The 42082-nt window shown below is 39.0% G+C and carries 38 protein-coding genes and 2 pseudogenes; 15 read left to right on the top strand and 25 right to left on the bottom strand.

The features are described 5' to 3' along the window. The first annotated feature begins 426 nt into the window (after positions 1-426). Positions 427-1779: an MFS transporter gene (locus AVJ19_RS13855; protein ID WP_111860263.1), complete on the top strand. Its 1353-nt coding sequence runs from the start codon at positions 427-429 to the stop codon at positions 1777-1779. A gap of 61 nt (positions 1780-1840) precedes the next feature. Here the strand turns inward: AVJ19_RS13855 and AVJ19_RS13850 are convergent, their stop codons facing one another. From AVJ19_RS13850 to ribF, 6 genes are all read right to left on the bottom strand, one after another. Beyond that, a complete protein-coding gene (locus AVJ19_RS13850) occupies positions 1841-2323 on the bottom strand; it encodes a lytic transglycosylase domain-containing protein (RefSeq protein WP_111860267.1) in 483 nt (160 codons plus the stop codon). 430 nt (positions 2324-2753) lie between these two features. Further along, positions 2754-3296 (bottom strand): NADPH-dependent FMN reductase, encoded by a 543-nt coding sequence (locus tag AVJ19_RS13845; protein ID WP_111860262.1) that lies wholly within the window; start codon positions 3294-3296, stop codon positions 2754-2756. A gap of 135 nt (positions 3297-3431) precedes the next feature. Then, on the bottom strand, positions 3432-3917 hold the full coding sequence (locus AVJ19_RS13840; RefSeq protein ID WP_111860261.1) for an FKBP-type peptidyl-prolyl cis-trans isomerase: 486 nt from the start codon (positions 3915-3917) through the stop codon (positions 3432-3434). Next, on the bottom strand, positions 3914-4450 hold the full coding sequence (gene lspA / locus AVJ19_RS13835) for a signal peptidase II (RefSeq protein WP_111860260.1): 537 nt from the start codon (positions 4448-4450) through the stop codon (positions 3914-3916). The genes AVJ19_RS13840 and lspA overlap by 4 nt, the downstream gene beginning before the upstream one ends. Next, positions 4443-7286 carry an isoleucine--tRNA ligase gene (gene ileS / locus AVJ19_RS13830; RefSeq protein ID WP_111860259.1) on the bottom strand — a complete coding sequence of 948 codons (2844 nt, stop codon included), beginning with the start codon at positions 7284-7286 and terminating at the stop codon, positions 4443-4445. Before ileS ends, lspA begins: the two co-directional genes overlap by 8 nt. Positions 7287-7348: 62 nt before the next feature. After that, on the bottom strand, positions 7349-8350 hold the full coding sequence (gene ribF / locus AVJ19_RS13825) for a riboflavin biosynthesis protein RibF (protein ID WP_111860258.1): 1002 nt from the start codon (positions 8348-8350) through the stop codon (positions 7349-7351). Between the two features lie 205 nt (positions 8351-8555). Between ribF and AVJ19_RS13820 the strand changes: the two genes are divergently transcribed. Further along, on the top strand, positions 8556-9692 hold the full coding sequence (locus tag AVJ19_RS13820; RefSeq protein ID WP_111860257.1) for a TDT family transporter: 1137 nt from the start codon (positions 8556-8558) through the stop codon (positions 9690-9692). A 409-nt stretch (positions 9693-10101) separates the two neighbouring features. Here the strand turns inward: AVJ19_RS13820 and AVJ19_RS13815 are convergent, their stop codons facing one another. The 3 genes from AVJ19_RS13815 to AVJ19_RS13805 all read right to left on the bottom strand — a co-directional run bounded on the left by AVJ19_RS13815 (position 10102) and on the right by AVJ19_RS13805 (position 15157). After that, positions 10102-11406 carry a solute carrier family 23 protein gene (locus AVJ19_RS13815; RefSeq protein ID WP_111860256.1) on the bottom strand — a complete coding sequence of 435 codons (1305 nt, stop codon included), beginning with the start codon at positions 11404-11406 and terminating at the stop codon, positions 10102-10104. A 273-nt stretch (positions 11407-11679) separates the two neighbouring features. After that, positions 11680-14370, bottom strand: coding sequence for a phosphoenolpyruvate carboxylase (ppc, locus tag AVJ19_RS13810; RefSeq protein ID WP_111860255.1), 2691 nt, complete (start codon positions 14368-14370; stop codon positions 11680-11682). Positions 14371-14536: 166 nt separating this feature from the next. Then, positions 14537-15157, bottom strand: a complete 621-nt coding sequence (locus AVJ19_RS13805; protein WP_111860266.1) for a TetR/AcrR family transcriptional regulator — start codon at positions 15155-15157, stop codon at positions 14537-14539. A 200-nt stretch (positions 15158-15357) separates the two neighbouring features. Here AVJ19_RS13805 and AVJ19_RS13795 point away from each other — a divergent pair, with 200 nt between their 5' ends. The 5 genes from AVJ19_RS13795 (at position 15358) to AVJ19_RS13775 (ending at position 21987) form a co-directional block, all read left to right on the top strand. Next, complete coding sequence (locus tag AVJ19_RS13795) at positions 15358-16458, top strand: efflux RND transporter periplasmic adaptor subunit (protein ID WP_111860253.1); 1101 nt, start codon at positions 15358-15360, stop codon at positions 16456-16458. Positions 16459-16460: 2 nt separating this feature from the next. Further along, positions 16461-19607: an efflux RND transporter permease subunit gene (locus AVJ19_RS13790; RefSeq protein WP_111860252.1), complete on the top strand. Its 3147-nt coding sequence runs from the start codon at positions 16461-16463 to the stop codon at positions 19605-19607. A gap of 135 nt (positions 19608-19742) precedes the next feature. Then, a complete protein-coding gene (locus AVJ19_RS13785; protein ID WP_111860251.1) occupies positions 19743-20120 on the top strand; it encodes a hypothetical protein in 378 nt (125 codons plus the stop codon). 91 nt (positions 20121-20211) lie between these two features. Further along, positions 20212-21327 carry a molecular chaperone DnaJ gene (gene dnaJ / locus AVJ19_RS13780; RefSeq protein ID WP_111860250.1) on the top strand — a complete coding sequence of 372 codons (1116 nt, stop codon included), beginning with the start codon at positions 20212-20214 and terminating at the stop codon, positions 21325-21327. Between the two features lie 96 nt (positions 21328-21423). Then, positions 21424-21987 (top strand): 5'-nucleosidase, encoded by a 564-nt coding sequence (locus AVJ19_RS13775; RefSeq protein WP_111860249.1) that lies wholly within the window; start codon positions 21424-21426, stop codon positions 21985-21987. Positions 21988-22058: 71 nt separating this feature from the next. Here AVJ19_RS13775 and AVJ19_RS13770 read toward each other — a convergent pair whose 3' ends face one another. The 9 genes and pseudogenes from AVJ19_RS13770 to AVJ19_RS13730 all read right to left on the bottom strand — a co-directional run bounded on the left by AVJ19_RS13770 (position 22059) and on the right by AVJ19_RS13730 (position 30606). Beyond that, a complete protein-coding gene (locus AVJ19_RS13770; RefSeq protein WP_111860248.1) occupies positions 22059-22670 on the bottom strand; it encodes a TetR/AcrR family transcriptional regulator in 612 nt (203 codons plus the stop codon). Between the two features lie 331 nt (positions 22671-23001). Further along, positions 23002-23795, bottom strand: a pseudogene (locus AVJ19_RS13765) (ATP-binding cassette domain-containing protein). A gap of 10 nt (positions 23796-23805) precedes the next feature. Continuing rightward, the gene (gene ssuC, locus AVJ19_RS13760) at positions 23806-24615 is read right to left on the bottom strand and encodes an aliphatic sulfonate ABC transporter permease SsuC (RefSeq protein ID WP_111860247.1); all 810 of its coding nucleotides are present in this window, start codon (positions 24613-24615) and stop codon (positions 23806-23808) included. Beyond that, positions 24612-25787 (bottom strand): FMNH2-dependent alkanesulfonate monooxygenase, encoded by a 1176-nt coding sequence (ssuD, locus tag AVJ19_RS13755; protein ID WP_111860246.1) that lies wholly within the window; start codon positions 25785-25787, stop codon positions 24612-24614. Before ssuD ends, ssuC begins: the two co-directional genes overlap by 4 nt. Positions 25788-25805: 18 nt before the next feature. Beyond that, complete coding sequence (locus tag AVJ19_RS13750) at positions 25806-26738, bottom strand: sulfonate ABC transporter substrate-binding protein (RefSeq protein ID WP_111860265.1); 933 nt, start codon at positions 26736-26738, stop codon at positions 25806-25808. 91 nt (positions 26739-26829) lie between these two features. Next, entirely contained in the window at positions 26830-27792 is a 963-nt protein-coding gene (locus tag AVJ19_RS13745) for a sulfonate ABC transporter substrate-binding protein (RefSeq protein ID WP_111860245.1), read from the bottom strand. A gap of 332 nt (positions 27793-28124) precedes the next feature. Then, positions 28125-29476: pseudogene (argA, locus tag AVJ19_RS13740) on the bottom strand (amino-acid N-acetyltransferase). A 164-nt stretch (positions 29477-29640) separates the two neighbouring features. Beyond that, entirely contained in the window at positions 29641-30006 is a 366-nt protein-coding gene (locus tag AVJ19_RS13735) for an RcnB family protein (RefSeq protein WP_111860244.1), read from the bottom strand. 213 nt (positions 30007-30219) lie between these two features. After that, entirely contained in the window at positions 30220-30606 is a 387-nt protein-coding gene (locus AVJ19_RS13730) for an RcnB family protein (protein ID WP_111860243.1), read from the bottom strand. Positions 30607-30715: 109 nt separating this feature from the next. On the opposite strand from AVJ19_RS13730, the gene AVJ19_RS13725 reads away from it, so the two are divergent. Continuing rightward, positions 30716-31180, top strand: a complete 465-nt coding sequence (locus AVJ19_RS13725) for a hypothetical protein (RefSeq protein ID WP_111860242.1) — start codon at positions 30716-30718, stop codon at positions 31178-31180. Between the two features lie 243 nt (positions 31181-31423). Here AVJ19_RS13725 and AVJ19_RS13715 read toward each other — a convergent pair whose 3' ends face one another. The 5 genes from AVJ19_RS13715 to ubiG form a co-directional block, all read right to left on the bottom strand. Further along, positions 31424-31813 carry an RcnB family protein gene (locus AVJ19_RS13715; protein WP_111860240.1) on the bottom strand — a complete coding sequence of 130 codons (390 nt, stop codon included), beginning with the start codon at positions 31811-31813 and terminating at the stop codon, positions 31424-31426. 259 nt (positions 31814-32072) lie between these two features. After that, positions 32073-32228, bottom strand: coding sequence for a hypothetical protein (locus AVJ19_RS22250; protein WP_171334219.1), 156 nt, complete (start codon positions 32226-32228; stop codon positions 32073-32075). Between the two features lie 169 nt (positions 32229-32397). Continuing rightward, entirely contained in the window at positions 32398-33144 is a 747-nt protein-coding gene (locus AVJ19_RS13710) for a YciK family oxidoreductase (protein WP_111860239.1), read from the bottom strand. A gap of 131 nt (positions 33145-33275) precedes the next feature. Beyond that, entirely contained in the window at positions 33276-33947 is a 672-nt protein-coding gene (locus AVJ19_RS13705; protein ID WP_111860238.1) for an HAD family hydrolase, read from the bottom strand. Beyond that, positions 33944-34660: a bifunctional 2-polyprenyl-6-hydroxyphenol methylase/3-demethylubiquinol 3-O-methyltransferase UbiG gene (gene ubiG / locus AVJ19_RS13700; protein ID WP_111860237.1), complete on the bottom strand. Its 717-nt coding sequence runs from the start codon at positions 34658-34660 to the stop codon at positions 33944-33946. Before ubiG ends, AVJ19_RS13705 begins: the two co-directional genes overlap by 4 nt. Before the next feature lie 183 nt (positions 34661-34843). On the opposite strand from ubiG, the gene AVJ19_RS13695 reads away from it, so the two are divergent. Next, positions 34844-35452 (top strand): thiol:disulfide interchange protein DsbA/DsbL, encoded by a 609-nt coding sequence (locus AVJ19_RS13695; RefSeq protein ID WP_111860236.1) that lies wholly within the window; start codon positions 34844-34846, stop codon positions 35450-35452. A gap of 69 nt (positions 35453-35521) precedes the next feature. Here AVJ19_RS13695 and AVJ19_RS13690 read toward each other — a convergent pair whose 3' ends face one another. Then, positions 35522-36178: a TetR family transcriptional regulator gene (locus AVJ19_RS13690; protein ID WP_111860235.1), complete on the bottom strand. Its 657-nt coding sequence runs from the start codon at positions 36176-36178 to the stop codon at positions 35522-35524. Positions 36179-36351: 173 nt separating this feature from the next. Between AVJ19_RS13690 and AVJ19_RS13685 the strand changes: the two genes are divergently transcribed. The 6 genes from AVJ19_RS13685 (at position 36352) to rph (ending at position 41472) form a co-directional block, all read left to right on the top strand. Beyond that, the gene (locus AVJ19_RS13685) at positions 36352-37389 is read left to right on the top strand and encodes a flavin reductase family protein (protein ID WP_227554756.1); all 1038 of its coding nucleotides are present in this window, start codon (positions 36352-36354) and stop codon (positions 37387-37389) included. A 135-nt stretch (positions 37390-37524) separates the two neighbouring features. Next, positions 37525-38664 (top strand): fatty acid desaturase family protein, encoded by a 1140-nt coding sequence (locus tag AVJ19_RS13680; RefSeq protein ID WP_111860234.1) that lies wholly within the window; start codon positions 37525-37527, stop codon positions 38662-38664. A gap of 417 nt (positions 38665-39081) precedes the next feature. Beyond that, positions 39082-39264: a hypothetical protein gene (locus AVJ19_RS13670; RefSeq protein ID WP_111860232.1), complete on the top strand. Its 183-nt coding sequence runs from the start codon at positions 39082-39084 to the stop codon at positions 39262-39264. Between the two features lie 18 nt (positions 39265-39282). Further along, positions 39283-39471 (top strand): hypothetical protein, encoded by a 189-nt coding sequence (locus tag AVJ19_RS13665; protein ID WP_111860231.1) that lies wholly within the window; start codon positions 39283-39285, stop codon positions 39469-39471. Between the two features lie 370 nt (positions 39472-39841). Further along, positions 39842-40033 (top strand): hypothetical protein, encoded by a 192-nt coding sequence (locus tag AVJ19_RS13660; protein WP_111860230.1) that lies wholly within the window; start codon positions 39842-39844, stop codon positions 40031-40033. Between the two features lie 722 nt (positions 40034-40755). Then, positions 40756-41472, top strand: coding sequence for a ribonuclease PH (gene rph / locus AVJ19_RS13655; RefSeq protein WP_111860229.1), 717 nt, complete (start codon positions 40756-40758; stop codon positions 41470-41472). Positions 41473-41766: 294 nt separating this feature from the next. On the opposite strand, the gene AVJ19_RS13650 is transcribed toward rph, so the two are convergent. Next, positions 41767-42082 (bottom strand): RNA-guided endonuclease TnpB family protein (locus AVJ19_RS13650; protein ID WP_162626614.1); only part of this gene is annotated, 316 nt, incomplete at its 5' end.

The raw sequence follows: 42082 nt of genomic DNA, 5'->3' as shown, positions 1-42082 counted from the left end.
AACCTGACGGTTGAGGGTGTTTTTTTATGTGCGTATAGATTTTACTAGCGTATACAGAATAATATGGAAGTTAGCTATAATTACGTGATTAATTCACATGAATTGGAAATAAAATTTAAAGCATTAGACTAAAGATTTTTCAATTATTTACATATTTTTATGTTTGCAAGCTAACTAAAGTCTAATGTGTGAGGTTGATTTTTATAACTAACTGTTTATAAATAATTAAAATTTTTAATAAGTTACACTTTTCATATAATCTATGTGTTTTACTGATCTTTTTAATCATTCTAAGGTGACATTTTATACCAATAAGCAATTAGCATACCTTTTTGATATGTATTTATGCTTATAAGGTTTTAGACAAAAAATGAACAGCCATTCATTGTATATTAAAATTAAGTCTCACAATTGGAGGTGAGTAAAATGACAGCGCAAACAATGAATGTAAATGCTGTAGTGGATCATGCGAAGTTTAAATCATTCCATGTCAATATTATTCTTTGGTGTCTATTTATCGTTTTATTTGATGGATATGATTTAGCGATTAATGGGGTAGTTTTACCATTATTAATGAAAGAGTGGGGCATGACCGCTGTTCAAGCAGGAATGCTTGCCAGTACTGCATTAGCAGGGATGATGTTTGGTGCGATGTCATTTGGTATGCTCGCAGATAAAATCGGGCGTAAAAAAGTAATTTTAATTTGTGTTTCTTTATTTAGTTTTTTCACTTTTTTGGGTGGCTTTGCTTCAAATCCAACTGAATTTGGGATTTTACGTTTTATTGCAGGCTTAGGGATTGGTGGTGTTTTACCTAACCTTGTTGCATTAACAGCAGAATATGCACCACAACGCTTAAAAAGTACTTTAGTGACGACGATGTTTAGTGGTTATGCAGTGGGTGGAATTATGGCTGCATTATGTGGTACATGGTTTGCGGCTGATTTTGGTTGGCAAATTATGTTCTATATTGCAGGTATTCCATTATTATTTGTGCCATTATTTTGGAAATTTTTACCTGAGTCTTTAACCTTCTTAGTTAAAGCACAAAAAATGGATGAAGCACGTTATTTCTTAAAGAAAATTGAACCAACAGCACAAGTAACATCTGAAACACAATTGGTTTTATCATCAGATGATCAAACACAAACTGCTTCGGTGAAAGCTTTATTCTCTGAGAATCGTGCAGTCGGTACATTGTTATTTTGGGTTGCTTTCTTTATGTGCTTATTAATGCTTTATGCATTAGGCAGTTGGTTGCCAAAATTGATGATGGCAGCGGGTTATTCACTAGGCAGTAGTTTAATGTTCTTAATGGCACTGAATATTGGTGCTGTGATTGGTACTATTGGTGGTGGTGTTTTAGCAGATCGTTTTAATTTCAAACCTGTATTGATTGGTATGTTAATAGTGGGTGTTTGCTCATTGGTTGGACTTGGTTTTAATTCACCACAGCCTGTGATTTATCTTTTAGTAAGTTTAGCGGGTGCATCTTCTATTGGCTGTAGTATTTTACTTTATAGCTATGTTGCTCAATTTTACCCAGTTGCAGTACGTTCTACAGGGATTGGTTGGGCTTCAGCAATTGGGCGTACTGGTGCAATTGTAGGACCAATTTTGATTGGTTATTTACTCGGTTTAGAATTACCTCATAAATGGAATTTTATTGCGGTTGCAATTCCTGGTATTATTGGTGCGATTGCGATCTCATGTATTCGTATTAAAAAAGCTGAAAGTAAAATAGAAGTGAAAGCAGCTGCAGCAATTTCTACTAATTAAGCAAGATTAAATCATAAAAAACCTTGGTCAAATGCCAAGGTTTTTATTGCGGATTTAAAAGTTACAATGCATTTTTTAAATGAGTTTGGTGTTGTTTAACTTCTCGTGCATATTTTTTGCCTTGACGTTTCATTTTCCAACTAGACTGATAACCTGTAGGTCCAACATTATAATATGCTAATGCTTTCTTCCAATCGCCTGTAGATTGCTTATATTGGGCTAAAATATAGGTACCACAGTGAATATTGGTATGTTCATCAAATAAATCTCCCTGACAAGTTTGTTGCCAATATTTGGGTATGACTTGGGTAAGTCCAACAGCACCTGCAGGTGAAATGACATTGCTACGATAACTGGATTCTTGACGAATCATTGCTGCTAAAAGTAATGGGTCTACATCATATTGCTCAGCATTTTGTATAATCATTGGTGCAATACGTGTAGCTGTATTACTTTCTACAGCATATGCTTTTTGAATGCCCTGTGCTAATTTGGCTGAACGTTTTTCAATGGAACCTCGACCAAGCGTCGAACAACCTGCCATGATCAGTGTACTAGATAGGAGTACTAAACTTAGAAAACCTGAATATGAGGGTAAAATTTTTTTATCAAATTTAGAAAAATAAGTAGAAATCAATGAAGTACAACCAAAATAAAATATTTATCAAAGCTTAGGTAGCGTTGTACAGAGAGTCAATGCTGAATTTTTTAAGATTTGCAAAGGAATGTGAGTGGATGAATAAGAAAAAAGCCCAATCATCCTGATTGAGCTTTTTCGTATCGGTTGCTATAGGTATAACTCCTGTTGTACCTCACGTCCTGATGCTAAAACTTATTGTTGTTGTTTTTCGTTTTGGAAACTTCCTGTTCCCTATGTGTTATAGAATATGCAATTTTACGATCACTGCATAGCTGCAAATAGTCACAGTACGTGTAAGTGAAAGCTTACATGACTGTTTCATTATTCTAAAATCTTATACATTGCTGTATTGAATCAGTTTATTGGTTACGGATACGACAGCTTTATTGTCAAATTCATTTGCTTCAAAATGCTCAGTTTTATTACGATTGAAGATATCTCGTAATTGAATGATTGCATTGGCATCAACCATATCTAATGTCGTGCAGACTTGTTTGAGCTGTTCAATTGAAGAGATGCCATTATTTCCGCCATAACTGACAATACCAAAAGGTTTGGCTTTCCATTCTTTGCCTAGGTAATCAATAGCATTTTTCAGTACTGCGCTATAGCCGTGATTATATTCTGGGGAAATGAAAATGAAAGCATCGCCTTGAGCAATCTGATCCGCCCATTGTTGTTGCTTCGGTTGATCATAGATTCCTGAAGCAGGAGGGTGGGCACCTGCAAAAAATGGTAAATCCCATTCTTTAAGATCAATAATTTTAGTATTTAGAGTGCTGAAACCAAGTTGGGTAATTTCTTTCGATAACCATTCTGCAATTTTAATCGCAGTACGTCCTTCACGGATGCTGCCTACAATAATAAATATATTCATGTATTTCCTACTTTTATCATATTGTTGCTTTAAATTAGTCTGAAAAATTACTTTTGGATAGCAATAAATTGTATTTATTGAGTTTTTGTCTATAAAAAAGCTCCCGAAGGAGCTTTGGGTTTGATTAGATCGAAATTACATCAATTTTATACCTTGCTGACCTGCAGGAGTCACTTTGAAAATTTCGACTTCAAATGTAATATTTTTACCTGCCAATGGATGGTTAAAATCTACTTCAGTAATATCTTCACCAACAGTCTTTACTACACCAAATAAGCTTTGTTTGGCTTTGTCTTCAAATTCGATCATGTGACCTTCAACAGGACGTTGTTCAAATTTTACTGTGTCAAATTTTTGCACATTCTCAGGGTTCCAAGGCCCGAAAGCATCTTCTGGAAGAAGACTAACAGTACGTCGGTCACCTGCGCGCAGACCAAATAAAGCTTTTTCAAAACCAGGCAATAGGCTGCCATCACCCATGATCAGGCTGACAGGTTCTTCACGGCTACGGGTATTGTCAATTTCCACACCATTTTCAATGGCAACAGAAAAATGTAACTCTACTTTTGAGCCATCTGCTATGCGGGTTTCTTCATTGGGATTAATAATTTCGTCAGTCATTTTGCGCTTTCCGCATTTTGAATACGTTTCTTTTCTAAAAAGAAGGTATCAATTAACAATAAAATGGTGCCTAAAGTGATCGCACTGTCTGCAATATTAAAGATCGGGAAGTGGCTGTTGTTATAATATACATGTATAAAATCAACAACATAACCTAGTGAAACACGATCGATGAGATTGCCTATTGCACCACCTAAAATCAGGGCAATGGCAGCAGGTAAAACTGTAATCTTTTTCGGCATACGCATCAGCCAAAAAATAAAGATAATGGAAACAATCCCTGCCAAACCAGTAAAGAAATATTTTTGCCAACCACCAGCATTAGATAAAAAGCTGAAAGCTGCGCCATAATTATGTGCCAATGTCCAGTTTAAAAAGGGCAATACTGGGTTTTGCTCACCATATAACAACTTTGTGGTTGCAATATGCTTTGTCCATTGGTCAATTACAATGGCAAGGACAGAAAGTCCTAGCCAGAGTAAGTTATGCGGATAAAACTGGAATAAGCCCTTTTTATTCTGTGGATTAGGCATATTTTCTCTCTTCGCCTTGACCTGTAGGAAGGTTGATAATACAACGAGCACACAGTCCTGGATGTTCAAGATGTGTATTTACATCTGGAAGAACATGCCAGCAACGCGCACATTTTTCACCTTCAGCCGCAGACACTTGAACGCGTAAGCCTTCAAGATCAGTGGTTTCGCCTTGTGTAGCATCAAAGTCTTTTACAATCACGGTTGAAGTGATCAAGACAAAACGTAGTTCATCGCCCAATTGATCCAATACCGCTTTCAACTCAGGATTTGCCCAAAGTTCTACTTTGGCAGACAGGTTAGAACCGATCAGTTTGGCATTACGTGCCGCTTCGATTTGTTTGTTCACGGCTGATTTAACCGTGATCAAGGTTTGCCAATCTGCTTCTGAGATCAAATTCGCAGTTGATGCCACTGGAATGTCATACCATTCTGCAGTAAATACATATTTTTCAGACTGTTCTGGGATTAATGGCCATGCTTCTTGTGCAGTGAAGCTCAAGATTGGTGACATCCAACGTACAAAGGCTTGAACTAGATGATACAAGGCAGTTTGTGCAGAATGGCGCGCTTGCGAATCCGCTTTAGTCGTGTACTGGCGGTCTTTGATGATGTCTAAATAGAAACCACCTAAGTCATTGATACAGAAATTCGTCAAAGCATTGGTCACTATATGGAAGTTCATATCTTCATAAGCTTGCTGAATAGTTTTCTGTACATCAGCCGCACGTTGTAGGATGTATTGATCAAGCGCGATCAATTGATCTACAGGCAAGCAGTCTGTCGAAGGTTTGAAACCATTTAAGTTTGCTAATAAGAAACGTAAAGTATTACGGATACGACGATAACCATCAGACGCACGGCTAAAAATTTCTTTACCAGCCGTCATTTCATAACGATAGTCGGCAGAAGCAATCCAGAAACGTAAACCATCTGCGCCCATATCTTTGATGATGTCTTGAGGGGTGATGATATTCCCGATTGATTTAGACATCTTGCGACCTTTCTCATCCACCACGAAACCGTGAGTAAGAAGGGCTTTATATGGTGCACGTTTGTTAATCGCAATTGACGTCAACAATGATGATTGGAACCAACCACGATGCTGGTCTGAACCTTCAAGATACAAATCAGCAGGATCTTGCAATTCTTCACGTTCACGAAGTACTGCATAATGCGTTGTTCCAGAGTCGAACCATACGTCTAAAGTGTCACGTACTGCATTGTATTGTTCCGCATCTGCACCGATAAACTCAGACGCATCACGGTTATACCAACCATCAATCCCTTCTTGTTCGATCAATTTCGCAACTTCTTCGATCAATTCAGGGGTACGTGGATGCAATTCATTGGTGTCTTTATGCACGAAGAATGGGATTGGCACACCCCAAGTACGTTGACGTGAGATACACCAATCTGGACGACCTTCGATCATCGACTGAATACGGTTTTTACCCCAATCAGGGACAAAGCCGATCTCATTTTCAATGGCATTCAAAGCGTCTTGACGTAAACCTTTATTGTCCATGCTGATAAACCATTGTGGCGTTGCACGGAAAATAATAGGGGTTTTATGGCGCCAGCAGTGTGGGTAGCTGTGCATGATTGGCACATGCGCCCAAAGCTTGTTGCTTTCGCTCAATGCTGCAATGATTTGTGGATTGGCTTTGTAAATGTGTTCGCCTGCAAAAATCGGTGCAGTGGGTAAATAGACACCATTACCGCCTACAGGATTATCCACTTTCAAGTTGTACTGTAAGCCAACTTTATAATCGTCCACACCATGACCAGGCGCAGTATGTACCGCACCTGTACCACTGGTCGCGATGACGTGTTCACCTAAAATTACAGGCACTCGACGTTCAGCAAGCAAAGGATGTTGCAGTTTTAAATTCTCAAGTTTTGCACCGACAAAGTCCGCCAATACTTTTGGATTTTCAAGTTTGTAACGTTCACATGCAGACTCAACCAGATCTTTAGCCAAGATTAAGTTTTGTGTACCACGTTCAGTTTGAACTTCAACCAGCTGGTATTCAATTTCAGCGTGCAGGGCAACCGCTTGGTTCGCAGGCAGTGTCCAAGGTGTAGTCGTCCAGATCACAATGTCTGTAGGATTGGATACAGTCACACCGACTTTTTCTGATAGATCAGCAAGATCAACTACACCGAAACCGACATCAATTGCATCCGATTTTTTGTCTTTATAGTCGACTTCAGCTTCAGCCAATGAAGAACCACAGTCCAGACACCAGTTGACAGGTTTTAGACCTGGTTCGATATGACCTGCTTTGGCAATTTCACCCAATGAGCGAACGATATCCGCTTCTTGTTTGAAGTTCATGGTCAAATAAGGTTTGTCCCAATCACCAAATACGCCCATACGCACGAAATCTTTTTTCTGTAATTCGATTTGTGTGTTGGCATATTCACGGCAGGCTTTACGGAAAGTTGATGCATCAACTTTAACGCCCACTTTACCGACTTTTTCTTCGACTTTCAGTTCGATTGGAAGACCGTGACAGTCCCAACCTGGTACGTATGGTGCATCAAAACCATCCATGACACGGCTTTTAATGATGATATCTTTCAGGACTTTATTGACCGCATGACCCAAATGAATCTGACCGTTTGCATACGGAGGGCCGTCATGGAGCACATATTTTTTCTTGCCAATACGCGATGCACGAATCTGCTGATAAATGTTGTCGGCATACCACTCTTCCAACCATTTCGCTTCACGTACTGCGAGATTTGCTTTCATCGCAAATTCAGTACCTGGTAGATTCAGCGTAGATTTATAATCCACAGCATTTTCAGGAGTTTGCTTATCGCTCATGCAAGTTGTCTTCCAATATTATCAGCACCATTGCTGACGCGTTTTACAATAAAAAATCGGGTTTAAAAAGGAAATTTGGGGGTGTTTTTACGAAACTCAAGCAGTCGCTCGACATCATCATCAATCCCCGCCTGTAGCGCTTCAAGAGATGGGTAATTTAATTCACCATGTAAATAGTCGAGGAAAGTGACCCGCATTAACAGACCATACAGATTAGCAGAAACATCAGGAAAATGTACTTCTAATCGCCATTCGGGATGTTCTTGTTTAATCGCTGGGCGTGTCCCGACATGACCTGCACCATACAGTGCATTTTCTTGATAACCCTGAACGCCCAATTTAGCAGGATGATCTGCTTTGACTTTATCGGTCAATGACAGGGTTTCACACACCACATCCACACCATAAATGCCATTGAGACATGGACGATGACGTCCCATACGTACATTAATGGTCGGAAAATTCAGCGTGCGCCCAATTTGATCGCCATATTGCACACGACCCGTCATGCTATAAGGACGACCCAATAATTTTGCAGCCAGTGATAAATCACCTGCTTGTAAGACTTGGCGAATACGGGTCGAACTGACACGTTCACCATTAAAATCAACGGTATTTAAGTTGGTGACAGCAAAGCCATATTGTTTTAAAAATTCGCTGTTGCCTTGGCGGTTTTTTCCAAAATGAAAATCATCGCCCAATACCAAGCTTTGTGCATTCAGTTGATTTTTCAGTAAATCAGCAAATTCTTCAGCACTTAAACTACGGAATTGATTGTCAAATTTGGCAATCGCAATATAGTCCACACCCAGCTCAGTTAAATATTCTACTTTTTCTCTGAGTGACGTAATACGTGGCGGTGCTTCATAGCCTTTAAAGAACTCTAAAGGTTGAGGCTCAAAAATCATCACCAAGGTTTTTAAATTTTGTGTTTTGGCAACATCTTTCAGTTGCGAAACCATGGCTTGATGTCCCAAATGGACACCATCAAAATTGCCGATCGTCACTGCGGTCGGTGGCAATTGAAAATTCGGTGCTAAGGCATTTAGACGTAACAGCTGCATGATTTCAAAATAAGCTTAAAATTTGAAAGGTATATATTGCCATATTCTCACAGTTTCGTCTTTGTTGTTGTGTTTTTATCCAGAAAAAATTATTGATAATTTATTTTATATCAGAAAAATTGATTCATTTTATAAAAACAAATCAATTTTATTTATTAGTAGTGGCTTTTATAATCAATTTATCTGCTGAAATGAGGATGAAGCGATGCAAAAGCCATTTTATCAACTTGCACAAAACCGTGATGTGATTCGTCAGTTTACTCCGAATTGGTTCACCATGACTATGGGTACAGGTGTGGTTGCCTTGATCATATCTGAATTTCCTTTTGCGCATGAGTTATTTTGGGCATTAGGTACAGGTTTGTGGCAATTCAATACACTATTATTCTGTGCGTTTAGTTTGCTCTATATTTTACGTTGGCTGATTTATCCTCATGAAGCACGGCAGATTTTTTCTCATTCAAGTATGGCACTGTTTTTAGGTGCAATTCCGATGGGACTCGCAACAGTGATTAATGGCTTTTTAAAATATGGTATTGCGCTTTATGGTGATGTTGCGGTGCAAATTGCGCAAAGCTTGTGGTATCTCGATGTGATTTTGGCTGTACTGATCGGAATCATCGTGCCATTTTTCATGTTCAGTCAGCAAAAGCACGAATTGCAGACCATGACTGCGATGTGGTTATTGCCAATCGTTGCATGTGAAGTTGCAGCAACTTCAGGCGGTTTATTGTTGGCACATTTACCTGCGGGACAGGAAGCGGTTGGGATTCTATTCGCCAGTTATGTGTTGTGGGGCATGTCTGTACTGCCTGCCTTTGGAATTTTGAGCATTTTGATGTTGCGTCTGGCTTTGCACCAATTACCAAGTAAAGAATTGGCGATCACAGGTTGGTTGGCTTTAGGACCGATTGGTACAGGAGCTTTGGCATTGTTGGTTTTAGGGGCACAAGCGCCACAGGTTTTAGCTTTTATTCAGATGCAGCAATTGGGGGTGTTCTTCCAAAATGCAGGCATCATGGCAAGCTTTATCTTACTTGGTTTTGGGATTTGGTGGTTTGCCATCGCGATTTTAACCACACTGAAACATGCTGCCAAAGATTTACCATTTAACCTCGGTTGGTGGGGTTTAACTTTCCCATTGGGTGTCTTCACTTTGGCGGTGTTGAATTTAGGTTATCAAATCCATGTCAATTTTATTGTCGATGCAGGCTTGGCATTTGCAGCAATCTTGATGTTACTTTGGGTGATGGTGATGGCGAAAACCGTGAAAGGCATGTATCAAGGACACCTATTCTTTTCACCATGTTTAAAGGCGTTGTTGGAGAGAGAACAGGCTTAGTGGTTGATTAGCAAGTTATTTAAAAGGAATCTAAAAGTTATTTAGATGATTTAAAAATATCAAAGCCCTTAGTTCGTAGAATTAGGTAATGCTGATCAGTTAAGCAAAATTATTTGAAAAATTCCTAAAATCTCCCCTCTTGCGTAGCCTCGCTACTTATCTTTGAAAAAGAGGGGGAACTTCTTGCAACTAAAATGATTTTCAGTAATGAAAAGCCCCCTCCTTTGGAAAAGGTGAGGAACATGTTCCGCAAGGGGAGGATTCAAAAAACCTTAACTGACTGGCATTAGTAGAATTAGGGGCTTTTTATTGGCTGAAATATATTGTATTTTTGGGTAGTTGTTTTTTAATTTTAAAATAAAAAAGCAGCCTTTCAGCTGCTCAAAAAATTAACGTTATTATTTTAAAATTATTCTGATTTGTCTTTTAAACTAAAGAACCAGTTCAAGATCAAGGCTGCAAAGGTTGCAGTTCCAATGCCACCTAAATTGAAATCGCCGAACTGAAGTGCAAAGTCACCTGTACCTAAAATGATGGTCACTGCAGCAACCATCAAGTTTTTATTCTTGGAAAAATCAACTTTATTTTCGATCCAAATCTTCGCACCCGCAATGGTAATTAAACCAAAGACCACAATCGAAGCACCTGTCAGAATCGCGGTTGGAATGGTGTGAATGATTGCCCCAAACTTTGGAGAAAATCCTAAGAAAATCGCAAAAACACCTGCAATTACGAAAACAATGGTTGAGTAAACACGGGTGACTGCCATGACACCAATGTTCTCACCATAGGTGGTCATACCGGGTGCACCAACACCGCCTGACAGTGTGGTTGCAATACCATCAGCAACAAAGGCTTTACCAATGTGTGGGTCAAGATTTTCACCTGTCATGGCACTGACAGCTTTGATGTGGCCTAAGTTTTCAGCTACTAAAATTAAGGCAATCGGGGCAATAATCAGCATGGCATTGACATCAAAAACAGGTGCGTGGAAAGTTGGTGTACCAAACCAAGCCGCTTCCTGAATCGGTGCAAAGTTAATCGGTGTACCATTGCCCATGACATTGGCAACGATAAAATAGATCAAATATGCTGACAATAAACCGACCAAAAGCAATAAACGTTGTAATAAACCTTTGGTAAATACCGCAATTGAACCCATGCACAGCACAGTCACCAACGCCATCCACATATTAAAGTTATTGCCTGCAACACCTTTGACCGTGACGGGTGCAAGGTTTAAACCGATGATCATCACGACAGCACCTGTGACCACAGGTGGCATCAGTTTCTCGATCCATTTTGTGCCTGTTGCCATGACAATAAAACCGAAAATGGCATATAAAATACCACATGCCATAATCCCGCCTGCTGCATGGGCGATGTTGACATTCGGTGCACCTGTACCTGATGCAGCATAACCTGTTGCTGCAATCACCACGCCAATAAAGGCAAAGCTTGAACCCAAATAACTTGGAACTCGACCACCTGTGATGATAAAAAATAGAATAGTACAAATCCCTGACATTAAAATCGCAAGGTTTGGATCAAAACCCATTAAAAATGGCGCAAGTACGGTTGCACCAAACATGGCGAATGCATGCTGAATGCCGAGTACAGCGCTTTGGGCAGGGGGGAGATATTCATTGGTGCCGACAGGGCGGGCATCAATATTGCCGTCATAAGGACGCCATTTTGGAAACCAATTGGACATAAAATGAGCGCTCAAAAATCAAATTGTGCATATCATACGCTTTCTTTTATTGAAGTTTCATCTATTAAGTAAAATTAAAGGCTTGCTATTATTCAGCTTTATTTTTAAATTTTACCAATTGGTATAAATATAAAATATTGTATATAAATAAAATCAATGCATTAAAGTCTTTGCTTATTTTCAATGATAAAAAATATGCTTTTTTGCAATTGCTTTTATTTTTGCAATAAAAAAGGAGATGCGAACATCTCCTCAAAATGCAAATCGCAATAATTAACCTGTATTACGTAAACCTGCGGCAATCCCTGCAATACTCACCATTAAGGCATGATCAACAGGGGTATGTTCTGCTTGCTTTTCCGCCAAATATGCACGGCGGCGTTTCATCAGTTCCGCTTGTAATAAATGTAATGGCAATAAATACGGCTTACGCACTTTCATGGCTTGATCAAGTACATCATTGGAGCTTAAAAGTTTTGATTCACCTTTCATGGCTAATAAAGTTTGTACCGCATCATGTAAGCGTTGACGTAATTCAGCACCGAGTACTTTTAAATCTTCATCATCAGTCAAATGTGATTCATAGTACAAAGCAATATTGGAATCGGCTTTAGACAGTACCATTTCCAACATATCAATCAAGGTTTGGAAATATGGCCATTCTGCCAACATTTCATCCAACAGATTTTTATGTCCTTGATCAATCACTTGGTTAATTGCAGCACCTGTACCGAGCCATGCAGGCAGCATCAGACGGATTTGTGTCCATGCAAAGACCCAAGGAATAGCACGTAGAGATTCAATTCCACCGCTGACTTTACGTTTTGCAGGACGTGAGCCAAGCGGTAACATTTGCAGTTCAAGTTCAGGTGTGACAGTACGGAGATATTTTACAAAATGCGGATTTTCACGCACGGTTTGACGATAAACCTGTACTGATAAATCGGTCATGGTATGCATCAAATCACGCCACGCTTGTTTGGGTACAGGCGGTGGTAATAAGGTTGCTTCAAGTGTTGCAGCAGCGTAAATTTCCAAATTCTGTAAGGCAATTTCTTCCAAGCCGAATTTAAAGCGAATCATTTCACCTTGTTCAGTGACACGAATTGCCCCTGAAATCGACCCCGGTGGTTGTGAGAATAATGCTTGCTGTGTTGGCGCACCACCACGGCTGATCGAACCGCCACGACCATGGAACAAGGTCAATTGAACGCCGTGTTGTTGTGCGACTGCTGTCAGTTCTTCTTGCGCACGATACTGTGCCCAATTGGCTGACATAAAGCCTGCATCTTTGGCAGAGTCTGAGTAACCGATCATGACTTCATGTTTGCCTTGAATATGCTGTTTATACCAATGCATATTGAACAAAGTGCTCATGGTACTTGCAGCGCTGTCCAAATCTTTCAAGGTTTCAAACAATGGCACCACACGTAATGGATGTTCGATGCCTGCTTCTTTTTGCAATAACAGCACTGCCAACACATCACTTGGATATTCCGCCATGGAAATGATATATGCACCTAAGCTTTCTTTGGGCTGTTCTGCCAAAGTACGCATGGTCGCAAACACTTCTTGCACATCAGGATGCTGAATCAGGCTACCCACAGGTTCATTTAAATGTTTGGGCAATAATGGACGCTTGCTTTGTAATTCTTGAATCAAGAAGTTTTGGCGGGCTTGCTCAGTCCACGTTTCAAAATTACCAAGCCCTAAATATTCAGTAATCGCTGAAATCGCTTGGCGATGACGACCTGATTCCTGACGAATATCAAGTTTAAGCAGTTCAATGCCGAAACAATTCACACGGTAAATAAAGTCGAGCAATTTACCATTGGCAATTTCAGGTAAATTACTGTCGATCAATGAACGGTAGCAGAGTAGTAGCGGCTGTAATAATTCATCTTTATGGCGAATGATCAGACTGCGGTCGACATCGGAATGTTGCCCTTGCAGTTTGCTTGCCAACCATTGACGTGTTGCTTTTAAGCGTGTGCGGGTGGCACGTAAATATTCACGATACGGCTCAGGATGCTCACCACCCAATGCTTGTTTGAGTTCATCTGAGCATGCTGCGATGGACAATTCCCAACGTAAATCTTCAATATCACGCACATATAAGTCGGTGGCTTTCCAACGAGAGAGCCATAACACTTCTTGGGTAATGTTATGGGTGACGTTTGGATTACCGTCACGGTCACCGCCCATCCATGAAGCAAAGCGAATCGGGGAAATGTCCAAAGGCAAGGCTTTGTCACAATTTTCCTGTACCAAATCATCAAGTTCTCGGATGAATTTGGGTACAGCATTCCACAAGGTTTGCTCAATGGTGGTGAAGCCCCATTTTGCTTCATCAACAGGGGTCGGACGATGTTGACGAATTTCATCGGTCTGCCATGCAGAACAAATCAATTGTTTTAAGTCGGCTAAAACGTCTGTACGTTGTTTTGGGGTGAGTTTTTGTTGATCAAATTTGGACAGGCAATCATTAATGCCATCATACTTTTGAATCAAGGTACGGCGACTGACTTCAGTTGGATGCGCCGTAAGTACCAATTCAATGCTCAGTTCACAGACTTGTTGATACAGTTGTGCTGCACTGATGTTTTTACTTTTAAATTGTTCAAAGAGTGGCACAAGGACATTCGGAGACGGTTCATTTTCATCAAATTCACTTTGGCGGCGACTGCGCACCACATGATATTGCTCAGCAATATTGGAGAAGTTTAGAAAATGTGAAAATGCACGGGTCAGTGGCAAAATTTCATCATCTTTGAGGTTGAGAAAAAGTTGTTCGAGTTGTTTTTCTGCTTCAACTTGACCATCACGTGCACCTTTGGCTAAGGCACGAATTTGCTCAATTTGATTAAACAAATCTTGTCCCGCTTGTTCTTTTAGCGTTTCACCTAAAAGATTACCGAGTAAACGTACATCTTCACGCAGTGGAGCATTAATTTGTTGAATCATTGCTGTTCTCCAGTTCTTATCCTTATGACTATAACTTGCTATGCTGACATTCCAAGTACACCCCTACAAAAGTAGAAAAGCAGTCGGCTATTTCAACAGCAATTTATCCCGTTAAAAATAGTATGCCGTAAAAAAACCAGAAGTATTATTTAGAAATACAATACATTCACACAGGGTTATAGCGTAAAAGGAATAAATCCATACTGTCTTGAATGATCAAATGTTTTTCCTGTGCATCAGGTGAGGGGCGAATACCAAGTAAAACTTCGTGATGACGAATCCCCAATAACAACGACAAAATTAGATCAGTTTGTTTTCCAATTTCATCAGGTCGAATAAATTTAAAGGTCATCGCTTGTTGAAAAAAATCTTGCCAAACATCATACATACGTTGGTGTGATGCATTATAAAATTGCAGAGCGAGCGGATTTTTTTCAGCAGCCAGTTCTAATAATAAATGATCGAGTTTAATGGCTTCAGGTAAATAAATAATATTGATTGCCAATTCACAGGCTTGATAAAAGCAGGCTTTGAAATCGCTATGCGTATTTAAACAAAGTGGTCGGGCATTGATAGATTCTTCACAAGTTTCTTCGATGGCGCAGGTAAATAAATTTTCTTTGTCTTGGAAATGATTATACACCGTGAGTTTGGTCACACCTGCGGTTTTGGCGATTTGATTCATGCTTGAACCATGATAGCCATGTAATAGAAACAAAGCCTTGGCTGCTTCCAAAATTTGTTTGCGTTTTTCTAAGTCCTTTGGACGACCTACATGTGTTTGCACTAAATTTTCCAAAAAAAAGTCAATAGGGTCATTTACTTTTGTATTCAAAATTAATTAATGTACCTTGCGGTATACTAATTAAAAAGTGAACACTATTTAAAGGTGACTGAACAGTGTGAGCTATCACAGGATAGATCAAATCGTCATTTCCCTGATCTGTATTCTGCCCGAAAAAAAACGTTTCAATAAGAGCATTGCGTATGAGTATTTTTAAAGCAAGTATCATCAGTATGATGATGGTCTGTAGTGTGATTTTAGTGGGGTGCCAAAAACCAGCAGCAGAAGCCGAAGAAATTCCTTTTGTCATGGTCACACAGCCAACGACTTCGCATGATGAGCAAAAAAGTTATGCAGGTGATGTACAAGCACGTCAAAGTACAGCATTGGCTTTTCGTGTGGGTGGGCAAATTACGGAGCGTTATGTCGATGTTGGTGATCGGGTTAAAGTTGGGCAGACTTTAGCAAGACTCGATGTCAAAGATGCACAACTACAGCTGAACTCAGCCAAAGCTCAATTGGAAAATGCGCAATCCTCTGTGAAAATTGCAGGTGATGAATTTAAACGTTTTCAACAACTATTACCAAGCAATGCAGTCAGTCGTTCACAATATGATGCAGTGAAAAATCAATATGATGCTGCCTCTTCGACATTGAAACAGGCGCAAGCCAATTATGAAGTTGCAGCCAATCAAACTCAATACAACCAATTGTTTGCTAATAAAAGCGGTGTGATTACCCAGCGTAATATTGAAGTAGGGCAAGTCATTTCCGCAGGGCAGGCAGCTTATCAACTCGCAATTGATGGTGAGCGTGATGTGGTGATCGGTGTGCCTGAGCAAGCCATTAATCAGATCAAAGTTGGGCAGGATGCATGGGTAACACTTTGGTCAAAACCACAAGATAAATTTAATGCTTATGTTCGTGAAATCTCCCCTGCGGCAGATCAATCCCGTACTTTTAGTGTCAAAGTAGCACTGAAAGAAGGGCAGTCCGTGATTCAGTTGGGGCAAAGTGCACGCGTATTTTTCAATCAAAATGTAAATAATGTATTGAGTGTGCCTTTATCCAGTGTCTCGGCAAATAATGATCAGCCCTATGTTTGGGTGGTGAATAGTAACCAAACGATTCGAAAAGTACCTGTACGTTTAGGGGCTTATGGACGTGACAATGTACCTATTCTTTCAGGATTAAATGTCAGTGATTGGGTGGTGATTGGTGGTGTACATTTATTAAGAGAAAAACAAAAAATCAAAGCGGTAGACCGTGAAAATCGTGCAGTGACGATTCAGAAAGGGGCATGATGATGAGTGCATTTCAATCCTTTAACTTGTCTGAATGGGCACTCAGAAATAAAGGCTTAGTGCTTTATTTCATGATATTGCTTGGTATTGTAGGCTTTGTTTCTTATTCAAAATTATCACAAAGTGAAGATCCGCCATTTACCTTTAAAGTGATGGTCGTACAAACCTATTGGCCGGGAGCAACGGCAGAAGAAGTTTCGCTACAAGTGACGGATCGTATTGAAAAACAACTGATGAGTACGGGGCTGTATGACAAGATTATGGCGTATTCCCGTCCAGGTGAGTCCATGGTCATGTTTATGGCAAAGGATTCATTAAAATCGAGTCAAATTCCTGATGTGTGGTATCAAGTCCGTAAAAAAGTAGGTGATATTCAGCATCAACTGCCAAATGGTGTACAAGGTCCATTTTTTAATGATGAATTTGGCGATACTTTTGGAAATATTTATGTTTTAACAGGCAAAGATTTTGATTATGCCACCTTAAAAGAATATGCAGATCGTTTACAGCTTCAGCTACAACGGGTGAAAGATGTTGGTAAAGTGGAGCTTGTTGGCTTACAAGACCAAAAAATTTGGATCGAACTGTCTAATACTAAAGCAGCGCAACTGGGTATTCCCATCACTGCTATTCAAGATGCATTACAAAAACAAAATAGTATGGCGAGCGCAGGCTTTTTTGAAACGGGTTCAGACCGTATTCAAGTGCGTGTTGGTGGTGCTTTAAAATCAGTCGATGACTTGAAACAAATGCCATTATTGGTGGGAGATAAAACCATTCAATTGGCAGATGTGGCAGAGGTTTATCGTGGTTTTAGTGAACCTGCACAACCACGCATGCGTTTTAATAGTGAAAATGGCATTGGTATTTCGGTGTCGATGCGTAAAGGTGGTGACATCATTGCTTTAGGGAAGAACCTTGAAAATGAATTTACCCATTTACAAAAAACATTGCCACTGGGTATGCAACTGCAAAAAGTATCCGATCAACCTGTAGCAGTACAACGCAGTATTCATGAGTTTATTAAGGTCTTAGCCGAAGCGGTAATTATCGTGTTGTTGGTGAGTTTTTTCTCACTCGGTTTCCGTACAGGTTTGGTAGTGGCATTTTCCATTCCTCTTGTATTGGCAATGACTTTTGCAGGGATGAATCTGTTTGATGTTGGACTGCATAAGATTTCTTTGGGGGCATTGATTCTCGCCTTGGGCTTGTTGGTTGATGATGCCATTATTGCTGTGGAAATGATGGCAATCAAAATGGAACAAGGCTATAGCCGAATGAAAGCTGCAGGCTATGCATGGACCAGTACGGCATTTCCTATGCTGACAGGAACATTGATTACTGCCGCAGGCTTTTTGCCGATTGCGACTGCTGCATCAAGTACAGGTGAATATACCCGTTCGATTTTCCAAGTCGTGACGATTGCTTTGATCGTGTCGTGGATTGCAGCAGTAGTTTTTGTACCGTACCTAGGTGATAAACTTTTACCTGATTTTAATCAAACACCCCAAAAAGCGCCGTGGTATCAACGCTTATGGGCACGTTTGCGAAAGCAACCTGAACCACAACCTGTTGTGCATCATGTCGGTGAACATTACGACCCTTACCAAACCAAGTTTTACCAAAGCTTTAGAAAGTTGGTGAATACTTGTGTGACTTATCGTAAAACCGTAATTATGGTGACAGTTGGGATTTTTGCTTTGTCTGTGGTGATGTTTAAATTTGTACCACAGCAGTTTTTTCCGCCATCGAATCGTGCTGAAATTTTGGTGGATTTGAAATTGGAAGAAGGTGCTTCTTTGGCAGCCACTGAACAAGCGGTGAAAAAAGTTGAAGCATTTTTAGCAAAGCAAAAAGGTATTGATAATTATGTTGCTTATGTCGGTACAGGTTCACCACGTTTTTATTTACCTTTAGACCAACAGTTGCCACAAGCAAGCTTTGCCCAATTTGTCGTGTTGGCATCTTCACTTGATGACCGTGATGAAATTCGTAAATCTTTAGACACTCAAATTCGCCAATTGTTGCCACAAGTGCGTACTCGTGTGTCTTTATTGGAAAATGGACCACCTGTTGGCTATCCGATCCAATATCGGGTGTCAGGTGAAGATCTAAATACAGTACGTCAGTTTGCACATCAGGTGTCAGGGATTGTCGGGCAAAATGCCAATACCACTAATGTTCACTTAGATTGGGGTGAGCCAAGCAAAATCATTTCATTGCAAATCGACCAAGACCGTGCACGTCAAATGGGGGTGAGCAGTGTTGATATTGCCAATTTCTTAAATAGTTCAATCAGTGGTGCAGTGATTAATCAGTATCGTGAAAAACGTGAATTGATTGATATTCGCTTGCGTGGTGATCAAGCTGAACGTGTTGAAGTGGGTTCAATTGCAAATTTAGCTGTGCCAACCAGTCAAGGTGGTTCAGTGCCATTGTCACAAATTGCCAATATTCAATACAAGTTTGAAGATGGTTTGATCTGGCATCGTAATCGTTTACCCACCATCACGGTACGTGCTGATATTCGAACACATCTACAACCTGCCACTGTGGTTGGAGAATTGTCTGAAAAGATTAATCAACTACGTACAGAATTGCCAAATGGTTATCTGGTGGAAGTTGGCGGAACAGTTGAAGAATCTGCCAAAGGGCAAAACTCAGTAAATGCAGGTATGCCATTATTTTTGGCAGTGGTATTTACGTTGTTAATGATTCAACTCAAGAGTATTGCACGGTCATTCATCGTATTTTTGACTGCGCCATTGGGTTTAATTGGTGTTGTGTTATTCTTATTGTTGTTTAATAAGCCTTTTGGTTTTGTGGCAATGCTTGGTACGATTGCATTATCAGGTATGATTATGCGTAACTCGCTGATTTTAATTGATCAAATTGAACAAGATATCGCATCTGGACAAGATCAATGGAATGCCATTTTAGATGCTACTGTCCGGCGGTTTCGACCGATCATTCTGACCGCATTGGCTGCGGTATTGGCAATGATTCCATTATCGCGCAGTATTTTCTTTGGTCCGATGGCTGTCGCAATTATGGGTGGTCTTATAATTGCGACACTTTTAACATTATTTTTCTTGCCAGCGCTTTATGCAGCGTGGTTTAAAGTACAAAAAGATGCAAAATCTTCCTAGAAATGTATGAATTTTAGGTGCGAAATTTTGAAAAATTCAATATAGTAGCACCTAAATTTTTCTAGCAAGTCGCATTAGACGTTTCCACACAAAATATGTAGAATGATGTGATGGATTGAGGTATAAAAATCACCTATGGGGCAAGACAATCTCAAACAGCATCGTCGTTATATGACGATCTCTTACGTCTTTATGTTTCTCGCATTATTTACAATAATTAGCGCCATCATTTCGTATTTTCTTGCACGTAAAGTTGCTGTAGCTGAACATGCTGAAGTTTGGATTCAAGCTCAAGCTTTGTGGGTAATGCGAAATATCATTATTTTTCTTGTCTTGGCTGCGTTTGCTGCATTGTGGTTTATTCCTCTCATTTTCTTTTATTGGGATTCTATGCTTTGGGTCAAAGCATGTACTGTGATTGGTGTGATTTTTAGTGCAATTTCATGGTTATACTTGCTGAATGCATGGCTCAAAGGTTTCAATAAATATCTAAAAAGTAAAGCCGTATTCTAATTTTTTTCTGAACGAACTTGTAAAAGTAGTGGGTCGTCCCCATTTTACTTCGCAGTGAAGATTGATCAAATTTTGTGGAGCATCGCCAATCATGGCTAAACGTGATTATTATGAGGTTTTAAGCGTTTCTAAAACCGCTAGTGATGATGAAATTAAAAAAGCCTACCGTAAGATGGCGATGAAATATCATCCAGACCGTAACCCAGACAACGCTGAAGCTGAAGAAAAGTTTAAAGAATGCGCTGAAGCTTACGAGATTTTATCTGACAGCGAAAAACGTAGCATGTACGATCGTATGGGGCATCAAGCCTTTGAAGGTGGTATGGGCGGCGGCGGTTTCGGTGGCGGTGGATTTAGCGCAGAAGATATTTTCAGCCAGTTCGGTGACATCTTCGGTGGTGCGTTTGGTGGCGGTGGTCGTCAGCAACAACGTGCACGCCGTGGTTCAGACTTACGCTATGTGATGGAACTGACTTTAGAAGAAGCTGTGAAAGGGGTGAAAAAAACCGTTACTTTTACAGCACCTGCACCATGTGATGTATGTGATGGTAAAGGTTCTAAAAATCCAAATGATGTTGAAACCTGTAAAACTTGTCATGGCGCGGGTCAAGTCCGTATGCAGCAAGGTTTTTTCTCAGTTCAGCAAACTTGTAGTACATGTCGTGGACAAGGTAAGATCATCAAGAATCCTTGTAATACTTGTCATGGCTCGGGTGTAAAAGATCGTCAGCAAACGCTTGAAGTGACTATTCCTGCAGGCGTGGACAATGGTGATCGTGTACGTTTGACAGGTAAAGGCGAAGCAATTCGTGATGGTCAAGCAGGTGACTTGTACGTTGAAGTGGTTGTGCGTGAGCATGAAATTTTCCAACGTGATGGTGCTGACTTGTATATGGATGTACCTGTGAGTATTGCAGATGCAGCTTTGGGTAAAGAAATTGAGATCCCGACTTTAGAAGGTCGTGTGAGCTTGAAAATTCCTGAAGGTACGCAAACAGGTAAAATGTTCCGTCTACGTGGTAAAGGGGTAAAACCTGTACGTAGCAGCATGCAAGGTGACTTACTCTGTCGTATCGTAGTGGAAACACCTGTGAACTTAACTGCACGTCAACGTGAGTTACTTAAAGAGTTACAAGCGACAATGGATGGTGATGACAATAAATCATCGCCAAAGAAAAAATCATTCTTTGATCGTTTATTTGATTAAAATAGCGCTCAACGTAGAAAAGCCAGCTTGCTTTCAAGCTGGCTTTTTTATTATCCAATTTTTATTTCCTTAGATTTTAAGTATCGAAGTATTGCTATGAAACAAGATTTAGCCTTAGTGATGGCATTGGCAAGTGAATCGAAAGGTTTATTTGAACAAGACAACATTGCTGTGCATTATAGTGGCATTGGTAAAATCAATGCGGCATTTAAAGCCTTTGAAATTATTCAGAAAACTCAATGCAAAACTTTATTAAATTTAGGTACTGCGGGTAGTTCGGTCTTTAATGCTCATGAACTGGTGGAAGTCACCACTTTTGTACAACGTGACATGGATGTATCGCCTTTAGGTTTTGATGTTGGTGTTACACCGATGGATGAGCATTTTCCAAGTGCGATTCAGTTAGAACCCTATTTTAAGGATTTGGCAAAAGGAGTTTGTGGTACAGGTGATAATTTTGAAATCGGTTTACCTAAAGTACAGTGTAATTTAGTAGATATGGAAGGTTATGCCTTAGCAAAAGTGTGTAAAAAATTAGGTGTACGCTTGATTTCAGTCAAATATATTACCGATGGTGCCAATGAAACAGCACATTTGGACTGGGAGGAAAATTTGTTATTTGGTGCACAAAAGTTATTAGAATTATATAAAAGTATTTGAGCCCAAATAAAAAATCTGGCGACCATAGCGGTCTATGGTCGTATGCCAAAACAAGTTTTTGCGTGTGCAAATTATCTTGGAATGACACCGTATAAAATCATATGAATCGTGTGTTCAACAGAGCGCTGAAACATGACTTTATTTTTTAAAGTTTTACCTGTGACCATTTCAATCTGCGTACTGAAATCTGCATAATTTTGGGTTAAGCCCCAAATATTAATAATCAAGAGTTCAGGGTCAATTTGTGCTGAAATTTTACCTTGCTCTTGCCATGTTGAAATGACTTTAGCTTTACGTTTAAAGAGTTTCTTTAATGGACCTTTGAGGATCGGTAAAATATGTGGTGCACCTTGAATAATTTCTAAAGCAAAAAGTTTAGAGGCTTTCGGTTGTGTACGTGAAACTTCAATTTTAGTCGTGAGATAGTGGCTTAATGCTTCGACAGGTTCTAACTCTGCTTCGAGCATTTGTAAGGGAGCAAGCCATTTTTGCATGACTGTTGTTAAGACCTCAACATACAGAGCCTCTTTATTTTCATAATAATAGAAAATATTAGACTTGTGCATTTCGGCAAGTTGAGCAATTTCCTCAAGACTTGCACCGTTAAATCCGTAAATAGAAAATACGTCTAAAGCGGCATTGAGCAATTGCTGTCGTTTTTGAGCACTCTTTTTTTGTTCCATCGCATTACTGAGTAAAAAAAATAATCACTAAATTGTACGGTAAAATGTCTGATTTGTGCACAGGTCTAAGTGACTATTTTTAAATATTCTTCAGATTTATTATGAAGTTTTATTATTTAATTAAAAAAAGGTATTTATTTAATTTATATGCACAAAAATAATGCATAAGCGCCGAAATATGGCAAAAAATAAATGGTTTTTTTAAGATTATTTTAATTTTGAATAGCGCAAAAAACTGTCGCTTATTAAGATTTTTTAATGAATTAAAAATAGAATATAGCTTTTCTAAAAGGATAACAACTTTATGACCAATAAAGTTGTTATTGTTTGCTTAGGTAGAAAGCACAGCATTTAAAATTTGTTGTTCCAATTCAGCAAATTTAACCCCTTTTTGGCGTGGACGGGGTAGATCTACTTTAAATTGTTGTGCAATGTGTCCTTGATCGAGCAAAATGATTCGATCTGCGAGCTGGACTGCTTCACTAACATCATGGGTGACTAAAATCGTGGTGAAACCTTGTTCTAGCCATAATTTTTCGATGAGGTTTTGCATGTCTAAGCGTGTAAGTGCATCAAGTGCACCCAATGGTTCATCAAGTAATAAAACTCGTGGTGTATGTGACAAAGCACGTGCCAATGCTGTACGTTGACGTTGCCCACCTGAAAGTTGTGATGGCCATAGTTGGGCTTTTTCTTTTAAACCAACTTTTTCCAATAATTGCTCAGCTTTATCATGTTGCGGTTTAGCTAAACGAGTTTGACATTATCAAGAATGCTTTTCCATGGCAGTAAGCGAGGGTCTTGGAACATGACACGAATGTCATCTGAAGTGATGCCCTCACGAAAGTTTTGTAAAGATTTGAACTTAATTTCGCCATAACTAGGTTGTTCTAAATCTGCCACTAGACGTAATAAGGTACTTTTACCACAACCACTACGTCCTACAATCGCAACAAATTCACCTGCTTCAATGTTGAGGTCAAGGTCTTCTAGAACTTTTACATCACCATAAAATTTATGTAATTGTTCGATGTGAATTTCTGCACCTGATTTGGTAGGTACAGTTTGCGCATGATCTTCGGCATGCAAATCATGGGCATATTGGCTAATGCTTAAATCAGTCATGAGCGTTTCCTTATTTTTGATAACCTGAATGCCAACGCAATAAATAACGTTCTAATAATTGTGCTAAGACATCAGCTAATTTTCCAAGTAATGCGTACAGTAAAATCCCGACCAAGACGATATCTGTCTGTAAAAACTCTCGGGCATTCATGGTCATATAACCAATCCCAGATTGTGCTGAAATCGTTTCAGCCACAATGAGTAGTACCCAAACCAATCCTAACGCAAAGCGTAGTCCAACTAAAATTGAAGGCATTGCACCTGGTAAAATAATATCTTTGTACAGTTGCCAGCGTGTTAAACCATAGCTTTTCCCCATTTCAATCAGTTGAGGGTCGACGGAGCGAATGCCATGATAAGTATTGATATAAATTGGGAAAAATACGCCAACAGCGACTAAAAAGAGTTTTGCTGATTCGTCAATACCAAACCAAAGAATCACCAATGGAATCAAAGCTAAAGCTGGAATGTTACGGATCATTTGTAAAGTGGTATCGAGTAAGTTTGAGGCAATTTTCGATGAACCATTTAGCAAACCAAGCAATAAACCTAAACCACCACCAACCAACAAACCGAGTAGAGCACGACCAGCGCTGACTTTGACATGTTGCCAAAGTTCACCACTGACCAGTAATGTCCAAAAAGCACTGACAACTGCTGTTGGTGCTGGTAGCACACGGCTTTCAAGGATTCCTGTTTTTGAGGAAATTTGCCAAATCACAATCAGTAAAATCGGGACAACCCAAGGCAGCAAGCGCTGCCCGAATTGTTGCGTTCCACGTGAAACTGTAGAACTTTTATTTTTTGTTAAGGATGTCATGCAAGCTCCTTTTCAGGTGTCTGTTGCTTGTTTTCCTCAGGTGTATAATTATTTGCAACGATCTCACCAAATGGACCAGTTAAATTGGGCTGTGTGAGTTTTTTACGTGTTTCTAAGGGTAATAAAGGGAAGACCAATTCTGCAAAACGAATTGACTCTTCTAAGTGTGGATAGCCTGAGAAAATAAACGTGCCAATACCTAAGTCCGCATATTCTTGGATACGATCTGCAACCGTTTGTGGATCACCGACCAATGCTGTACCTGCACCGCCACGGACTAAGCCCACACCTGCCCAAAGGTTTGGCGACACTTCAAGTTTGCTACGATCACCATTATGCAATTCAGCCATACGGCGTTGACCGACTGAATCCATTTGTTTGAATTTTTTCTGTGCTGCTGCGATGGTTGCATCATCCACATATTGAATCAGTTCTTCGGCTGCTTGCCATGCTTGCTCGTTAGTTTCACGAACAATGACGTGTAAACGGATACCATAATTGAGTTGACGACCTTTAGCTTCAGCACGTGCTTTTACTACGGCTATTTTTTCTTTTACTGCAGCAGGAGGTTCACCCCAAGTCAGATAGGTATCTACTTGATCCGCTGCAAGTTCAATCGCATCTTCCGAAGAACCACCAAACCAAAGTGGTGGATAAGGTTGTTGAATCGGTGGATAAAGCAGTTTGGCATTGTCTACGCTTAAGCGTTCACCCTGAAAAGTAAAAGATTCACCTGTATGTGAGCGTTTTAAAATTTCACGCCAAATGGTGGTGTATTCAGTCGCAGTTTTATAACGTGTTGAATGATCTTCATATACACCATCACCTTTCAGTTCTTCTTCATCGCCACCCGTCACAAGATTAAGTAGTACACGACCATTAGAAAGACGGTCAAATGTTGCTGCCATGCGTGCTGCCAAAGCAGGAGTCGTCACGCCAGGACGTAAAGCGACGAGAAATTTTAGATTTTTTGTTGCATCAATCAAACTTGCTGCTGTGATCCATGGATCTTCACAAGAACGACCTGTTGGGATGAGTACGCCTTCATATCCTAAATTATCTACGGCAACGGCGATTTGTTTCATATACGCATGGTCTACTTGGCGTGCACCTTTACTTGTCCCTAGATAACGACTATCACCATGAGTTGGAATAAACCAAAAAATTTTCATTGCTCGGGTCCTTGTAAATTATTTGCCAGTCCAAACGGCTAGCTTAATGTTGATTGGTTTAGGAATAATTTTGAGTTCAGCAAAACGATTTGCCAGTTGTTGCTGATCTGCGATGACTTTTGCTGTTAATGGTGCAGCACGAGAAGGTTTTGGGCGGCGTTCAATAAAAGCTTGGCTGACTTGAGGTTTTAAACCTGTACTTTGTCCAATGATTTGCGCTGTTGCTGTGCGGTTAGCTTGCACCCACTGATCTGCTACATTAATTTGTTGGATAATGCTGGTAACGGCTTTAGGATTTTTCTTCACAAAATCAGGTGAAGCCAAATAGAAAGTATAGTTCGGGCTTAAGCCCTGACCTGAGGTTAATACTTTGGCTTGGTCTTCTAACTGTGCAGAGGCAAAATATGGATCCCAAATTGCCCATGCATCTACAGCACCTTTTTGGAATGCTGCACGTGCATCGGCGGGACTGAGCCAAACAGGTTGAATATCAGACCACTGCAAACCTGCTTTACGTACAGCTTGCACCAATAAATAATGTGCACTTGAGCCTTTTTGGACTGCGATACGTTTACCTTTCAATGCTTTTAATTGCGTAAGCTGAGAATCTTTGGGTACTAAAATTGCTGATGCCAACGGTTTTGCTGCTTCATAAGCGATGTAATACAGCGGTTTATTCGCAGCTTGCGCATAGACAGGTGGTGTATCACCCGTTACACCTACATCAATTGAACCCACTGCTAGTGCTTCTAAAATTTGCGGTCCTGCGGGAAATTCATTCCAAGAAATTTTGGCATTTGGAAATTCTTTTTCATACAGCTTTTGTTGCTTAGCAATCGCAAAGTTAATCGAACTTTTTTGAAAACCAATGCGCAGTTCTTTGACACTTGGATCAACCGCCCAAACAGCTGTTGTACCCAACATTGCACAGGCAAATAGCATGGCGGTCATGCCATGACCTGAAGTATTTAACCATGATGTTGTCTGTGTATTATTTTGCTGTTGGGTCATTTTGATGTCCTCTGTATTGGGCATTCTAGGCTTATGGAGTGGCTAGAATCGCTGCTTGAATATTGATTTTGTTTGGAATGAGTTTTTGTTGATAAAAGGCATCCGCTACATATTGCTGCTCTTTTGCGACTTCATTGGAAATAGGTTTGACGCCAAAGCCCATACGAGAAATCGAAGTATTCAACACATCAAGGGGTAAACCTGTTGGTTTTTCTAAAAGCTTTGCGGCATCATTTTGATGCTGAGCGACCCATTGTGTGGTGGTATTCAGTTCATTGACTACGGCTTTTAAAATTTCAGGATGTTCTTCAGCAAACTTACGGTCTGCCAAATAAAACTGATGATTGCTCACCAAGTTTTCACCTGTTGCCAAAACTTTTGCACCTAATTGTTGTTCTGCTGATGCAAAAAACGGGTCCCAAATCACCCATGCATCCACTGCACCTTTTTCAAAGGCAGCACGTGCATCGGCAGGTGGTAAATACACCACATCAATGTCTTCAAGTTTGAGTTGATTGGCTTCTAAAACCTTTAATAGCAAGTAATGTACATTTGAACCTTTATTCAGTACGACACGTTTACCTTTGAGATCCTGTACCGTTTTGATATCAGAATCTTTTGGGACAATTAAGGCTTCAGCTTTTGGGGCAGCAGGTTGGTTGGCGACATAAACTAAATTTGAATTGGCTGCTTGCGCAAAGATTGGCGGCGCTTCACCTGCTTCACCAAAAGATACGCTGCCAACATTTAAGCCTTCAAGCAGTTGCGGACCCGCTGGGAATTCAACCCATTTCACATTGACACCTTTTTCTTTTAAGGCTTTGTCTAGATCACCACGGGCTTTAATGATCGGCAATAGACCATATTTTTGATAACCAATATTTAAAGTTGTGGTTTCTGTTTGTTTGGAACATGCAGATAGCATCATGATCGCAGCAAGGCTCGCACTGAGAAGTGTGATTTTTTTCCAAGACGGTTGAAAAAGATGTGCCATGAACGAGATGCTCCTAAACTTTAAATGTTGAACAAAGTGAATGAGCATCAGCTTAGAGAAAATTGTATTTTCAAAAAAATAAGATTTCGATGATTAGACATGAAAAAAAAAGATAAATATAAAAGTGTGAAACTTAGCTGAAATTGTGCAAAAAGAAAGAATATGAAAATGCGATAATATTTTTATAAGACATTGAAAATAATCAATTAAATATTTTTAAAAAATAAACATATATAGAAAGCAAAAGATTTGCTAAAGATAAATTCTGTATTTTTCAGCATTTGAAAGAATATCTTTAGCAAAAATGGAGATAACTGTGCGGTTTTTCAGTATTAAATACGCTTATTAAACACCATCGAGTTACGCTGATAATTATATAAAGCTTGGCGAGCTTCGGGTAAATCATCCACACTTGCAGCGGCAAAACCATGTTCTAAAAACCAATGTGCTGTACGAGTGGTTAATACGAAGAGTTGTTGAATCTGCATCTGTTTGGCTTTTTCTTCTAAGAAATGCAGGATTTGGCTGCCACGATTGGATTTACGATAACTTGGATGCACGGCAACACAGGCGATCTCAGCCGAATAAATTTTGTGTGTAGCAGGTGGAATTGGATACAGTGCAGCACACGCCAAAATCGTTCCATCACGCTCAATCACCGCAAATTGTTCGATTTCATTTTCCAAACGTCACGTGAACGGTAGACCAAAATACCTTCTTCTTCGAGTGGACGTAGTAGGTTGATCAATCCCCCGACATCACCAATATTTGCCATGCGTACTTCTTCATAATGCGCATCAGTGATCATGGTACCGTGTCCATCACGGGTAAAGAGTTCTTCGATCAATGCACCATCATAAGCATATGACAGCAAATGCACGCGATGAACGCCTTTGAGTGAGGCTTCTTTTGCATTTTGTAAATGTAGTGCAATCTCAAAGTTTGAATCTTGGTATTTTAAAATATGCTGATCAAGCTGATGTGGGGTAATTTCACGGCGTAATTGCCCAAATTCATCCATCAAACCTTGCTGATTGCCTAAGAAAATCAATTTATCTGCTTTGAGGTGAATCGCTGTTTTGGTGGCAACTTCTTCTGCCAATAAGTTAAAGACTTCCCCTGTAGTTGAATAACCTGTTGGACCGAGTACCACGATATTATAATTGTCCAAATGGCGTTGAATAGCTTCGGTGTCAATGGTACGCACTTCACCCGTCAGTTGAAAATCGACCCCATCACGGATACCAAAAGGTTTCGCCGTGACAAAATTTCCTGAAACCACATCAATGCGTGCACCAAACATGGGGGAGTTGGCAAGTCCCATAGATAATAATGCTTCAATCTGCAAACGGATCGAGCCTACAGCATTCATGACGCAGGCTAAAGCTTCACGAGTCGTGACACGGCGGTTGATATGGATCGGACTTTGAATGCCTTTTTCTTTTAAATTTTCATTGATTTGTGGACGAGCGCCATGGACTAAAATCAAACGAATACCGAGCGAATGGAGGAGAGCAATATCATGAATAATATGTTGAAAATTTTCATGTTCAACTGCTTCACCACCAAACATCAGTACAAAAGTTTTGCCACGATGAGCATTGATATAAGGCGCTGAATGGCGAAACCAATGTACATATTGCTGTGTTGCGTTATGAGTGATTTCAGTATGTTCAGATTGCATCTCGCCATCTCAATATGTGGTACTTAATAGATAATTCTAAACAAAAAATAGCACTTCGGCATAGTGGAGATCGAAAAACACCAGAAGTCTTTTAACAAGACTTCTGGTGCTGGGAGAAACTCTATCGTTTTTAACACGATAAAGTGAGGGGAGAGGATCTTAAATTAACGAATGACTTTGACAATTTTATGATTTGAGGTATTGATCAAGACATATTTACCATCAACTTTGTACCATTGTTGGTTTTGGCTTGGTTTGCTCAAATTTTTATTGTGTTTGTAGTCAAATTTATGGCTTGCAGTGCGGTATTGATTTGGAAATGCTTGACCAACTTTCCAAGCATTATTTTGACCTTGTGGCTTTTGATCAGCTACTTTGTGTTGGTTGCTATGGTTTTGAGTTTGATGTTGTTGAGTTTGGTGTTGCTGTGTTGAATGGTTGTCATGATGTGTATTTGGTGCGGCAAATACAGAACTTGTTGCAATAATAGTGCTGATAGAGATGGTCATTGCCGAGAGGAATTTATTCATTTTAAAGTACCTAAGCACAGTAGATTGTCTGTCGATAGCTTTACTATAAAAATAAATTGCAGAGATATTATGGAGAAAAATCAAGAATTTTTAATTTTTTTATCATAAAAATAGATGAATTTATCATTTAATTCTCTTTATTTGAAAATATTTTTATTATTTTGAAGTATAAAAAAGCCCAATGATTTGGGCTTGATATGGGTAAAATAGTGATTAGCCAATGATACGAATAATACGGTTATTACGTTCATTCACTAAAACATAGTCACCATTCACTTGATACCATTGTTGATATTTTGCTGGTTTCGATAAATGGCGATGATTTTTATAATTTACCTGATAGCGAGATGAGCTAAATTTACTTGGTAAATATTGTCCCGAACGCCATTCACGGCTTGGATTAACGCGTTGGTTGTGGTCATTACGATGATTTTCATAACGGTCATTACGGTTGTTATCCCAACGATGATCATGTCTTTGATCCCATTTTGTTTGTTGTGCATAACGGTAATTGTCTTGATGATTATGTGGAGCTGCCATTGCAGATGTTGCAATGAAAGCGCTAAGTGATAAAGCAATCGTGGTTAAAACTTTGTTCATGAGATACTCCATTATGTTGTGAATTTCTTTCGATGAAATCAATTTACGCAATAATTGGAGATAAACGGTGAGGGAGATTTAGTTGAATTGTGAAATCTGTGAAGATTTGATGAAGAGTGAAATTAATGCCCCGATCTTGTATATTGAAAAACTTAAAATAATCAGATCAATAGAAATCGAGAAGAATAAAATGCTTGAAACCAAAGAAATATTAATCCTTTGTTTCACAACGCTAATCAGTTTTTTCTTGTTTAAAATCATAGCTGCTTTTTTACAGCATCAGAAAACCAATCATCCACGTTTAGAAGTGAGTCCACGTATCCAATTTTTTTGTAATTTTATACTTATCATTTCTATTGCACTTGCTATTTGGATCTTGACAGGACAGGTTGCAAAGAATGACGAACTCGCTGCTTGGATGATGGTGGGTTTATTTTTCTTTCTTTCCAGTGCACTCCTTATCGTTACACGCAAATGGTATATAGAACTACATGAAAATTGTGTCATCTATAATCGAGGACTTGGCAAGGATCGAATTATTTATTTTCAGGATATTTGTTCATATCGTTTTTAGAGATTTTAGCTCAGCCACATGTAAAAATAAAAAATCAGCAAGGTTGGACGTTGGATATTCCTTTGTCATATATGGATCAGCATTCATTAAAATTTTGGATTGATTTTCATCAAAAAAATGGACGTTTTCCAACGCCAATAGAATTAAAACAAGAGAGAAATAGACAGGATCAAGGGAAGAATTGAATATGAATCAGACAGAAAAAACCCAAACAGATGCTTGGGTAAGTGATTAAATAGCTGTTTACATGCCACGAATACCAACAATATTGTTATTGTCAGCATCAACTAAAATATAATCATTGTTGATTTTATACCATTGTTGATTACGAGACGGTTTCGGTAAATTACTGTCTTTATAATCGACTTTATAGCTATTGCCACGATAATGCTGCGGCATCACATAACCTGTTTGCCATTTGTGTTGTTGTAAACGGCGCACACCACGTTCTTCACGTTCACGGCGTTGATCTTTGATTTGTTCATCATCCTGAAAATCACGAAATCCTTTTTTATTTCCTTGACCACGTTGCTCATAGCCATCACGATCGTAATGTGGACCTGCATGTGTCATTGTGGTGGTTGTAGCCAAAACACTGAAAGAAATTGCTAATGCAGTCAACATCTTTTTCATGATAAGCCCTCTTGAGTATCGTTATTTTCACACTGATTACTCTACAAGAAAATTGCAGAGAAACTGTGAAGAAAAAATGACGATTCCTTTAAAAATACAGAGATATTAAGAACAAGGAATGTCATTGCATCGCATCATATAATAAAAATGTAGCATCCGCCTATGTTTGAGGCACTATATTTCAAATTGAAATAGTGCAACAAAAACGTATCAAAAGATTGAGAATCACTGTGTGAGAGTCAAAAGCTACAGTTTAAAATTAGTACCAGTGTTCAGATAAGTCTTCTAAATATTCTACTGCTTCAATGACAGGAATGGCTTGCTGTGCATCGTCCAAAGCTAAAATCAGATGGCAAGGTAATTGGAATTGTTCAATACGTTGGATTAATTCAATTTTACGTTGTTGATCTGCCATGAAATACAACCTTGATATCAATTAAAAAAGATGCTTCATCATAGGTAAAATTTCATTATTTGAAAAACTGAATAATTTCATTGTTATGATTGTAAAAATAGATTTATGTGGATAAAAAATACCCTTCAATGTGCAAGAGAAGGGTATTTATATTCAAAAAATGCTGTGATTAATCCTGAGCATCAATACTTTGCCCATTCATTTGCACACTGTCTTCACCCATTAAATATAAATAGGCAGGCATGATTGCTTCAGGTGTCGGTAAAGTTTTAGGGTCTTCTTCAGGATATGCTTTGGCACGCATTGCAGTACGTGTACCGCCTGGATTAATACAGTTATAGCGAATATTTGGATAGGTATTTTCTTTGGCAAAAATTTGACTGACAGCTTCAATCGCAATTTTCGACACAGAATACGCTCCCCATTTGGCACGTGCTTCACGCCCTACACCTGAACTGGCAAAAACCACAGAAGCGTGTTCAGATTTTTGTAAAAGTGGCAGTAATTCTTGAGTCAGAACAAAAGGTGCACGCAAATTTACTGCCATCACATCATCCCAAACTTCTTCAGGATAGTGTGCTAATTCGACACGGTCTCCTAAAATTCCTGCATTATGCAAAATACCATCCAAACGACCAAATTGCTGTTCGAGTGTATCGACTAATAATTCATAGTCACGTGGTGAAGCAGTGGATAGTTGTAGGGGTAAAATAGCAGGTTGTGGAGCACCCAATGCTTCGATTTCATCATAAATGACTTCAAGTTTATTGAGTGTACGACCATGCAAAACCACTGTAGCACCATGTAAAGCATAACTGATTGCTGCTGCACGTCCGATACCGTCTCCCGCACCCGTAATCAAGATAATTTTATCCTTGAGTAAGTCTGGGCGAGGTTGATATTCAGAATATTTCATGGGAGACCTCCTATAATTGTTATGATGTTTAAACTTTTATATAGCTATATAAAAACAATGAAACATCTTATTCAAGATATTTGATCATTTGTATCATACGATTCACACAGAATGAATGATTTTTTTGTGCTTTAAATATTAACCAACATTTTAATAAGCTGATGTAATTCAGAAACATTATGGACAATACGATCAGCTTGCCAAGCATCTAAATCATCTTTGTATTGCAAAGGTAAATAGCCATACGCTGCGAGTATGCTATACATTTTTGCTGCACGTCCCGCATCAATATCACGTGGATGATCACCGACATAGATACATTGTTCAGCGGCAATATTGATCTGCTTGGCAGCCAAATACATTGGCTCAGGATCAGGCTTGGTATGTTTCACATCTTCAGGACAGACCAAAACTGCACAACGCTTAGTTAAATTCAATGCTTTGAGCAAAGACTCACTCAGCCAACGTGGTTTATTGGTCACAATGCCCCATGGAATATGATGCTTTTCTAAATCTTCTAGAAGGGGATACATGCCTGCAAAAAGATCGGTATCAACAGCAATGTCTGCACCATAAATGTCTAAAAAGCGTTGGCGATGGGCTAAAAATACAGGATCATCCACTTCTAGTTCGGGATAAACCAATTTCACCATCGCACGTGCCCCCTCAGACACTTGTGTGCGGATCAATGCGGCATCGACAACCGCACAGCCTTTTTCACGGCACATATTTTGAATAATGCGAATGAAATCAGCAGCGGTATCAATCAAAGTACCATCGAGGTCAAAGAGTACTGCTTTCATTGTGCAGACTCATTGATTGTATATACCATATAGTTGACATCAACATTTGGTGCTAACCAATAATGCTTGGTCAATGGGTTGTAATGTAAACCTGTCATGTCTTTGAGTTTTAATCCTGCACTACGGATGTCATGTGCAAGCTCAGAAGGTTTAATGAATTTGTGGTAATCATGTGTGCCACGTTTGAGTAAACGTAAGACGTATTCAGCACCCACAATGGCAAATAAATAAGATTTTGGATTACGGTTAATGGTCGAAAAAAACACATGACCATTTGGTTTTACCAGTTTTTGACACGCTTGAATGATCGATGCAGGATCAGGTACATGCTCAAGCATTTCCATACAGGTCACGATGTCATATTGACCTGCTTGTTCTTCAGCAAGTTGCTCTACAGGCACTTGACGATATTCAATATTGTGTACATTTTCTTGTTCTGCATGCAGACGCGCGACATTGAGCGGCGCTGCACCCATATCGATACCAAGTACATCGGCACCACGGCGTGCCATGCTTTCAGCCAAGATCCCCCCGCCACAACCGACATCAAGAATTTTTTTACCTGTTAGACCACCCGCATGTTCATCAATCCAGTTTAAACGGAGTGGATTAATTTGGTGTAATGGGCGGAACTCTGAGTGCTGATCCCACCATAAGGCTGCAAGTGCTTCGAATTTTGCAATTTCTTGTGGATCAACATTGAGTTGCGACATGGGAGCCACCTCTGGGTCATTTGTTTTAATCAAAAATTAAGTTTAACTATGCTAGTGTACCCATAATTCTGAAAAAAGCGATGAATCGTGTAAAAAACTTCACAGAAGGAAAACGATTTTCCCATATTTGTTTTATAGTTAGTACATAAGCTAGACAAGATGATATTAGAGGACAAAAACTGAATGAAAAAATTACTTTTGGGTAGCACAACTGCAATGCTCATGGCATTTTCTGCAAATACTATGGCAGCAAATTTTGTTGCAGGAAAAGACTACACTGTGGTGCAAAACCCAGGTAAAGTTGAGGTTCCTGGCAAAATTGAAGTACGTGAATTCTTTTGGTATGGTTGCCCACACTGCTTTAAATTAGAGCCACATATGCAAGCTTGGCTCAAAAAAATTCCAAAAGATGTGAACTTTATCCGTACCCCTGCATCAATGAATCCACTTTGGGAACAAGGTGCACGTGCATATTTTGTTTCTGAGGCTTTGGGTGTACGCAAACGTACGCATTTACCTTTATTCCATGCCAATGGTACAGGTCAGCAAATTTTACAAAAAGATCAATTTGCAAAATTCTTTGTAAAATATGGCATTCCTGAGGCGAAATTTAACAGTACATATAACTCATTTGCGATCACTGCAAAAATTGCGCAAGCCAATAAATTGGCGCAACAATATCAGCTCAGTGGTGTACCTGCGGTGGTTGTAAATGGTAAATACGTGGTGCAAGGTGAAGATGGTAAAGTCACTCAAGTAGTTGATTACTTAATCAATAAAGAACGTAAATAAGCATCTGATGGTGTGATGAATTAAAAACCCGCAAATTGCGGGTTTTTTTGTTTCTTCAATATTGTGGCATTAATCTAAAGGATCCATTTTGGGTGTTTCCCAATTTAAAATGCCTCTAAAAATAAAACGGATTTGGGTCACAGATTGTTTTTTATATATTATTTTTTGCAATTCTAATTCTTGCCCAGAATACTGGCGGCTTAAACTGAGCCATGACATTGCCCAAGTAAAAGCAGAGTTAATCAATAAACTGGTCAACACATATAAATCATTTTCATTTTGAAAATGTTCAAAAATTTGTAATTTTTTTAGATCATTACTGAGATCATCATTTAAATAACGAATTTCTCGATCAATGGCACGGCGCACCGTTTCTGAACCGCCCCAACGTTCTGCAATCATAAAAATCCATTGCTGTGGATTTTGTTCAACGGCTTTAAAAAATGAATCCATGGTGGTCTGGGTTTTGGCTTCAGGCAAGGCGAGACCATGTCCGAGTTGATGCAAGACATTTTTTAAATATAAGGAAACTTGATCGACCAACTCTTTACCGAGTTCTTCCATATCTTGGAAATGTCGGTAAAAGGCAGTAGGCACTAAACCCACTTCACGCGCAACTTCTCGCAAACTGATACTTGAAAATGAACGACCTGATGTGCTGAGTGTGAGTGCAGCATCAAGTAAAGCCTGACGACTTTGCTGTTTACGTTCATCCCGTATTGACATTGTGTGACCTTAAATTTTGTGATGGCAAGAGTTTAACAAATAAACCTACAAATTAAACGACGAATGTCAGTGCACAGGTGTTGACTGAATTTAAAAATAAGTATAGTTTACGAATGTTCACTAAAAGAACGCATGTTCACTCAATAAATAGCCAGCATAAAGAGGAACGCAACATGAGTAAATCTGTAACCATACAAACGATGTCATATCAACCTGAATGGATCCGTGAGGATTTTGTTGATTTTGTCGCAGCCAAGATCAATCCCTTATGGGCATGGAAAAAAGTCAAAGCATCTGTGGTCAAAATACGCAGTTTAAGCACAGATTTTTTCCAAATTGAATTACGTCCTAACCGTAATTTTAAGAATCAACATTTAAAAGCAGGGCAAAGTGTTTTAGTCACTGTGTTGATTGAAGGGGTACGGCAGCAACGGCATTATTCCATTGTGAAAACATTGGCGAATGGTGACCTTGTTTTGGCGGTGAAGCGTCAGGGTAAAGTGTCTAAAGCTTTGAGCGAGTTAACATTTGGGAGCATCATAGAGCTTTCACAACCACAAGGAGAATTTATTCTTGATCAAAACAGCATGCCGCTTTTGTTGGTTGCATCGGGAAGTGGGATCAGTGCGATTTATGCATTGCTCAATGCCGCTTTAAAACAGTCACAGCGCAAAATTACTGTGTTGTATTTTAGTCGAGATGAAGCTTTTCATGCTGACTTACAGCAACTTGCCGTGCAGCATTCACAGTTGAATTACTTATATTTCAATACATTAAAAACTCAGCAGCGTTTAACTTTAGCCTTGCTAAATGAACATGTGACAGACTTTCAGCAACGTCAAACGTATGCCTGTGGTGCAAATGCAATGATGCAAAGTATTCAGCAAATATATCGTGAGTTGAATATTCAGCATCAGCTTAAACAAGAATATTTTCAGGTAGTTGCAGATGAGAGCCTGAATCAGCAACCTGTAACTTTTTTACGCTCACAGCAGGAATTTGTTGCCAAAACTAACTTGCTTGAAAGTGCTGAGCAAGCAGGTTTAAAACCGACACATGGTTGCCGTATGGGCATGTGTAATACCTGTACATGTACCAAAGTCAGTGGTTCAACCAAAAATATGCTGACAGGTGAAATTGATCATACTGCCAATACACAAATCAAACTATGTATTAGCCAAGCAGTGAGTCCTGTGGTGATCAATCTTTAAGTCAGAGTTAATTTTAAAAGCTATTTTCCAAATTTTTATTTAAACACGATCTTTGTCTCATCCATTAAGACAGGGGACGTTGTGGCCAAAATTCAGCACAGGCTTCTAAAAAATGAAGCGCTGAGGAGTAAAACAATGAATATATCAGTGAATTTTTTAAACAGTAAATCAAAGCATTTAAATGCTGAACACACAGCAGCATTTGGTCGCCGTGTCGATGAAATCCGTCGCGAGGTGATGGACAGCTTAGGAGAGTCGGATACCCAATATATTTATAAAATCCGTAATTTTGTCCGTTATAGCGAGATTGCATCACGTGGCATGTTGATGTTTGGCGGCTGGATTCCCCCTGTATGGGTGGTGGGTACAGGTTTGTTGGGTATTTCCAAAATCGTGGAAAATATGGAACTCGGTCATAACGTGATGCATGGACAATTCGACTGGTTAAATGATCCAAGTTTGAATGGTGCCAATTATGATTGGGATACCATTGCTTCAGGTGATGATTGGAAATATACCCATAATTATGTGCATCACACTTATACCAATATTGTCGGCAAAGATCATGATGTGGGTTATGGTTTGCTACGTGTGAGTGAATCGCAAAAGTGGGAACCTCGTTTTTTATTGAATATTCCTTTAGCAATTCAGCTCATGGTGTTTTTTGAATGGTATGTGGGTGTGCAAAATCTACATTTAGAAGATGCATTGGTTTATAAAACCAAGACTTGGAAACAAGTTTGGGCAGATGCGACCAAATTCCGTAAAAAAGCCCGCCGTCAAATTTTAAAAGATTATGTATTTTTCCCTGTCATTGCAGGTCCAAATGCTTTGCCTGTTTTTGCAGGGAATGCGGTTGCCAATGTGATTCGTAGTTTGTGGTCTTCGGCAGTGATTTTTAATGGTCATTTCACTGAAGATGCTGAAACTTTTGAGCCTGACAATACTGAAAATGAAACGCGTGCTGAGTGGTATCTGCGTCAGATTCGTGGTTCGAGTAACTTCACAGGAACAGATTGGTTGCATATTCTGAGTGGTAATTTGAGCCATCAGATTGAGCATCATTTATTTCCTGATATGCCAGCCAACCGTTATGCGGAAGTTGCGCCAAAGATTAAAGCCTTATGTGCTGAATATGGTATTAACTACAATGAAGCGAATTGCTTTCAGCAGTTTTGGAGTGTTTGGGTTCGTTTAGCGAAGTGTTCTTTGCCAAATAATATGACGGCTAAAATTACGCACTCTTGTGCAAAAGTGAAGGGGATTTTTGCTTAGTTTGTCTTAAAAGTTTTAAGTTACAAATAAGCGCACTGGGTAAAAAATAGTAAAAAGCCCAATTTATGAGAATTGGACTTTTTGCTACACATTAAAACTATGATTTTACATAGAAAAAATTACGTATAACGTGCTTTATGTTAATTTTAGGAAGACATAATTTTTTTATTTCATTCATTTTCATTTTTGCAGTATCGAATCTCATTTCAGCATATATCAGCACTCTCTTAGCTAAAGTCGTTGTAAAATAGAAGTTCCAATATGTCGCTCGTAGACACTCGCTAAAAAGTGAATTTGGATTCCCAAAATCATTAATTAGAGAAATAGTGAAAATAAAATTGCATTCAGGCTTTGTATTAGTTGTTAAACCATTCATAATTAATTAATTAATTAATTAATTTCAGTTGAAGGTTTTTTATGTTTGAATTTATAGGTTTTTTAGTTGTTGCATTTTTTGGATTTAAAATACTTAGATTTTTATTATCATCACCAGAAAAAAACTATGAGCGTGCTACAAAAAAATATATGGAGAACCCTACAGATGCTAATTATAGATTTATGGAAGCAGCTAGAATTAGCATGGAAAAACACCGTAGATAAATGATTTAAGAGTTTAATATGTTTGAATTAATTGGAATTATATTTGCATTAGTTATAGTTTGGGTTTTTTTAAAAATGGTTCTTGTACGAGTATTTCCCAAATATGGTTTAAAGGATGCAGAAGCTCGTTATAAGAGGAATCCTGATGATGTAAATGAGAGATTACTATGGGAAGCACGTAGTCGTATTAATAACCTTAAAAAATAAAAACACAAAGTGAATGGAGTGTGAGTGACCTAATGATAGATCGCTTCCACTTTCTAATTAGGGCTATCGCTATTTGCCATTATCTTGAATTTTGTTGTCCCTTGCTTGCTCTTGTCTTTTTAGTTTGGTTTTGGCTTCTCTTTGCTCTTTTTTCTTTCAGCATTTTTCTATACAAATTAGGATTGTTTCAGTGATGGCTCTGTATTCGTCATGTATGGTATAGGATTTTGTTCTGTAGCATTAGCATTTATTTAACATAAAATGAAGTTATGCGACTTCATAATGATTTAACAATTATTTTGTTTTAAGGCATTGAAGTATAAAAAAAGTCTTTATATAAGAAAAATAAATTTTTTCAGTGAGTATTATCATGAGTGAAAATTCACTTACCGCAATTCGACAAGTCAAAGAGTTAAACAGTGATTTCCAAGTAAATCAGCATCTAAAAAAAGGTTGGAAGTTACTTGCAGTTACAGCATTAACGCATAGGTACGATGGAGGTCACGAAGAAGCCGAAACAATATATGTTTTAGGTAATGAAGAAGAGCCTTCCGAAAAATAAGAGAAGATTAATTTTGGTGATGACAACCCACTTATTCCAAAAGGAAGTCAATTAAATCCCTAATTATTTTGGCTTGAAAAGAGTCCACATTATCTAATGGTGGACTCTAGTCCCAAATTCGGGACTTTTAATAAATATTTACAATTTAAGAATTATATAATTCAAGCAATTTCTTAAATTCATATAATCTATATTATTTTTTAAAAACAATGCTTTATGTAATAATTAAATCTTTGTAGTATTCATTCTAATAATTAGTTAGCGATAGGTAATATGCGGGAAAAGGTATACAAATTTTGATCAATAATTCCCAAAATTCTCATCATTTCATCAAATCCATTTTTCGCTAGAATTCATTTCAAATAACAGGGTCTGGGTCAATTCTTGTCGATTGGCGTAAGATCAATTCAGATGCGCTAATCGACAAGATTCTCATTTCTGCATAACTTATATTACGTTGCTGAGCTGTAGCTGCAAACAGTATTGCGTAGGCTACAGTCTTAGATATTCTATTTAACATAAATCTCTTATGCGAATTCAAAGCAATAAAACATCTATTTCATTTATATCACAGTGCTTAAGTTTTGTGATAGACAAAATTAAGAATTCAGATGAGCTCTGCTTTTCTTCCACAAATCCAAAAATCATACATGTAATAAAACCATCCTCCTTGTATCTGCTATAATTGCCCACAATATTTTCCAATCTAAATAGGACAAGCTATGCGTATCGACCAACGTGCATTAGACCAATTACGTGACGTTAAAATTACCCGTAATTACACACGTTATGCGGAAGGTTCTGTATTGGTTGAATTTGGTCATACCAAAGTGCTTTGTACTGCAAGTATTGACAACTCAGTTCCACGCTTTCTCAAAGGTCAAGGTCAAGGTTGGGTCACTGCAGAATACGGCATGTTGCCCCGCTCAACACACACACGTAGTGACCGTGAAGCAGCACGTGGTAAACAATCTGGACGTACTCAAGAAATCCAACGTTTGATTGGTCGTAGCTTACGTGCCATGGTTGACCTCAAAAAACTTGGTGAAAATACCATTACCATCGACTGTGATGTGATCCAAGCGGATGGCGGTACACGTACAGCATCGATTACAGGTGCAGCGGTTGCATTGATCGATGCAATGAATGTATTGCTTGAAAAGAAAAAAATTAAACAAGACCCATTAAAAGGTTTAGTTGCTGCAATTTCAGTGGGAATCTATAAAGATGAAGTATTACTTGATCTTTGCTATGAAGAAGATTCGAACTGTCAAACTGACTTAAATGTAGTGATGACTCAATCTGGTGAATTCATTGAGATTCAAGGTACGGCAGAAGAAAAACCATTTACCCGTGCGCAATCCAATGCCATGCTCGAAATGGCTGAAAAAGGCATTGCAGAACTTGTGAAAAAACAACAAGAAGCATTAGGTTGGTAATTTAATTCGCTTGAAAATGAACGCATCTTCGGATGCGTTTTTATTGTTCATTCAAAAGCTTAATGGAATTGAAACCAAAGCATCACCAAACTGTCATGGGCTTTGTATTGACTAACAGCTTCTTTGAAATACGGAAATGGTTAATGAAAAGTTTATTTTTAATTTTAGCCCCAAACTGTTGTTTAATGCTCAGTGGATGTAACGACGATAATGACGGTGATTCAAGCCAAACGCCAAATCCACCTGTGTCAAATTGTAAAATGCACTGCGCACCATATTGACATCCTCCCCGACCTAAAGGACGGAGATTCCTCCTACGAGACGCTCATGTCCGAGCGCAAGAATGTTCAGTGCGGAATTTATATCCCGATCCCATGAGCTACCACACTCACAACACTGCCATTCTCTTATTCCTAAACCTGCTCTACCTTTCGGACTACTGAAGCGTGAGCTACAGCACGAACACGTTTGGGTGGTATACGCTTCATTGACTTCTTCATACCATACACCTGCGTTCTCGCATTTATACTTGAGCATGGTTCTTAGTGTTGTCCAACTTGCATCTAGCACTGATTTAGCCAATCTAGTTTGTGCTAATGCTTTGGCATTT

The sequence above is a fragment of the Acinetobacter sp. CFCC 10889 genome (genome assembly GCF_003268395.1).
In the GTDB taxonomy this organism is placed as follows: domain Bacteria; phylum Pseudomonadota; class Gammaproteobacteria; order Pseudomonadales; family Moraxellaceae; genus Acinetobacter.
The sequence above is the reverse complement of the archived record's forward strand: the minus strand, read 5'-3'. Positions and strand labels throughout refer to the sequence as shown.

What these genes read in the sequence shown, in the direction of transcription:
- AVJ19_RS13855 (WP_111860263.1), top strand. Translation starts at nt 427, where the DNA reads ATGACAGCGCAAACAATGAATGTAAATGCTGTAGTGGATCATGCGAAG.
- AVJ19_RS13850 (WP_111860267.1), bottom strand. Translation starts at nt 2,323, where the DNA reads ATGGCAGGTTGTTCGACGCTTGGTCGAGGTTCCATTGAAAAACGTTCA.
- AVJ19_RS13845 (WP_111860262.1), bottom strand. Translation starts at nt 3,296, where the DNA reads ATGAATATATTTATTATTGTAGGCAGCATCCGTGAAGGACGTACTGCG.
- AVJ19_RS13840 (WP_111860261.1), bottom strand. Translation starts at nt 3,917, where the DNA reads ATGACTGACGAAATTATTAATCCCAATGAAGAAACCCGCATAGCAGAT.
- lspA (WP_111860260.1), bottom strand. Translation starts at nt 4,450, where the DNA reads ATGCCTAATCCACAGAATAAAAAGGGCTTATTCCAGTTTTATCCGCAT.
- ileS (WP_111860259.1), bottom strand. Translation starts at nt 7,286, where the DNA reads ATGAGCGATAAGCAAACTCCTGAAAATGCTGTGGATTATAAATCTACG.
- ribF (WP_111860258.1), bottom strand. Translation starts at nt 8,350, where the DNA reads ATGCAGCTGTTACGTCTAAATGCCTTAGCACCGAATTTTCAATTGCCA.
- AVJ19_RS13820 (WP_111860257.1), top strand. Translation starts at nt 8,556, where the DNA reads ATGCAAAAGCCATTTTATCAACTTGCACAAAACCGTGATGTGATTCGT.
- AVJ19_RS13815 (WP_111860256.1), bottom strand. Translation starts at nt 11,406, where the DNA reads ATGTCCAATTGGTTTCCAAAATGGCGTCCTTATGACGGCAATATTGAT.
- ppc (WP_111860255.1), bottom strand. Translation starts at nt 14,370, where the DNA reads ATGATTCAACAAATTAATGCTCCACTGCGTGAAGATGTACGTTTACTC.
- AVJ19_RS13795 (WP_111860253.1), top strand. Translation starts at nt 15,358, where the DNA reads ATGAGTATTTTTAAAGCAAGTATCATCAGTATGATGATGGTCTGTAGT.
- AVJ19_RS13790 (WP_111860252.1), top strand. Translation starts at nt 16,461, where the DNA reads ATGAGTGCATTTCAATCCTTTAACTTGTCTGAATGGGCACTCAGAAAT.
- AVJ19_RS13785 (WP_111860251.1), top strand. Translation starts at nt 19,743, where the DNA reads ATGGGGCAAGACAATCTCAAACAGCATCGTCGTTATATGACGATCTCT.
- dnaJ (WP_111860250.1), top strand. Translation starts at nt 20,212, where the DNA reads ATGGCTAAACGTGATTATTATGAGGTTTTAAGCGTTTCTAAAACCGCT.
- AVJ19_RS13775 (WP_111860249.1), top strand. Translation starts at nt 21,424, where the DNA reads ATGAAACAAGATTTAGCCTTAGTGATGGCATTGGCAAGTGAATCGAAA.
- AVJ19_RS13770 (WP_111860248.1), bottom strand. Translation starts at nt 22,670, where the DNA reads ATGGAACAAAAAAAGAGTGCTCAAAAACGACAGCAATTGCTCAATGCC.
- ssuC (WP_111860247.1), bottom strand. Translation starts at nt 24,615, where the DNA reads ATGACATCCTTAACAAAAAATAAAAGTTCTACAGTTTCACGTGGAACG.
- ssuD (WP_111860246.1), bottom strand. Translation starts at nt 25,787, where the DNA reads ATGAAAATTTTTTGGTTTATTCCAACTCATGGTGATAGTCGTTATCTA.
- AVJ19_RS13750 (WP_111860265.1), bottom strand. Translation starts at nt 26,738, where the DNA reads ATGACCGCCATGCTATTTGCCTGTGCAATGTTGGGTACAACAGCTGTT.
- AVJ19_RS13745 (WP_111860245.1), bottom strand. Translation starts at nt 27,792, where the DNA reads ATGGCACATCTTTTTCAACCGTCTTGGAAAAAAATCACACTTCTCAGT.
- AVJ19_RS13735 (WP_111860244.1), bottom strand. Translation starts at nt 30,006, where the DNA reads ATGAATAAATTCCTCTCGGCAATGACCATCTCTATCAGCACTATTATT.
- AVJ19_RS13730 (WP_111860243.1), bottom strand. Translation starts at nt 30,606, where the DNA reads ATGAACAAAGTTTTAACCACGATTGCTTTATCACTTAGCGCTTTCATT.
- AVJ19_RS13725 (WP_111860242.1), top strand. Translation starts at nt 30,716, where the DNA reads ATGAAGAGTGAAATTAATGCCCCGATCTTGTATATTGAAAAACTTAAA.
- AVJ19_RS13715 (WP_111860240.1), bottom strand. Translation starts at nt 31,813, where the DNA reads ATGAAAAAGATGTTGACTGCATTAGCAATTTCTTTCAGTGTTTTGGCT.
- AVJ19_RS22250 (WP_171334219.1), bottom strand. Translation starts at nt 32,228, where the DNA reads ATGGCAGATCAACAACGTAAAATTGAATTAATCCAACGTATTGAACAA.
- AVJ19_RS13710 (WP_111860239.1), bottom strand. Translation starts at nt 33,144, where the DNA reads ATGAAATATTCTGAATATCAACCTCGCCCAGACTTACTCAAGGATAAA.
- AVJ19_RS13705 (WP_111860238.1), bottom strand. Translation starts at nt 33,947, where the DNA reads ATGAAAGCAGTACTCTTTGACCTCGATGGTACTTTGATTGATACCGCT.
- ubiG (WP_111860237.1), bottom strand. Translation starts at nt 34,660, where the DNA reads ATGTCGCAACTCAATGTTGATCCACAAGAAATTGCAAAATTCGAAGCA.
- AVJ19_RS13695 (WP_111860236.1), top strand. Translation starts at nt 34,844, where the DNA reads ATGAAAAAATTACTTTTGGGTAGCACAACTGCAATGCTCATGGCATTT.
- AVJ19_RS13690 (WP_111860235.1), bottom strand. Translation starts at nt 36,178, where the DNA reads ATGTCAATACGGGATGAACGTAAACAGCAAAGTCGTCAGGCTTTACTT.
- AVJ19_RS13685 (WP_227554756.1), top strand. Translation starts at nt 36,352, where the DNA reads ATGAGTAAATCTGTAACCATACAAACGATGTCATATCAACCTGAATGG.
- AVJ19_RS13680 (WP_111860234.1), top strand. Translation starts at nt 37,525, where the DNA reads ATGAATATATCAGTGAATTTTTTAAACAGTAAATCAAAGCATTTAAAT.
- AVJ19_RS13670 (WP_111860232.1), top strand. Translation starts at nt 39,082, where the DNA reads ATGTTTGAATTTATAGGTTTTTTAGTTGTTGCATTTTTTGGATTTAAA.
- AVJ19_RS13665 (WP_111860231.1), top strand. Translation starts at nt 39,283, where the DNA reads ATGTTTGAATTAATTGGAATTATATTTGCATTAGTTATAGTTTGGGTT.
- AVJ19_RS13660 (WP_111860230.1), top strand. Translation starts at nt 39,842, where the DNA reads ATGAGTGAAAATTCACTTACCGCAATTCGACAAGTCAAAGAGTTAAAC.
- rph (WP_111860229.1), top strand. Translation starts at nt 40,756, where the DNA reads ATGCGTATCGACCAACGTGCATTAGACCAATTACGTGACGTTAAAATT.